General features: G+C 69.1%; 48 protein-coding genes. 27 read left to right on the forward strand and 21 right to left on the reverse strand.

The features are described from left to right. Positions 1-208 precede the first annotated feature (208 nt). Both oadA and RA210_RS13135 read right to left on the reverse strand, forming a co-directional pair. Complete coding sequence (oadA, locus tag RA210_RS13130) at positions 209-2,017, reverse strand: sodium-extruding oxaloacetate decarboxylase subunit alpha (protein WP_136491190.1); 1,809 nt, start codon at positions 2,015-2,017, stop codon at positions 209-211. A 10-nt stretch (positions 2,018-2,027) separates the two neighbouring features. Then, positions 2,028-3,443, reverse strand: a complete 1,416-nt coding sequence (locus tag RA210_RS13135) for an acetyl-CoA carboxylase biotin carboxylase subunit (RefSeq protein WP_136491191.1) — start codon at positions 3,441-3,443, stop codon at positions 2,028-2,030. Between the two features lie 265 nt (positions 3,444-3,708). Between RA210_RS13135 and RA210_RS13140 the strand changes: the two genes are divergently transcribed. Beyond that, complete coding sequence (locus RA210_RS13140; protein WP_136491192.1) at positions 3,709-4,638, forward strand: LysR family transcriptional regulator; 930 nt, start codon at positions 3,709-3,711, stop codon at positions 4,636-4,638. Positions 4,639-4,644: 6 nt separating this feature from the next. Here RA210_RS13140 and RA210_RS13145 read toward each other — a convergent pair whose 3' ends face one another. Continuing rightward, the gene (locus RA210_RS13145) at positions 4,645-4,869 is read right to left on the reverse strand and encodes a PA3496 family putative envelope integrity protein (protein ID WP_201486746.1); all 225 of its coding nucleotides are present in this window, start codon (positions 4,867-4,869) and stop codon (positions 4,645-4,647) included. A gap of 193 nt (positions 4,870-5,062) precedes the next feature. Here RA210_RS13145 and RA210_RS13150 point away from each other — a divergent pair, with 193 nt between their 5' ends. Continuing rightward, positions 5,063-6,055: a cytochrome-c peroxidase gene (locus RA210_RS13150; protein ID WP_136491194.1), complete on the forward strand. Its 993-nt coding sequence runs from the start codon at positions 5,063-5,065 to the stop codon at positions 6,053-6,055. A gap of 21 nt (positions 6,056-6,076) precedes the next feature. Here RA210_RS13150 and hexR read toward each other — a convergent pair whose 3' ends face one another. Continuing rightward, complete coding sequence (gene hexR, locus RA210_RS13155; protein WP_136491195.1) at positions 6,077-6,958, reverse strand: transcriptional regulator HexR; 882 nt, start codon at positions 6,956-6,958, stop codon at positions 6,077-6,079. Positions 6,959-7,096: 138 nt separating this feature from the next. Here hexR and zwf point away from each other — a divergent pair, with 138 nt between their 5' ends. The 6 genes from zwf (at position 7,097) to RA210_RS13185 (ending at position 13,489) form a co-directional block, all read left to right on the forward strand. After that, entirely contained in the window at positions 7,097-8,527 is a 1,431-nt protein-coding gene (gene zwf, locus RA210_RS13160) for a glucose-6-phosphate dehydrogenase (protein WP_136491199.1), read from the forward strand. A gap of 126 nt (positions 8,528-8,653) precedes the next feature. Next, a complete protein-coding gene (locus tag RA210_RS13165) occupies positions 8,654-10,084 on the forward strand; it encodes an aspartate kinase (RefSeq protein WP_201486747.1) in 1,431 nt (476 codons plus the stop codon). A gap of 146 nt (positions 10,085-10,230) precedes the next feature. Further along, positions 10,231-11,112 (forward strand): universal stress protein, encoded by an 882-nt coding sequence (locus RA210_RS13170; RefSeq protein ID WP_201486748.1) that lies wholly within the window; start codon positions 10,231-10,233, stop codon positions 11,110-11,112. A gap of 95 nt (positions 11,113-11,207) precedes the next feature. After that, positions 11,208-11,831 carry a CDP-alcohol phosphatidyltransferase family protein gene (locus RA210_RS13175; RefSeq protein WP_201486749.1) on the forward strand — a complete coding sequence of 208 codons (624 nt, stop codon included), beginning with the start codon at positions 11,208-11,210 and terminating at the stop codon, positions 11,829-11,831. Between the two features lie 31 nt (positions 11,832-11,862). Beyond that, complete coding sequence (locus RA210_RS13180; RefSeq protein WP_136491321.1) at positions 11,863-12,555, forward strand: lysophospholipid acyltransferase family protein; 693 nt, start codon at positions 11,863-11,865, stop codon at positions 12,553-12,555. A 1-nt stretch (position 12,556) separates the two neighbouring features. Next, on the forward strand, positions 12,557-13,489 hold the full coding sequence (locus RA210_RS13185) for a phosphatidate cytidylyltransferase (RefSeq protein ID WP_201486750.1): 933 nt from the start codon (positions 12,557-12,559) through the stop codon (positions 13,487-13,489). 33 nt (positions 13,490-13,522) lie between these two features. Here RA210_RS13185 and RA210_RS13190 read toward each other — a convergent pair whose 3' ends face one another. Continuing rightward, on the reverse strand, positions 13,523-14,533 hold the full coding sequence (locus RA210_RS13190) for a zinc-dependent alcohol dehydrogenase family protein (RefSeq protein WP_201486751.1): 1,011 nt from the start codon (positions 14,531-14,533) through the stop codon (positions 13,523-13,525). A gap of 242 nt (positions 14,534-14,775) precedes the next feature. Between RA210_RS13190 and RA210_RS13195 the strand changes: the two genes are divergently transcribed. Continuing rightward, positions 14,776-14,994, forward strand: a complete 219-nt coding sequence (locus tag RA210_RS13195; protein ID WP_136491324.1) for a YdcH family protein — start codon at positions 14,776-14,778, stop codon at positions 14,992-14,994. 82 nt (positions 14,995-15,076) lie between these two features. Here the strand turns inward: RA210_RS13195 and RA210_RS13200 are convergent, their stop codons facing one another. Next, complete coding sequence (locus RA210_RS13200; protein ID WP_136491325.1) at positions 15,077-15,970, reverse strand: PA4780 family RIO1-like protein kinase; 894 nt, start codon at positions 15,968-15,970, stop codon at positions 15,077-15,079. An 89-nt stretch (positions 15,971-16,059) separates the two neighbouring features. Continuing rightward, positions 16,060-16,881 (reverse strand): endonuclease, encoded by an 822-nt coding sequence (locus RA210_RS13205; protein ID WP_136491326.1) that lies wholly within the window; start codon positions 16,879-16,881, stop codon positions 16,060-16,062. A gap of 160 nt (positions 16,882-17,041) precedes the next feature. On the opposite strand from RA210_RS13205, the gene trhP reads away from it, so the two are divergent. After that, positions 17,042-18,442, forward strand: a complete 1,401-nt coding sequence (gene trhP, locus RA210_RS13210; protein WP_136491327.1) for a prephenate-dependent tRNA uridine(34) hydroxylase TrhP — start codon at positions 17,042-17,044, stop codon at positions 18,440-18,442. Positions 18,443-18,482: 40 nt separating this feature from the next. Here trhP and RA210_RS13215 read toward each other — a convergent pair whose 3' ends face one another. Further along, a complete protein-coding gene (locus tag RA210_RS13215; RefSeq protein WP_201486752.1) occupies positions 18,483-20,639 on the reverse strand; it encodes a putative bifunctional diguanylate cyclase/phosphodiesterase in 2,157 nt (718 codons plus the stop codon). Between the two features lie 133 nt (positions 20,640-20,772). Between RA210_RS13215 and uvrD the strand changes: the two genes are divergently transcribed. From uvrD to RA210_RS13235, 4 genes are all read left to right on the forward strand, one after another. Then, complete coding sequence (gene uvrD, locus RA210_RS13220; protein ID WP_201486753.1) at positions 20,773-22,962, forward strand: DNA helicase II; 2,190 nt, start codon at positions 20,773-20,775, stop codon at positions 22,960-22,962. A gap of 68 nt (positions 22,963-23,030) precedes the next feature. Beyond that, positions 23,031-24,134, forward strand: a complete 1,104-nt coding sequence (locus RA210_RS13225; protein WP_201486754.1) for a TRAP transporter substrate-binding protein — start codon at positions 23,031-23,033, stop codon at positions 24,132-24,134. A gap of 145 nt (positions 24,135-24,279) precedes the next feature. Next, entirely contained in the window at positions 24,280-25,152 is an 873-nt protein-coding gene (locus tag RA210_RS13230; protein ID WP_201486755.1) for a Tim44 domain-containing protein, read from the forward strand. Between the two features lie 103 nt (positions 25,153-25,255). Continuing rightward, on the forward strand, positions 25,256-25,660 hold the full coding sequence (locus tag RA210_RS13235; RefSeq protein WP_136491201.1) for an SMI1/KNR4 family protein: 405 nt from the start codon (positions 25,256-25,258) through the stop codon (positions 25,658-25,660). Between the two features lie 5 nt (positions 25,661-25,665). Here the strand turns inward: RA210_RS13235 and RA210_RS13240 are convergent, their stop codons facing one another. After that, entirely contained in the window at positions 25,666-26,604 is a 939-nt protein-coding gene (locus RA210_RS13240) for an SdiA-regulated domain-containing protein (RefSeq protein WP_201486756.1), read from the reverse strand. A 492-nt stretch (positions 26,605-27,096) separates the two neighbouring features. Between RA210_RS13240 and RA210_RS13245 the strand changes: the two genes are divergently transcribed. Both RA210_RS13245 and RA210_RS13250 read left to right on the forward strand, forming a co-directional pair. Then, positions 27,097-28,524, forward strand: a complete 1,428-nt coding sequence (locus RA210_RS13245; RefSeq protein ID WP_201486757.1) for an ArnT family glycosyltransferase — start codon at positions 27,097-27,099, stop codon at positions 28,522-28,524. Between the two features lie 1,075 nt (positions 28,525-29,599). Next, positions 29,600-30,001 (forward strand): hypothetical protein, encoded by a 402-nt coding sequence (locus RA210_RS13250; RefSeq protein ID WP_136491204.1) that lies wholly within the window; start codon positions 29,600-29,602, stop codon positions 29,999-30,001. Here RA210_RS13250 and RA210_RS13255 read toward each other — a convergent pair. Beyond that, complete coding sequence (locus RA210_RS13255; RefSeq protein ID WP_201486758.1) at positions 29,998-31,092, reverse strand: FUSC family protein; 1,095 nt, start codon at positions 31,090-31,092, stop codon at positions 29,998-30,000. The genes RA210_RS13250 and RA210_RS13255 overlap by 4 nt on opposite strands. Before the next feature lie 287 nt (positions 31,093-31,379). On the opposite strand from RA210_RS13255, the gene RA210_RS13260 reads away from it, so the two are divergent. Next, the gene (locus RA210_RS13260; protein ID WP_201486759.1) at positions 31,380-31,895 is read left to right on the forward strand and encodes a CAP domain-containing protein; all 516 of its coding nucleotides are present in this window, start codon (positions 31,380-31,382) and stop codon (positions 31,893-31,895) included. 161 nt (positions 31,896-32,056) lie between these two features. Continuing rightward, a complete protein-coding gene (locus RA210_RS13265; RefSeq protein ID WP_201486760.1) occupies positions 32,057-32,764 on the forward strand; it encodes a hypothetical protein in 708 nt (235 codons plus the stop codon). A gap of 40 nt (positions 32,765-32,804) precedes the next feature. On the opposite strand, the gene RA210_RS13270 is transcribed toward RA210_RS13265, so the two are convergent. The 4 genes from RA210_RS13270 to RA210_RS13285 all read right to left on the reverse strand — a co-directional run bounded on the left by RA210_RS13270 (position 32,805) and on the right by RA210_RS13285 (position 34,173). Next, positions 32,805-33,224: a secondary thiamine-phosphate synthase enzyme YjbQ gene (locus RA210_RS13270; RefSeq protein ID WP_201486761.1), complete on the reverse strand. Its 420-nt coding sequence runs from the start codon at positions 33,222-33,224 to the stop codon at positions 32,805-32,807. Between the two features lie 79 nt (positions 33,225-33,303). Beyond that, positions 33,304-33,600, reverse strand: a complete 297-nt coding sequence (locus RA210_RS13275) for an addiction module antidote protein (RefSeq protein ID WP_201486762.1) — start codon at positions 33,598-33,600, stop codon at positions 33,304-33,306. Then, positions 33,597-33,902 (reverse strand): type II toxin-antitoxin system RelE/ParE family toxin, encoded by a 306-nt coding sequence (locus RA210_RS13280; protein ID WP_201486763.1) that lies wholly within the window; start codon positions 33,900-33,902, stop codon positions 33,597-33,599. The genes RA210_RS13275 and RA210_RS13280 overlap by 4 nt, the downstream gene beginning before the upstream one ends. A gap of 127 nt (positions 33,903-34,029) precedes the next feature. Further along, positions 34,030-34,173: a hypothetical protein gene (locus RA210_RS13285; RefSeq protein ID WP_201486764.1), complete on the reverse strand. Its 144-nt coding sequence runs from the start codon at positions 34,171-34,173 to the stop codon at positions 34,030-34,032. An 89-nt stretch (positions 34,174-34,262) separates the two neighbouring features. On the opposite strand from RA210_RS13285, the gene RA210_RS13290 reads away from it, so the two are divergent. The 3 genes from RA210_RS13290 (at position 34,263) to RA210_RS13300 (ending at position 36,106) form a co-directional block, all read left to right on the forward strand. Continuing rightward, positions 34,263-34,847 carry a hypothetical protein gene (locus tag RA210_RS13290; protein ID WP_201486765.1) on the forward strand — a complete coding sequence of 195 codons (585 nt, stop codon included), beginning with the start codon at positions 34,263-34,265 and terminating at the stop codon, positions 34,845-34,847. 192 nt (positions 34,848-35,039) lie between these two features. Next, entirely contained in the window at positions 35,040-35,519 is a 480-nt protein-coding gene (locus tag RA210_RS13295) for a hypothetical protein (RefSeq protein ID WP_201486766.1), read from the forward strand. Between the two features lie 17 nt (positions 35,520-35,536). Further along, positions 35,537-36,106, forward strand: a complete 570-nt coding sequence (locus RA210_RS13300; protein WP_201486767.1) for a hypothetical protein — start codon at positions 35,537-35,539, stop codon at positions 36,104-36,106. 116 nt (positions 36,107-36,222) lie between these two features. Here RA210_RS13300 and trpA read toward each other — a convergent pair whose 3' ends face one another. Together trpA and trpB are read right to left on the reverse strand one after the other, a co-directional pair. After that, positions 36,223-37,032 (reverse strand): tryptophan synthase subunit alpha, encoded by an 810-nt coding sequence (trpA, locus tag RA210_RS13305; protein WP_201486768.1) that lies wholly within the window; start codon positions 37,030-37,032, stop codon positions 36,223-36,225. Beyond that, on the reverse strand, positions 37,029-38,258 hold the full coding sequence (gene trpB, locus RA210_RS13310) for a tryptophan synthase subunit beta (RefSeq protein ID WP_201486769.1): 1,230 nt from the start codon (positions 38,256-38,258) through the stop codon (positions 37,029-37,031). The genes trpA and trpB overlap by 4 nt, the downstream gene beginning before the upstream one ends. 134 nt (positions 38,259-38,392) lie before the next feature. Here trpB and RA210_RS13315 point away from each other — a divergent pair, with 134 nt between their 5' ends. Beyond that, positions 38,393-39,292: a LysR family transcriptional regulator gene (locus RA210_RS13315; RefSeq protein ID WP_236574738.1), complete on the forward strand. Its 900-nt coding sequence runs from the start codon at positions 38,393-38,395 to the stop codon at positions 39,290-39,292. A 49-nt stretch (positions 39,293-39,341) separates the two neighbouring features. Here the strand turns inward: RA210_RS13315 and RA210_RS13320 are convergent, their stop codons facing one another. Further along, positions 39,342-39,755, reverse strand: coding sequence for a PA0061/PA0062 family lipoprotein (locus tag RA210_RS13320; RefSeq protein ID WP_201486771.1), 414 nt, complete (start codon positions 39,753-39,755; stop codon positions 39,342-39,344). Between the two features lie 88 nt (positions 39,756-39,843). On the opposite strand from RA210_RS13320, the gene RA210_RS13325 reads away from it, so the two are divergent. Beyond that, a complete protein-coding gene (locus RA210_RS13325) occupies positions 39,844-40,908 on the forward strand; it encodes an aminopeptidase (protein WP_201486772.1) in 1,065 nt (354 codons plus the stop codon). 36 nt (positions 40,909-40,944) lie between these two features. Next, positions 40,945-41,160 (forward strand): dodecin, encoded by a 216-nt coding sequence (locus tag RA210_RS13330; RefSeq protein WP_136491784.1) that lies wholly within the window; start codon positions 40,945-40,947, stop codon positions 41,158-41,160. Positions 41,161-41,166: 6 nt separating this feature from the next. On the opposite strand, the gene RA210_RS13335 is transcribed toward RA210_RS13330, so the two are convergent. Beyond that, complete coding sequence (locus RA210_RS13335; protein ID WP_201486773.1) at positions 41,167-41,589, reverse strand: PA0061/PA0062 family lipoprotein; 423 nt, start codon at positions 41,587-41,589, stop codon at positions 41,167-41,169. Positions 41,590-41,741: 152 nt separating this feature from the next. On the opposite strand from RA210_RS13335, the gene glsB reads away from it, so the two are divergent. Both glsB and RA210_RS13345 read left to right on the forward strand, forming a co-directional pair. Next, the gene (gene glsB, locus RA210_RS13340) at positions 41,742-42,650 is read left to right on the forward strand and encodes a glutaminase B (protein ID WP_136491786.1); all 909 of its coding nucleotides are present in this window, start codon (positions 41,742-41,744) and stop codon (positions 42,648-42,650) included. 236 nt (positions 42,651-42,886) lie between these two features. Continuing rightward, complete coding sequence (locus RA210_RS13345; RefSeq protein WP_201486774.1) at positions 42,887-44,056, forward strand: p-hydroxyphenylacetate 3-hydroxylase oxygenase component; 1,170 nt, start codon at positions 42,887-42,889, stop codon at positions 44,054-44,056. Between the two features lie 64 nt (positions 44,057-44,120). Here RA210_RS13345 and RA210_RS13350 read toward each other — a convergent pair whose 3' ends face one another. The 3 genes from RA210_RS13350 to RA210_RS13360 all read right to left on the reverse strand — a co-directional run bounded on the left by RA210_RS13350 (position 44,121) and on the right by RA210_RS13360 (position 47,543). Further along, positions 44,121-45,113 (reverse strand): asparaginase, encoded by a 993-nt coding sequence (locus RA210_RS13350; protein ID WP_201486775.1) that lies wholly within the window; start codon positions 45,111-45,113, stop codon positions 44,121-44,123. Positions 45,114-45,216: 103 nt separating this feature from the next. Further along, a complete protein-coding gene (locus tag RA210_RS13355) occupies positions 45,217-45,978 on the reverse strand; it encodes a substrate-binding periplasmic protein (RefSeq protein WP_201486776.1) in 762 nt (253 codons plus the stop codon). A gap of 116 nt (positions 45,979-46,094) precedes the next feature. Then, positions 46,095-47,543 (reverse strand): alanine/glycine:cation symporter family protein, encoded by a 1,449-nt coding sequence (locus RA210_RS13360; protein WP_201486777.1) that lies wholly within the window; start codon positions 47,541-47,543, stop codon positions 46,095-46,097. A gap of 170 nt (positions 47,544-47,713) precedes the next feature. Between RA210_RS13360 and RA210_RS13365 the strand changes: the two genes are divergently transcribed. Further along, positions 47,714-48,523: a helix-turn-helix domain-containing protein gene (locus RA210_RS13365; protein WP_201486778.1), complete on the forward strand. Its 810-nt coding sequence runs from the start codon at positions 47,714-47,716 to the stop codon at positions 48,521-48,523. Positions 48,524-48,765 lie beyond the last annotated feature (242 nt).

Below are 48,765 nucleotides of genomic sequence, written 5' to 3' on the forward strand. Positions count from 1 at the left end.
TTTTTTCGACGGAATGGCTGCAGGCTACAACGTCGTAGCCTGGCCAGAAAGCAGCAAGATCAATAGGATGCACGGTGACAGCAGGGGGCAGGCGTTGGTGTGTTTGGCGACTGCCAATTTACCTGCTCCCTGTCTGTCAATCCGCTCCTCCCCACGATCCCGCGAAGAACCAAAAAAAAGGGGAGCCATTCGGCTCCCCTCAAGGGACTTATTCTCCAATCTCGATGAGTACTTCACCGGGATTGACCCTGTCGCCCTTGACCACATGGATGGCCTTCACGGTACCGGCGATCGGCGCCTGCACCTCGGTCTCCATCTTCATCGCTTCGGTGATCAGCACCGGCTGGCCGGCCCTGACCACGTCACCTTCCTTCACCAGCACGTCGACGATGTTGCCCGGCATGGTGGTGCTGACGTCGCCCGGGGCGGCGCTCTGCTTGCGCTTGCCGCCGGCGGCGCCGCCGACGAAGGCGTTGAGCGGCTCGAACACCACCTCTTCCGGCATGCCGTCGATGGCCAGGTAGAAGTGGCGCTTGCCGTCGGTCTTCACGCTGACGCCGGTGATGTCGACGCGGTAACTCTCGCCGTGCACGTCGACCACGAACTCGGTGGGCACGCCTTCCTGGGCGGCCGGGCGGCCGGCGGCGTCCGGCTGCGGCAGCAGGGCTTCCGGCTTGAGGGTGCCGGCGGCGCGCTCCTCGAGGAACTTGCGGCCGATGTCCGGGAACATGGCGAAGGTCAGCACGTCTTCCTCGGACTTGGCCAGGGCGCCGATTTCCTCGCGCAGGCGGGCCATTTCCGGCTTGAGCAGGTCGGCCGGGCGCACGTCGATGACGTCCTCGTGGCCGATGGCCTGGAAGCGCAGCTGCTCGTTGACCTCGCCCGGGGCCTTGCCGTAGCGGCCCTGCAGGTACAGCTTCACCTCGTTGGTGATGGTCTTGTAGCGCTCGCCGGCCAGCACGTTGAACACCGCCTGGGTGCCGACGATCTGCGAGGTCGGGGTGACCAGCGGCGGGAAGCCGAGGTCGGCGCGCACGCGCGGGATCTCCTCGAACACCTCGTTGATGCGGTGCAGGGCGCCCTGCTCCTTCAGCTGGTTGGCCAGGTTGGACATCATGCCGCCCGGCACCTGGTTGACCTGCACGCGGGTGTCGACGCCGGTGAACTCGCTCTCGAACTGGTGGTACTTCTTGCGCACGTTGTAGAAGTACAGGCCGATCTCCTGCAGCAGCTCCAGGTCCAGGCCGGTGTCGAACGGGGTGCCGCGCAGGGCGGCGACCATCGACTCGGTGCCCGGGTGGCTGGTGCCCCAGGCGAAGCTGGAGATGGCGGTGTCGATGTGCTCGGCGCCGGCCTCGATGGCCTTGAGCTGGCACATGGCGCCCAAGCCCGCGGTGTCGTGGGCGTGGACGAAGATCGGCAGGTCGATCTCGGCCTTCAGCGCCTGCACCAGCTCGGCGGTGGCGTAGGGGGTGAGCAGGCCGGCCATGTCCTTGATGGCGATCGAGTCGACGCCCTTCTCCTGCATGCGCTTGGCCAGCTCGACGAACGACGCGGTGGTGTGCACCGGGCTGGTGGTGTAGGCGATGGTGCCCTGGGCGTGCTTGCCGGCGGCCTTGACCGCCTCGATGGCGGTGCGCAGGTTGCGCACGTCGTTCATCGCATCGAAGATGCGGAACACGTCGATGCCGTTGACCGCGGCCTTGGCGACGAAGGCCTTGACCACGTCGTCGCTGTAGTGGCGGTAGCCGAGCAGGTTCTGGCCGCGCAGCAGCATCTGCAGGCGGGTGTTGGGCAGCGCGGCCTTGAGCTGGCGCAGGCGCTCCCACGGGTCTTCCTTGAGGAAGCGCACGCAGGAATCGAAGGTGGCACCGCCCCAGACTTCCAGCGACCAGTAGCCGACCTGGTCGAGCTTGGCGCAGATCGGCAGCATGTCCTCGAGGCGCATGCGGGTGGCGATCAGCGACTGGTGGGCGTCGCGCAGGATGGTGTCGGTGACGTGGATCTTCTTGTTCATGCTCAATTCCTCACAGGCCGGCGTGGGCGGCGATGGCGGCGGCGATGGCCAGGGCCAGCTCTTCGGGCTTGCGCTTGACCGAGTAGTTGATCAGTTCCGGGTGGGCTTCGACGAAGCTGGTGTTGAACACGCCGCTGCGGAACTCCGGATTGCGGAGGATTTCCTGGTAGTAGGGCGCGGTGGTCTTCACCCCCTGCACGCGCATGTCGTCCAGCGCGCGCAGGCCGCGGTCCAGCGCCTCTTCCCAGGTCAGTGCCCAGACGATCAGCTTCAGGCACATCGAGTCGTAGTACGGCGGAATGGTGTAGCCGGTGTAGATCGCCGTGTCGGTGCGCACGCCGGGGCCGCCGGGCGCGTAGTAGCGGGTGATCTTGCCGAACGAGGGCAGGAAGTTGTTCTTCGGGTCCTCGGCGTTGATGCGGAACTGGATCGCGTAGCCGCGGTGGACGATGTCCTCCTGCTTGACCGACAGCGGCAGGCCGCTGGCGATGCGGATCTGCTCGCGGACGATGTCGATCCCGGTGATTTCCTCGGTGATGGTGTGCTCCACCTGCACCCGGGTGTTCATCTCCATGAAGTACACCTCGCCCTCGGCGAGCAGGAACTCCACGGTGCCGGCGTTCTCGTAGCCGACCGCGCGCGCCGCCTTGACCGCCAGCTCGCCGATGTAGGCGCGCTGCTCGGGGGTCAGCTGCGGGCTGGGGGCGATCTCGATCAGCTTCTGGTTGCGGCGCTGGATCGAGCAGTCGCGCTCGAACAGGTGCACGGTGTTGCCGAAGCTGTCGGCGAGGATCTGCGCCTCGATGTGCTTGGGGTTGACGATGCACTTCTCGAGGAACACCTCGGCGCTGCCGAAGGCCTTGGTGGCCTCGGAGATCACCCGCGGGTAGGCCTGCTCCAGCTCGTCGCGGCTGTTGCAGCGGCGGATGCCGCGGCCGCCGCCGCCGGAGGTGGCCTTGAGCATCACCGGGTAGCCGATGCGCTCGGCCTCGGAGAGGGCTTCCTCGAGGTCGGCGACGTTGCCTTCGGTGCCGGGGGTGCAGGGCACGCCGGCGGCGATCATCGAGCGGCGCGCCTCGGTCTTGTCGCCCATGCGGCGGATCACCTCGGCCGACGGGCCGATGAACTTGATCCCGCGCTCGGCGCAGATCTCCGCCAGTTCGGCGTTCTCGGAGAGGAAGCCGTAGCCCGGGTGCAGGGCGTCGCAGCCGGTCTCGACGGCCAGGTTGACCAGCTTGCGCGGGTTCAGGTAGCCGGCCAGCGGCTCGTCGCCGAGGTTGTGCGCCTCGTCGGCGCGCTTGACGTGCAGCGCATGACGGTCGGCTTCGGAATACACGGCCACCGAGCGGATGCCCATCTCGGCACAGGCCCGCACGATACGCACGGCGATCTCGCCACGGTTGGCGATGAGGATTTTTCTTATCACGGAGGTCTCCCTCGGCTTGGGCTGGCTGACCGGCCGGTCAGGCCGCAGGTGCATTCACCCTAGCGCCGCGGGGTCGATTAAGAAAAATGAATATTTGTTAGGTTGAGCATAAACTACAACTTATGCATCGGCGGAGCGCCCGGATTTTCTGGGCTGCAGCCGGCCGCCCGGTCGCGGCCAGCCGCTCGTCGCTACATGTTGCAACCCGGTTGCCGAATGGTTGCAGCGCGCTGCCGAGTGCCTTTCTCCCGTTGCCGAGGCCCCCATGCGCAAGTCCCTGATGCGTCTCACCCTGCGCCAGCTGCAGGTGTTCCGCGCGGTGTGCGAGACCCGCTCGTACAGCCGCGCCGCCGAGGAGATGGCCCTCACCCAGCCGGCGGTCAGCCTGCAGATCCGCCAGCTCGAGGAGCTGGTCGGCCAGCCGCTGTTCGAGTACGTCGGCAAGAAGCTCTACCTGACCGACGCCGCCGAGGCGCTGCGCCGCGCCGGCGCCGACATCTTCGGCCGCCTGGAGAGCCTCGACATGCAGCTCTCCGACCTGCAGGGCTCGCTGCAGGGGCTGCTCAGCCTGACCGTGGAGTCCAGCGCCGAGTACTTCGTTCCCCACCTGTTCGGCGAATTTCGCCGTGAGCACCCCGAGGTCGGCCTGCAGCTCACCGTCGCCAGCCACGCCCAGGTGCTGCGCCGCATGGGCGTCAGCCGCGACGAGCTGATGATCCTCTCCCAGGTGCCGACCGGCATGAACCTGGAGTTCAACCCGTTCCTCACCAACCACATCGTCGCCGTGGCGCCGCCCGGCCATCCGCTGTGCCAGCGCGAGTCGCTGACCCTGCAGGAGCTGACCGCCTGGCCGCTGCTGGTGCGCGAGCCGGGCTCGGGCACCCGCCAGGCCTGCGAGCGCTTCTGCCACGACAAGCGCGCCCACTTCGCCCAGACCCTGCAGCTCGGCTCGCAGGAGGCGCAGCGCGCCGGGGTGCTGGCCGGCCTGGGCCTGGCCCTGCTGCCGCGCCATGCGGTGAGCCTGGAGCTGGCCAGCGGCCGCCTGCGCGAGCTGCCGGTGGCCGAGCTGCCGCTGCAGCACAGCTGGTGCGTGGTGTACCCGCGCGACCGCTACCTGAGCCCGGTGGCCAGCGCCTTCCTCGAGTACATCCGCGCCAACCGCGCGGCGATCAACGCCCTCGGCCAGCGCCTCTGAGCGGCGTCAGGCGCCGGGCTGGCGGCGTGCCTCGGCGCGCAGCGCGCGCACGTAGTTGACGGCGATCAGCTCGGGATAGTCGTGGATCTCCTGATCCAGGCGGCGCTCCTCGTTGTACAGCTCGATGGCCCGGCGGAAGGCCATGCGGCGCTGGTCCTCCAGCTTGCGGCGGGCCTTGGCGTCCAGGCGCGGGGCTTCGGGGTTGGCGGCGACAGCATGGTGGCGGGGCATGGCGTCTCTCCCATCGCGAATGATCCAGGGAGTTCGAGCATGCCGCAGGAGGAGTGACGGCTTGACGGCAGCGCGGTGACGCCGGCGTGACAGCTGCGCCTCCCGGCAATGACCTTGTTCAGCGCGAGGGCATTCGGCTACCCTGCGCGCCGCGAATCAATCCGCGACAACCTCATCGGAAGAGGAATGCACCATGCACAAACCCCTCCTGCTGGCTGCCGGCCTGCTGCTCGGCAGCAGCGCCTGGGCTGCGGCCCCCGCCAACGAACCCATCCAGCCGGTCGAGCCGGCGCGCATCACCGAACCGGCCAAGGTCGAGCTGGGCAAGCAGCTGTTCTTCGACCCGCGCCTGTCGAAGTCGGGCTTCATCTCCTGCAACTCCTGCCACAACCTGAGCCTGGGCGGCAGCGACAACCTGCCGACCTCCATCGGCCACAACTGGCAGAAGGGGCCGATCAACTCGCCCACCGTGCTCAACTCGGGCATGAACATCGCCCAGTTCTGGGACGGCCGCGCCGCCGACCTCAAGGCGCAGGCCGGCGGGCCGATCGCCAACCCGATGGAGATGGGCTTCAGCCACGACCTGGCCGTCGACGTGGTCGGCTCGATCCCGCAATACCGCGCCGCCTTCCGGCAGATCTACAAGACCGACCAGGTCACCATCGACGCGATCACCGATGCCATCGCCGCCTTCGAGAAGACCCTGGTCACCCCGAATTCGCGCTTCGACCGCTGGCTGGGCGGCGACCAGAGCGCCCTGACCACGACCGAACTGGACGGCTACCGCCTGTTCAAGGACGTCGGCTGTACCGGCTGCCACAATGGCCCGGCGGTCGGTGGCAACTCGTTCCAGAAGATGGGCCTGGTCAATCCGTACCTGACCAACAACCCGGCCCAGGGCGTCGCCGGGCTGACCGGCAAGGATGCCGACCGCTTCAAGTTCAAGGTGCCGACGCTGCGCAACGTCGAGCTGACCTATCCCTACTTCCACGACGGCGCCTACTGGAAGCTGGAGGAGGCGGTGGACGTGATGGCGCGCCTGCAGCTCGGCCGCCAGCTGCGCGAGGACGAGATCGGCAAGATCACCGCCTTCCTCAAGACCCTGACCGGCGAGCAGCCGAAATTCCCGCTGCCGATCCTGCCGCCGTCGGCGGCCGACACGCCGCGACCGCAGCCGTTCGAGTAACGGCTGGCGGCCCGGGCCGGCTCAGGCGCCGCCCGGGCCGTCCTCGGCCGGCTTGGCGGTCTTGGGCGACAGGCGCAGGCTGCGCAGGCTGCGCTTGACGCTCTTCAGGTGGTTGACCAGGTCCGGGCCGCGGGCCATGGCCACGCCCATCGCCAGCACGTCGATCACCACCAGGTGGGCGATGCGCGAGGTCAGCGGGGTGTAGATCTCGGTGTCCTCCTGCACGTCGATGGCCAGATTGACGGTGGCCAGGTCGGCCAGCGGGGTCTGGCTGGGGCACAGGGTGATCAGCGTGGCGCCGCTCTCGCGCACCAGGTTGGCGGTGGTCAGCAGGTCCTTGGAGCGCCCCGACTGCGAGATGCAGATGGCCACGTCGCCGGGTTTGAGGGTCACCGCGCTCATCGCCTGCATGTGCGGGTCGGAGTAGGCGGCGGCGGTCAGCAGCAGGCGGAAGAACTTGTGCTGGGCGTCGGCGGCCACCGCGCCGGAGGCGCCGAAGCCGTAGAACTCGACGCGCGAGGCGTTGGCGATGGCGTTGACCGCGCGCTCCAGCGCCTGCATGTCGAGGTGCTCGCGCACCTCCATCAGGGTGTGCAGGGTGGTGTCGAAGATCTTCAGGCTGAAGTCGGCCAGCGAGTCTTCCTCGTGGATGGCGAACTGGCCGAAGCTGGCGCCGGCGGCCAGGCTCTGCGCCAGCTTGAGCTTGAGATCCTGGAAGCCCGTGCAGCCGATGGCGCGGCAGAAGCGCACGATGGTCGGCTCGCTGATGCCGACCTCGTGGGCGAGGTCGGCCATCGAGCTGTGCATGACGGAAGCCGGGTCCTGCAGCACGTAGTCGGCGACCTTGAGCTCCGACTTGCGCAGCAGGGAGCGGGATTGGGCAATGTGTTGCAACAGATTCACGGGGCGGACTCGGGTTATGATCGGCCAAAGCCGGAGGTAGTGACCTTGTAGTTATACTACAAGAACTGCGCCAGCGCCCAGGCAAACCGCATCGGAGAATTCCCCGTGCCGTCCCCCTCTCCCGTTCTTCCCTGCGACATGCTGGTGTTCGGCGGCACCGGCGATCTGGCCCTGCACAAGCTGCTGCCGGCACTCTACCACCTGCACCGCGAGCAGCGCCTGCCCGCCGATCTGCGCATCCTCGCCCTGGCCCGCACCGGGCTGGACCGCGACGCCTACCGCGCGCTGGCCGAGCGCCGCTGCCGCGCGCAGATCGCCCGCAGCGACTTCGACGCCGACACCTGGCAGGGCTTCGCCGCGCGCCTCGACTACTTCGCCATGGACGTGTCGCAGAGCGCCGAGTTCGGCCGCCTGGCGCGCCGCCTGGGCGAGACCTGCGCGCGGGCGCGCATCTACTACCTAGCCACCGCGCCGCAGCTGTTCGCCCCCATCGCCGCCCACCTGGCCGTCGCCGGGCTGGCCGGCGCCGACACCCGCATCGTCCTCGAGAAGCCCATCGGCCATTCGCTGGAGTCGGCGCTGGCGATCACCGGGGCGATCGGCAAGGTGTTCGACGAGTCGCAGGTGTTCCGCATCGACCACTACCTGGGCAAGGAGACGGTGCAGAACCTGATGGCGCTGCGCTTCGCCAACGCCCTGTTCGAGCCGGTGTGGCGCGCCGGGCACATCGACCACGTGCAGATCAGCGTGCTCGAGACCCTCGGCGTGGAGAACCGCGGCGCCTACTACGACCAGGCCGGCGCCATGCGCGACATGCTGCAGAACCACCTGCTGCAGCTGCTCTGCCTGGTGGCCATGGAGGCGCCGGTGCGCTTCGACGCCGAGGCGGTGCGCAACGAGAAGGTCAAGATTCTCCAGGCGCTCAAGCCGCTGAGCGGCCTCGACGTGCGCGACAAGACCGTGCGCGGCCAGTACGCCAGCGGCCGCATCGGCGGCCAGGAGGTGCCGGCCTACTACTTCGAGAAGCACGTCGACAACGACAGCGACACCGAGACCTTCGTCGCCGTGCAGGCGGAGATCGACAACTGGCGCTGGGCCGGCGTGCCCTTCTACCTGCGCACCGGCAAGCGCCTCAAGCGCAAGTGCTCGGAGATCGTCATCCAGTTCAAGCCGGTGCCGCACCGCCTGTTCCCCGGCGCCGCCGAGCAGGCCAACCGCCTGCTGATCCGCCTGCAGCCGGAGGAGCGCATCAGCCTGCAGCTGCTGGCCAAGACCCCGGGCAAGGGCATGACCCTGGAGCCGGTCGAGCTCGACCTCAACCTGGCCACCGCCTTCTCCCGCCAGCGCCGCTGGGACGCCTACGAGCGCCTGCTGCTCGACGTCATCGAGGGCGACCCGACCCTGTTCATGCGCCGCGACGAGGTCGAGGCCGCCTGGCGCTGGGTCAGCCCGATCCTCGACGGCTGGCACCAGCACTACCAGAAGCCGCGCCCCTACCCGGCCGGCTCGACCGGCCCGGAGCAGGCGCACAGCCTGCTCGAGCTGGCCGGCCGGCAGTGGCACGACTGACGGCCGCGCGGCGGCTGACCGGCGCTGCAGCCGGGCGCCGCAGTGCCGTGCTACCCTTGCCCCGCCATCATTCCCGCGGCTTCCCCCGGCGGAGCCGCTCGTCCACGACGCCAACGCCTTAAGAACATGCATACCGTAGAAAAGATCGGCGGCACCTCGATGAGCCGCTTCGAGGAACTCCTCGACAACATCTTCATCGGCCAGCGCCAGGGCGACGCCCTGTACCAGCGCATCTTCGTCGTCTCGGCCTACAGCGGCATGACCAACCTGCTGCTCGAACACAAGAAGACCGGCGAGCCGGGCGTCTACCAGCGCTTCGCCGATGCCCACAACGAGGGCGCCTGGCGCGAGGCCCTGGAAGACGTGCGTGCGCGCATGCTGGCCAAGAACGCCGAGCTGTTCGCCGGCACACCGGAGCAGGCCGCCGCCGACGCCTTCATCGGCTCGCGCATCGACGACGCCCGCGACTGCATGGACAGCCTGCAGAAGCTGTGCAGCTACGGCCACTTCCAGCTCACCGAGAACCTGATGAAGGTGCGCGAGATGCTCGCCTCCCTCGGCGAGGCGCACAGCGCCTTCAACAGCGTGCTGGCGCTCCAGCAGCGCGACGTCAACGCGCGCCTGGTCGACCTCAGCGGCTGGCAGATGGAAACCCCGCTGCCGTTCGAGGAGATGATCCGCGCCAGTTTCGCTGGCATCGACCTGTCCCGCGAGCTGGTCATCGCCACCGGCTACGCGCACTGCGCCGAAGGCCTGATGAACACCTTCGACCGCGGCTACAGCGAGATCACCTTCGCCCAGATCGCCGCCGCCACCGGCGCCCGCGAGGCGATCATCCACAAGGAGTTCCACCTCAGCAGCGCCGACCCCAACCTGGTCGGCGTCGACAAGGTGGTGACCATCGGCCGCACCAACTACGACGTCGCCGACCAGCTGTCCAACCTCGGCATGGAGGCGATCCACCCGCGCGCCGCGCGCACCCTGCGCCGCGCCGGCATCCAGCTGCGCATCAAGAACGCCTTCGAGCCCGAGCACGCCGGCACCCTGATCAGCCAGGACTACTGCAGCGCACGGCCCTGCGTGGAGATCATCGCCGGGCGCAAGGACGTGTTCGGCCTCGAGGTATTCGACCAAGAGATGCTCGGCGACCCCGACCACGACATCGAGGTCAGCAAGCTGCTCAAGCAGCTCAAGCTGTACGTGGTCAACAAGGACTCCGACGCCAACAGCATCACCTACTACGTCACCGGCTCGCGCAAGCTGATCAACCGCGCCGCCAAGCTGGTCGAGGAGCGCTACCCGGCCGCCGAGGTGACCGTGCACAACGTCGCCATCGTCTCGGCGATCGGCTCCAACCTCAAGGTCAAGGGCATCCTCGCGCGTACTGCCAGCGCGCTGGCCGAGGCCGGCATCAGCATCCAGGCGCTGCACCAGTCGATCCGCCAGGTGGAGATGCAGTGCGTGGTCAACGAGGAGGACTACGCCGCCGCCATCGCCGCGCTGCACCGTGCGCTGATCGAGCCGGAGAACCACGGCGACGTGATCGCCGCCGCCTGACGCGCTGCAGGCCGTGCCTCCCGGGCGCGAGGCACGGCCATTTCCCCTCCCCCTCCTTGCGCACCGGGCGGCGCGGCATCCGTGCTATGGTCGCGGCAGGTGGCCGTCCGCCACGGCCGAGATCGCCGGCAACAAGGAGAACGCCCATGATCCGTCTGCATACCCTGCTCGCGCCCACCGACCTTTCCGCCCCGGCGCGCCAGGCCGCCGAGCGCGCGGCCCGGCTCGCCGCCGACGGCGGCGCCCGCCTGGTGCTGCAGCACGTGGTCAGCAGCGGCGCACTGGACACCCTGCGCCAGCTGTTCGGCGCCGCTCCCGGCGACCTGCAGCAGCGCCTGCTCGACGAGGCGCGCGAGGAGCTGCGCGGGCTCGGCGCCGCGCTGCACGAGCGCTGCGGCGTGGACGCCGAGCTGCACCTGGGCAGCGGCGCGGTGGCCGCCGAGATCGCCAGCGAGGCCGATGCCCTCGACGCCGGCCTGCTGGTGCTCGGCGCGCGCGGCGCCAGCCTGGTGCACGATCTGCTGCTCGGCTCGACCACCGAGCGCGTGCTGCGCAAGACCGGCCGCCCGCTGCTGGTGGTGCGCCGCGCGGCCGCGCACGCCTACCGGCAGGTGCTGCTGCCGGTGGACTTCTCGGCGCGCTCGCGCCAGGCCATCGCCATGGCCCGCGCGCTGGCGCCGCAGGCCGAGCTGCTCCTGCTGCACGCCTTCGAGGTGCCCTTCGAGGGCCGCCTGCGCCACGCCGGGGTCGGCGAGGCGGAGCTGGCCGCGCTGACGGCCAGCGCCCGGCGCGAGGCCGAGGCGCGCATGGCCGAGCTGGTCGCCGCCAGCGGCCTGCCGGCCGACGCGGTGCAGCCCCTGGTGCTGCACGGCGACGCCAGCGTGCACATCCTCGACCAGCAGCAGCTGCACGGCAGCGAGCTGATCGTCATCGGCAAGCGTGGCCAGGGCGTTCTCGAGGAACTGCTGCTCGGCAGCGTGACCCGCCACATCCTCACCCAGGCGCGCAGCGACGTACTGGTGATCTGAGTCGACCCGCGGGCTGACGCAGTTCGTGGACGCCGCCCCGGCCGGCCGGCTATCGTGGCTCCATCCCAAGGACGCCTCCGGCAACGGACCCCGCCATGCCCTCGATCTACCAGCTCAAGCCGCGCTTCCAGGCGCTGCTGCGCCCCACGGTGCAGCGCCTGCACGCGCGTGGCGTCACCGCCAACCAGGTGACCCTCGCCGCCGCGGCGATCTCCGTGGCGCTCGGCGCGCTGCTCGCCGCCTGCGCCAGCCAGGTCTGGCTGTTCGCCCTGATCCCGCTGTGGATGCTGCTGCGCATGGCGCTCAACGCCATCGACGGCATGCTCGCCCGCGAGTTCGGCCAGCAATCGCACCTCGGCGCCTACCTCAACGAGCTGTGCGACGTGATCGCCGACAGCGCGCTGTTCCTGCCGTTCGCCCTGCTGCCCGGCGTCAGCCCGCTGTGGGTGGTGCTGGTGACCCTGCTGGCGCTGCTCGCCGAATACGCCGGGGCGATGGGCCCGCTGGCCGGCGCCAGCCGCCGCTACGACGGGCCGATGGGCAAGAGCGACCGCGCCTTCGCCTTCGGCGTGCTCGGCGCCGGAGTGGCCACCGGCCTGCTGCCGCCGGCCTGGCTCGACCCCCTGCTGCTGCTGATCGCCGCCCTGCTGCTGCTGACCCTGGTCAACCGCGTGCGCCAGGGCGTCGTCGAGGCCGCACGCCAGTCACCGCCGGCCTGAGCGCCGAGCCGTCGCAGCAAGGAGCACGCCGATGAACGACACCCCGATCCCGCCCAGCGGCGAAGACCTGCCGCCAGCCCCGCCGCCGCCGCGCCCGCCCAGCGGCCCGGCGCAGCGTCTGCTGGCCCGTCTGATCATCGGCTTCGCCCGCCTGCTCACCGGCGCGCGCAGCCTGTGGCGCGGCTGCCTGCCCGAGGCGCGCCAGCGCATCTATTTCGCCAACCACAGCAGCCATGCCGACTTCGTGCTGCTGTGGTCGTCGCTGCCGCCGGCCCTGCGCGCGCGTACCCGTCCGGTGGCCGGCGCCGACTACTGGCAGCGCGACGCCGTGCGCCGCTTCCTGATCCACCGGGTGTTCCACGGCGTGCTGGTCGACCGCGAGCGCAGCTCCGCCGCCAACCCGCTCGAGCCGCTGCTCGCCGCACTGCACGCCGGCGACTCGCTGATCCTGTTTCCCGAGGGCACCCGCAACCTGACCGACGAGCTGCTGCCGTTCAGGAGCGGCCTGTACCGCCTCGGCCGGGCCTGCCCGCAGGTCGAGCTGGTGCCGGTGTGGATCGCCAACCTCAACCGGGTGATGCCCAAGGGCCGCGTGCTGCCGCTGCCGCTGCTGTGCACGGTGAGCTTCGGCGCGCCGCTGAGCATCGGCGCCGACGAGAGCAAGGAAGCCTTCCTCGCCCGCGCCCGCGACGCCCTGCTCGAACTGGCTGCGGAGGCCGACTGACATGGACCGCGACACCCTGACCCTGTTCGCCGGCATCGGCGCCCTGCTGGCGCTGGCCTCCCTGATCGGCTTCGTCCTCAAGTGGCGCAGCCGCGGCGCCGCCAGCCCGGTGATCGACAACCTCAACGCGCGGATCAACGCCTGGTGGGTGATGGTCGCGGTGCTCGGCGGCGCCTTCTGGCTCGGCCAGGGCGCGGTGATCGGCCTGTTCGCCGCCATCTCCTTCTGCGCCCTGCGCGAGTTCATCACCCTGACGCCGACCCGCGCCAGCGACTACCCGGCGCTGGCGGCGGCCTTTTACCTGGTGCTGCCCGCCCAGTACCTGCTGATCGCCCACGACTGGTACGGACTGTTCTCGATCTTCATCCCGGTCTACGTGTTCCTGCTGCTGCCGATCCTCGCCTCGCTGGGCGGCGACACCACCGCCTTCCTCGAGCGCACCGCCAAGGTGCAGTGGGGGATGATGATCGCGGTGTTCTGCATCTCCCACGTGCCGGCGCTGCTGACCCTCGACATCCCCGGCTACGCGGGGCGCAACCTGCTGCTGATCGCCTGGCTGGTGCTGGTGGTGCAGCTCAGCGACGTGCTGCAGTACGTCTGCGGCAAGCTGTTCGGCCGGCGCAGGATCGCCCCGCACCTGTCGCCGTCGAAGACCGTGGAAGGCTTCGCCGGCGGCGTGGCGCTGGCCACCCTGGTCGGTGCCTCGCTGTTCTGGATCACCCCGTTCGGCTTCTGGGAGGCGCTGGCGGTCGCCCTGGTGGTCACCCTGCTCGGCTTCTTCGGCGGCCTGGTGATGTCGGCGATCAAGCGCGACCGCGGCGTGAAGGACTGGGGCCACATGATCGAAGGCCACGGCGGCATGCTCGACCGCCTGGACTCGGTGTGCTTCGCCGCGCCGATCTTCTTTCATCTGTTGCGCTACGGCTGGACCTGAACGGCGCTCCGCGGTTGCGGAGCGCCGCAGCAATCAGAACTCCAGGCAGATCTTGCCGAAGTGCCGGTTGCTTTCCTGGTAGCGGAACGCCTCGACGATTTCCTCGAGGGCGAAGCGGCGGTCGATCACCGGGCGCAGGCCGTTGGCGTCGATGGCGCGGACCATCGCCTGCTGCTGGGCGCGGCTGCCGACCAGCACGCCCTGCAGGCGCAGCTGCTTGAGCAGCGCCGGCACCAGCGGCAGCTCGCCGGCCACCCCGCTGAGGATGCCGATCACCGCGATGTGCCCGCCGACCCGCGCGGCGGCCATCGACTGCGCCAGGGTGGCCGGGCCGCCGACCTCGATGACGTGGTCGACGCCGCGCCCGCCGGTCAGCGCGCGGGCGGTCTCGCCCCAGGCCGGATCCGTGCGGTAATTGATCAGGTGGTCGGCGCCCATGGCTGCGAGGCGCTCGAGCTTGGCGTCGCTGGACGAGGTGGCGATCACCGTGGCGCCGGCCAGCTTGGCGAACTGCAGGGCGAAGATCGACACGCCGCCGGTGCCCTGCACCAGCACAGTGTCGCCCGGCTGCAGCGCGCCGTCGGCCATCAGTGCGCGCCAGGCGGTGAGGCCGGCGGTGGTCAGGGTGGCCGCCTCGGCGTGGCTCCAGCCGCGCGGCGCGCGGGTGAAGGCGCTGGCGCGGGCGGTCACCACTTCGCGGGCGTAGCCGTCGATGCCGTCGCCCGGCACCGTGGCGAAGCCCTCGACCTGCGGTTCGCCGTCCAGCCAGTCGGAGAAGAAGGTGCTGACCACCGAGTCGCCGACGGCGAACTCGTCGACCCCGGCGCCCACGGCGATCACCTCGCCGGCGCCGTCGGCCATCGGGATGCGCGGCTCGCTCGGCCCCCACATGCCGCTGACCACGGCGAAGTCGTGGTAGTTGAGCGAGCTGGCGTGCAGGCGCACGCTGATCTCGCCCGGACCGGGGGCGGCCGCGGTGCTGCTGCCGACGCTGACCCTGTCGTAGCCGCCGCCCGGCTGGACGTAGATGGCCTTGCCTTGCATGGGGAATCTCCTTCGATGACATGGTTGCGGAACTGACCGGCTGATCTGACCGGAGCCGGGGCCCGCTGTCCAGTCGCGCGGCGAGCCGGCGCACGGTCGGCGCCGCGATAGCGCATGATCCCGGTCAATACGCGCGGCCGCGGCGGTGCCACCATGAAGCCAAGAGCAAGTCACGGTTTCCCGATGCTGCGGCCGTCATGGCCGCCCCGACCCTTCGCTGTAGCCACGAACCAGGAGTTTGCATGTTTCCCGAATATCGCGACCTGATCACCCGCCTGAAGACCGAAGACGCGCACTTCACCCGTCTGTTCGATGAGCACAACGAGCTGGACCAGCGCATCAAGAACCTCGAGGCGCGCATCGAGCTGGCCACCGATGCCGAGATCGAGACCCTGAAGAAGGAGAAGCTCAACCTCAAGGATCAGCTCTACGTGATCCTCAAGGACGCCGCCGCGGCCTGACGCCCGGCCTTGCCGTCACGGCCCGCCATCCGGCGGGCCGTGGCTTTTCTGCGCCCCGTGCCGGCGGCGGCAGTCCCGCCGTTCAGCCGCGCAGCCACGGCGGCGTCGGTTCCTCGCGTACTGCCGGCGCGTCGGCCGCTTCCAGCGCGGCCTTGCGCCGCGCCTCGTCGGCCAGGGTGGCCTCGATCTCGCGCAGCACCGCGTCGAGGTCGGCGGCTTCCTCCGGCTCGTCGAACTCGCCGGTCAGCACGCTGCTCGGCGTCAGCTTGCCGGCTTCGTACAGCGCCCACATCTCCTTGGCATGCTTGCACTCGCGCAGTTCGGGGGCGAACTGGCCGAAGTAGGCGTTCATGTTGGCGACGTCGCGTTCGAGCATGCGCAGTGCATGGTTGTTGCCGGCGGCGTCCACTGCCTGCGGCAGGTCGATCACCACCGGGCCGTCCGGGCCGAGCAGCACGTTGAACTCGGAGAGGTCGCCGTGCACCAGGCCGGCGCAGAGCATCAGCACCACCTGGCGGATCATGAAGGCGTGGTATTTGCGGGCCTGCTCGGCGGTCAGCTCGACGTCGTTGAGGCGCGGCGCGGCATCGCCGTCGGCGCCGGCGACCATCTCCATCAGCAGCACGCCGTCGAGGAAGTCGTGGGGCTTGGGCACGCGCACGCCGGCGCCGTCCAGGCGGTACAGCGCGGCCACCTCGGCGTTCTGCCAGGACTCCTCCTGCTCGCGGCGGCCGTACTTGCTGCCCTTGGCCATGGCGCGCGCGTCGCGGCTGTTGCGCACCTTGCGGCCTTCCTGGTATTCGGCGGCCTGGCGGAAGCCGCGCTTGTTGGCTTCCTTGTAGACCTTGGCGCAGCGCAGCTGGTTGCCGCAGCGCACCACGTACACGGCCGCTTCCTTGCCGCTCATCAGCGGACGGATGACCTCGTCGATCAGGCCGTCCTCGACCAGCGGCTCAAGGCGTTTCGGGGTTTTCATCGGTTTGTGCGGTGCTCGTTGTGGCGTGGGGAATTCCAGTCTCCCTTATACGGCAAACGGCGCGCGCGGGCATCCGGCCCGCGCCGTGCTCAGCGCCGGAGAGCCGCCTCGGCCAGCGAGCCGGCGATGCCGAGCGCGCTGCCGGCCACCTCGCCGAGACGGCCGAAGCCGCAGCGCCACAGCGCCACTTCGCCGACGTACGGATTGCCCCAGCCCATCTTGCAGGCGATCGCCTGGTTGCGCCTGCGCTCGGCCTCGCTGGCCGGGTGCAGGCGGTGCCAGGCCTCGTAGCGCTGGCGGTCCTGCTTGGACAGGCGCAGCTGGTAGCGCTCGTGCATGTACAGGTAGGTGCGCGCGATGGCGCCGCGAGTCGCCTCGGGGGGCATGGCCTGGCGGCTGCGGAAGTCGATCACCATCCCGCACCGGCCGTATTGCCCGGGACTGGCGGACAGCCGGTCGGTGAACGGGAAGTTGCTGCGGTCGCCGTTGACCTCGCCGATGGCCGGCACCAGGTTGTGCAGGTCGGCCTCGGCGCGGGCGAACACCGGGTCCCTTTCGCTGCAGCGGTCGCGCCCGCCCTGCTGCCAGCACTGGCGCTGGTGGCCGATCACCCAGGCCGGCACCACGTGCTCCCACTCGATGCGCGCGGCGCGCTGGGCGTTCCTGCGCGGGCGGTAGCCGCAGCTGGCCAGGTCGACGCGGTTGCCCTGGTAGGCGCAGCCGCAGTAGAAGGTCTGCCCCCGCTCGCCGTGGATGTCGCGGGCGATCCGCTTGGCTGCCTGGAAGCTGTCCGGGGCCTGCGGCGGGATCAGGAAGGCCGCGGCCAGCGCCGCCAGCAGGGCGATCCCCAGTTGCAGCAGGCGGTTGGCGGGTTTCTTGCGGGCCGGTTTCCGTCTGGCCGGTTTGCGCATCTTGGGTCTCACTCCACGCTGTCGAGGGGCGCGACTCTAGGCAGCGCCGCGCTCCGGGGCAAGGCCGCGCCCGTCGCGCCGCTGGCGGGCGGGCGCGCATTCGCCGGCAATCCACAGTAAAATGCTGCGTTTTTCCGACGCCCTGCGAGTCTGCCGCGCCATGACCACCGCCTTCCGTCCCGAACTGCTCTCCCCCGCCGGCACGCTGAAAAGCATGCGCTACGCCTTCGCCTACGGCGCCGACGCGGTGTACGCCGGGCAGCCGCGCTACAGCCTGCGGGTGCGCAACAACGAGTTCGACCACGCCAACCTCAAGCTGGGCATCGACGAGGCCCACGCGCTGGGCAAGAAGTTCTACGTGGTGGTCAACATCGCCCCGCACAACGCCAAGCTGAAGACCTTCATCCGGGACCTCGAGCCGGTGGTGGCGATGGGGCCGGACGCGCTGATCATGTCCGACCCGGGGCTGATCATGCTGGTGCGCGACCACTTCCCCGCGCAGGCGATCCACCTGTCGGTGCAGGCCAACGCGGTGAACTGGGCCTCGGTGGAGTTCTGGCGGCGCATCGGCGTCAGCCGCATCATCCTCTCCCGCGAGCTGTCGCTGGAGGAGATCGCCGAGATCCGCGAGCAGGTGCCGGCCATCGAGCTGGAGGTGTTCGTCCACGGCGCGCTGTGCATGGCCTACTCCGGGCGCTGCCTGCTGTCCGGCTACCTCAACCACCGCGACCCCAACCAGGGTACCTGCACCAACGCCTGCCGCTGGGAGTACAAGGTGCACGAGGGCAAGGAGGACGAGCTGGGCAACGTCGTCCACGTCCACGAGCCGATCCCGGTGATGCAGATCGATCCGCGCGCCGCTGCGTCGGGCGCCGCTGCGTCGGCGGTCGAGCCGACCCTCGGCGCCGGCGCGCCCACCGACCAGGTGATGCTGCTGGAAGAAAGCAACCGTCCCGGCGAGTACATGGAAGCGTTCGAGGACGAGCACGGCACCTACATCATGAACTCCAAGGACCTGCGCGCCGTGCAGCACGTCGAGCGCCTGACCCAGATGGGCGTGCACTCGCTGAAGATCGAGGGCCGCACCAAGAGCCACTACTACGTGGCGCGCACCGCCCAGGTGTACCGCAAGGCGATCGACGACGCGGTGGCCGGGCGGCCGTTCGACATGTCGCTGATGGACACCCTGGAATCGCTGGCCCACCGCGGCTACACCGAGGGCTTCCTGCGCCGCCACGTGCACGACGAATACCAGAACTACCAGCACGGCTACTCGCTGTCCGAGCGCCAGCAGTTCGTCGGCGAGTTCACCGGGGTGCGCAAGGACGGCCTGGCCGAGGTGACGGTGAAGAACCGCTTCCAGGTCGGCGACCTGCTCGAGCTGATGAGCCCGCAGGGCAACCTCAACTTCCGCCTCGAGCATATGCTCGACAAGAAGGGCGAGAGCGCCACGGTGGCGCCGGGCGACGGCCATGTGGTCTACCTGCCGGTGCCGGAGGAGGTCGACCTGCAGTACGCGCTGCTGATGCGTCACCTGGACGGCGGCAGCACCCGCGGCTGAGCCGGCGCACCCCGGGGCGGCGCCGGCTCAGCCGCGCGCTTCAGGCGAGGGCGCTGACCCTGGGTTTCTGCGCGTCCAGCAGCCCGGCCAGCGTCAGCGCCTCCACCGGGTGGCTGATCAGGTAGCCCTGGATCTCGTCGCAGGCGTGCTCGCGCAGGAACTCCAGCTGCGCCGGCCGCTCCACCCCCTCGGCCACCACTTGCAGGCCGAGGCTGTGGGCCATGGCGATGATCGCCCGGGTGATCGCCGCGTCGCCGCCCTCGCCGGCGTCCAGCTCGCGGATGAAGGTGCGGTCGATCTTCACCACGTCCACCGGCAGGTGCTTGAGGTAGCCGAGCGAGGAATAGCCGGTGCCGAAGTCGTCGATCGCCAGGCGCACGCCGAGGGCGCGCAGCTCGCGGAACTGCCCGGCCAGGGTCTCGACGTTGTCGGCCAGCTGGCTCTCGGTCAGCTCCAGCTCCAGCAGGTGCGCCGGCAGGCCGGTTTCCGCGAGGATCGCCGCGACCCGCGCGACGAAGCCCGGCTGGCGCAGCTGGGTCATGGCGACGTTCACCGACACGCGCAGCTCGGCCAGCCCGCTCTGCCGCCACTCCTGCGCCTGGCGGCAGGCCTGGCGCAGGACGAAGTCGCCGATGGCGGTGATCTGCCCGGTCTCCTCGGCTAGGCCGATGAAACCCCCCGGTGACAGCAGGCCGAACTCCGGGTGGCGCCAGCGCACCAGTGCCTCGGCGCCGTGCAGGCGCTCGCTGCGCAGGGTCAGGCGGGGCTGGTAGAACACCTCCAGCTGGCTGCGCTCCAGCGCCTTGTCCAGCTGCGCCTCGAGCAGCAGCCGCTCGCGGCTGCCGGTACGCAGGCTGTTGCGGTAGAACTGCAGGTTGTTGCCGCCCAACTGCTTGGCGTGGCGCATGGCCATGCTCGCCTGGCTGAACAGGCTGGCCGGGTCGCCGGCGACGGACAGCAGGCCGATGCCCAGCGAGGCGCCGACCACCATCTCCTGGCCGTCGACCTCGATACCCTGGCGCAGCACGGCGAGCAGGCGCCGGCCGAGCGGCTCGAGCTCGCCGGCCGGGCCGCCGCTACCGAGCAGCACGGCGAACTCGTCCACCGCGATGCGCGCGATGGTGTCGGCCTGCGGCAGGCTGGCGCGCAGGCGCTGGGCCATCTCGCAGAGGATGCTGTCGGCGGCCTGGTGGCCGAGGCTCTCGTTGAGCAGCTTGAAGCGGTCGAGGTCGAGGTGCAGCAGGGCCAGTTCGCCGCCCGCGGCGCGCACCCGCGCCACGGCGGCGTCGAGGTTCTCCAGCAGCAGGCTGCGGTTGGCCAGCCCGGTCAGCGGATCGTGGCTGGCGAGGAAGCGCCGCTGCGCCTCCTCGGCGCGGCGCGCCTGCTCGCTCTCGCTGAGCGCGCGGGTGCGCTCGCTGACCCGCTCCTCCAGCGCCCGCTGCGCGGTGCGCAGCTCGGCCTCGACCTGCTGGCGCTGGCGCACCTCGCTGGCCAGTTCCTGGTTCATGCGCATGCTGGCCTTGCGCGCCTGCTCCTGGAACTCCAGCAGCGACTGGTTCTGGAAGCGGTGCAGCAGGTTGCGCTGCCAGGCGCGGTTGATCTGCCAGGCGCTGACCAGCAGGGCCGGCAGCAGGAGCAGGCCGAACACTCCCCAGCCGCGCAGCTGCAGGTCGTCGCTGCCGAGCAGCGACAGGCTGGAAGGCAGCAGCGCCGGCAGGGCGAAGGCGAGGAAGGCGCGCAGGCTGGCGGCGTAGGCCACGCTGGCGGAGATGGTCGCGGCGGCCAGCAGGCCGTAGACCAGCGCCTGCTGCAGCGGTTCGGCCAGCGGCATCAGCAGGATGCCGGCCAGCGCCAGGGTCAGCCCCGAGGCGGCGGCGCCGAGCAGCAGGGTCAGCCGCCACATCGGGTCGGCCTGGCGTTCGGCCGGGGCGCGCTGGAAGGTGCGGGTCTGCCACAGGCGCAGGCCGACCAAGAGGCCCAGCCAGCCGAGCAGGGCGGCGAGCATGCCGGTGCGCTGCTGGTCCCAGAGCAGGACGACGCAACTGAGGCCGCCGAGCAGCATCAGCAGGCTGGGCAGGCGCGAACCGCGATACAGCTGGCGGGTCAGGGCGGCATCGATCGCCACGGCGTACTGCTGGCGTACCGCCTGGGGGTCGATGGCCGGCGGCTGGACATCGGGGGAGAAGAGAAAGGTCATGGGCGCAACTTGTGCTGTTGTTCTTGTCGTATCGTCCCGGACATGTGCGCCAGCTCTCCCTGCGTCGGTGGGCCGGCACTTCCGGCCAGGCCAGAGTTTGCCGCGTCTTCGCCCCGACCGCTAGAATGCCGCGATGCGCGAAGACCTATCCTTTCTGCTCAGTTCCCTCAACGATGCCCAACGCCAGGCGGTCGCCGCCCCGCTCGGCCGCCAGCTGGTGCTGGCCGGCGCCGGCTCCGGCAAGACCCGCGTGCTGGTGCACCGCATCGCCTGGCTGATCGAGGTGGAGGGCGCCGGGCCGCACTCGATCCTCTCGGTCACCTTCACCAACAAGGCCGCCGCCGAGATGCGTGCGCGCATCGAGCAGCTGCTCGGCAGCAGCCCGGCCGGCATGTGGGTGGGCACCTTCCACGGCCTCGCCCACCGCCTGCTGCGCGCCCACTGGCAGGAGGCGGGGCTGGCGGAGAACTTCCAGATCCTCGACTCCGACGACCAGCAGCGTCTGGTCAAGCGGGTGATCCGCGAGCTGGGCCTCGACGAGCAGCGCTGGCCGGTGCGCCAGGCGCAGTGGTTCATCAACGGCCAGAAGGACGAGGGCATCCGCCCGCAACACATCCAGCCGGCCGGCGACCTGTACCTGGCCACCATGCTCAACATCTACAGCGCCTACGAGGCCGCCTGCGCGCGCGCCGGGGTGGTCGACTTCGCCGAACTCTTGCTGCGCTCGCTGGAGCTGTGGCGCGACAGCCCGGGCCTGCTCGAACACTACCGTCAGCGCTTCCGCCACATCCTGGTCGACGAGTTCCAGGATACCAACGCCGTGCAGTACGCCTGGCTGCGCCACCTGGCCGCACCCAGCGGCAGCGCCGGCACCAGCCTGATGGTGGTCGGCGACGACGACCAGTCGATCTACGGCTGGCGCGGCGCGCGCATCGAGAACATCCAGCAGTTCGAGCGCGATTTCGCCGACGCCGAGACCATCCGCCTGGAGCAGAACTACCGCTCCACCGCACGCATCCTCAAGGCCGCCAACGCACTGATCGCCAATAACCAGGGGCGCCTGGGCAAGGAGCTGTGGACCGAGGGTGACGAAGGCGACCCGATCAGCCTGTACGCCGCCTTCAACGAACACGACGAGGCGCGCTTCATCGTCGAGCGCATCCAGGACGCCGTGCGCAAGGACGGCCTGCAGCGCCGCGAGATCGCCATCCTCTACCGCTCCAACGCCCAGTCGCGGGTGCTGGAGGAAGCGCTGCTCAGGGAGAAGATTCCCTACCGTATCTACGGCGGCCAGCGCTTCTTCGAGCGCGCCGAGATCAAGAACGCCATGGCCTACCTGCGCCTGATCCGCCAGCGCGACGACGACGCCGCGCTGGAGCGGGTGCTCAACCTGCCGCCGCGCGGCATCGGCGAGAAGACCGTGGAGATCCTCCGCGAGGTGGCGCGCAGCCAGCAGCTGTCGCTGTGGCGCGCCCTGCACCAGGCGGTCGGCCAGAAGCTGCTGCCCGGCCGCGCCGCCGGCGCGCTGAACGCCTTCGTCGAGCTGATCGACACCCTCGCCCTGCGCGTCGAGGACATGCCGCTGCACCTCCTGACCCAGACGGTGATCGAGCAGACCGGGCTGATCCCCTTCCATCTCGCCGAGAAGGGCGAGAAGGGCCAGACCCGCGTCGACAACCTCGAGGAGCTGGTCAGCGCCGCGCGTTCGTTCGAGAGCGGCGAGGACGAGCTGTCGCCGCTCGCCGCGTTCATCGACCATGCCGCCCTGGAGGCCGGCGACGCCCAGGCCGACGAGGGCGAGGACAGCGTGCAGCTGATGACCCTGCACAGCGCCAAGGGTCTGGAGTTCCCGCTGGTGTTCCTCGCCGGCATGGAGGAAGGCCTGTTCCCGCACAAGATGAGCCTCGAGGAGCCCGGCCGCCTCGAGGAGGAGCGCCGCCTCGCCTACGTCGGCCTGACCCGCGCCATGCAGCGCCTGGTGCTGACCTACGCCGAGACCCGCCGTCTGTACGGCAGCGAGACCTACAACAAGGTGTCGCGCTTCGTCCGCGAGATTCCGCCGGGGCTGGTCCACGAGGTGCGCCTGGCCGGCAGCGTCAGCCGCCCCTACGCCGGCAAGAGCAGCGTGGCCAGCCCGTTCGCCGGGGCCGGCGTGCCGGACACCGCCTTCGCCCTCGGCCAGCGCGTGCGCCACGCCCTGTTCGGCGAGGGGGTGATCCTCAACTACGAGGGCTCCGGCGCGCAGGCGCGCGTGCAGGTCAACTTCGACGGCGAGGGCAGCAAGTGGCTGATGCTGTCCTACGCCAAGCTGGAAGCGCTCTAGCGCGGCATTCCATACAACAACACCAACAAGGCCGCCCGTCGGCCCCATCGAGCAAGGGAGAACACCCGATGAATCGTCGCCAACTGTTCGGCGCTGCCGCAGCGCTGCTGGCCGCCATGGGTCTGGCCGGCTGCAAGGACGAACCCGCCGCGCAACAGGGCGCCGCGCAGCCGGCGGCCGCGCCGGCGCAGACCTTCACCTGGAAGATGGTCACCTCCTGGCCGAAGAACTACCCCGGCCTGGGCACCGGCGCCGAGGGCTTCGCCCAGCGCGTCAACGCCATGAGCGGCGGCCGCCTGACCGTCAAGGTCTACGCCGGCGGCGAACTGGTGCCGCCGCTGGAGGCGTTCGACGCCGTGTCCCAGGGCACCGCCGAGCTGGCCCACACCACCCCCTACTACTGGAAGGGCAAGACCCCGGCCGCGCAGTTCTTCACCGCCGTGCCCTTCGGCCTGTCGACCATGGAGATGCACTCCTGGCTGAGCCATGGCGGCGGCCAGGCGCTGTGGGACGAGGCCTATGCGCCGTTCGGCGTCAAGCCGCTGGCCGCGGGCAACTCCGGCATGCAGATGGGCGGCTGGTTCAACAAGGAAATCAACAGCCTGGAAGACCTCAAGGGCCTGAAGATCCGCACTCCGGGCCTCGGCGCCGAGGTCTACAACCGCCTGGGCGCGACCACCGTCAACCTGCCCGGCGGCGAGGTGTTCACCGCCATGCAGACCGGCGCCATCGACGCCACCGACTGGGTCAGCCCGTACAACGACCTGGCCTTCGGCATCCACAAGGCCGCCAAGTACTACTACTTCCCGGGCTGGCAGGAGCCGCAGGCGGTCATCGAGCTGCTGATCAACAAGAAGGCCTGGGACAGCCTGCCGGCCGACCTCAAGGCCATCGTCGAGGAAGCCGCGCGCGGCTCCGTGCAGGTCATGCTCGAGGAGTACGCCTTCAACAACGCCAAGGCCCTCGGCGAGCTGAAGAAGCAGGGCACCGAACTCAAGCGCTTCCCCGACGAGGTGCTGGCCGCCATGCGTCACGAGTCCGAGCAGGTGCTCGACCAACTGGCCGCGCAGAACGAGCTGAACGGCCGCATCTGGGCCTCGATGAAGGCCTACCGCGAGCAGGCGGTGGAGATGAGCAAGGTCACCGACAAGGAACTGTACAACTGGCGCTGAGTCCAGCCTGCCCGGCGGCGCTGCGGCGCCGGCGGGCTCCCGCCCCCTTCCCGCGCAACAGTCCGAAACAATCTGCAACTGGTCGCCTGCCCCGCCCTGGGCAAAGATGACGCGCGTGAATCACCACACCGAGAGCACTCTCAACATGCAACGAATCCTCAGCCTGGCGATGGCCCTGTGCCTCAGCCTGACGCTCAGCGTCGACGCCTTCGCCGCCAAGCGCTTCGGCGGCGGCAAGTCCTTCGGCTCCGCGCCGGCTCACCAGACCCAGCAGCGCCAGACCCAGCAGGCGGCGCTGGCGCCCACCGCGCCGGCAGCCGGCGCCATGGCCGGTGCCGCCGCCAAGCCCAGCGGCGCCTCGCGCTGGCTCGGCCCGCTGGCCGGCATCGCCGCCGGCGGCCTGCTCGCCTCGATGTTCATGGGTGACGGCTTCGAGGGCTTCCAGTTCCTCGACTTCCTGATCCTGGCGCTGATCGCCTTCGTGCTGTTCCGCCTGTTCGCCCGCCGCAAGGCCCAGCAGGCCACCCCGGCCTACGCCGGCATGGGCCACGCCCAGGCCTACCAGGCCCCGCAGCAGCCGGCCTACAGCCCGGCGGCCAACCCGGTGTTCGGCGGCTCCGCCCAGCCGGTGCGCACCTTCAACGCCCCGGCCTGGTTCGACGAGCAGCGCTTCGTCGGCATCGCCCGCGAGCACTTCATGAGCCTGCAGCAGCACTGGGACGCGGCGGAGATGGACAAGATCGCCGAGTTCGTCACCCCGCAGATGCTCGAGTTCCTCAAGCAGGAGCGCGCCAGCCTGGGCGACGGCTTCCAGTCCACCTACGTCGACAACCTGCAGGTGCAGCTGGACGGCGTCGAGCAGCAGGGCGGCAAGACCATCGCCACCCTGACCTTCGCCGGCGTGTCGAAGAGCTCGCGCTTCGACCAGGGTGAGGCCTTCAGCGAAAGCTGGCGCATGGAGCGCGCCGACGGCGACAACCAGCCGTGGCTGATCGCCGGCATCCGCCAGAACGGCTGATCCGCAGCGCAGTGACCACAAGACCCGGGCTTGCCCGGGTCTTGTCGTTTTCGGGGGGTGCGCTATAAAGCTCCCCCATTCCCCCATCGAGAGAACCGCCATCGTGGAAGAAACCATCGACCGTCTGCGCGAACTGAACGAGCCGGTACCGGTGCCCCTGGAGCTGCCGGACGAGGACCTGCTGGTGGAGATCCAGGAGCAGATCCTCATCCACCTGCCCTTCGAGCTGCGCGAGTACCTGCTCAAGGCCAGCGACGTGGTCTACGGCCAGCTGGAGCCGGTGACCGTCTGCGATCCGCAGTCGCACACCTACCTGCCCGAGGTCGCCGCGCGCGCCTGGGATGAGGGCCTGCCGCGCTACCTGGTGCCGCTGTGCGAGGACCGCGGCCGCTACTACGCGGTCGATCCCGAGGGCCAGGTGCTGCTGTGGGACGGCGAGCTCGACGAGGAGAACACCTGGGACTCGGTGTGGGAGTGGGTCGAGCAGGTCTGGCTGGAAGGCGCCTGAGCCCTTCAGCCCTCGCGGCTGAACACGTAGAACAGGTTGGGCTCGCTGACCAGATAGAGATTGCCGCGTCCGTCGAGGGCGACCCCCTCGGCCTGCGGCACGCTCTGTTCCAGGCCGGCGGAGGCGCGCCACAGCGAGCGGTAGCCGAACAGCTGGCCGTCCATGCCCAGCTCCATCATCAGCTGGCTGGCGTCGCTGAGCAGCAGCAGATGGCCGCTGCGCGCGTCGAACTCCACCGAGGACAGGTCGCTGACGAAGTTCTTGTGGCGGATCCAGGCATCGTGGTCGATCACCGCCAGGCTGAAGTCGCCGCGCAGGCTGGCCTTGAGGCCGCGGATCTCGTACAGCTTGCGCGGCGAATGCTCCTTGACCACGAACAGGCGATCGCCGGCGCGATCGTAGCCCAGCCCCTCGAGACCGCTGTTGTGCCGCTCCGGGTTGCCGAGGTCGAGGGTCAGCGCCCGGTAGTCGGTGCGCTGCAGCGGAGCGGACCCGCTGGGCCGCGGCACGATGACGAGCTCCTGGCGGCGTTCGTCGGCCAGCAGCAACTGGTCGTCGCCGAGGTAGGCCACGGCCTCGACGTCCTGGAAGCCGTGCAGCGGATAGCGCTCCAGCACCTCGCCGGCGGTGCTCATGGCGAGCAGCTCCGGCGGGTTGTTGATCACCGCCCACAGCTGCTGACGGTCGTCGTCGTAGCTCAGCCCGGAAAGATTGCCGTCGACCCCGGCCACCGGCTGCGCCTCGACCCGTACCCGGTATTGCGGCAGGCCGGCCTCCGCCACCGGCGCTGGCGAGCCGGCGAATTTCAGCCAGAAGTACAGGTGCTCGTGCAGGTGCAGCCCCAGGACGGGGTATGCCAGCAGCACGGCCAGCAACAGCGGCAGCCAGGCCCTGCGGCGCCGGCCGGACAGCTGCCCGAGCAGGCGGTTGCCAATGGTGATCATCGCGAACTCTCTTGTTGTAGGGCCGGCCATGGAGCCTGCCCGGGATATGTTGCGGCCGTGCGTGCGCCCCGGGTCGGCGGCGCCGGACATGCCGGGCGACGGTGAGTACGAGCGGTCATCTTCCGCTCAGCAGCGGCTGGCGGGAGCGTCGCGAATGTTAGTTTCCGGAGTATTAAGCCAGCATTAGGCGTCGTTGATTTCGGGGCCGGTGCTGGCCCGGACGCGTCCGGAGGTGTCGCCACCCTGGCGGCCGCCGGGGAGCGTCAGGTGCTTGCCCGTGGCGGCGCCACCGGCATGCGCCGCGCCCATTGCGGCGGGCAGCTGGCAGTGGCGTGAGCGTGGTTTCCCTTTTGTTTGCGGCCCAGCTGTTCGTGTAGTCTTCGATCGCCGCGCCAGACCGGGCCCCCTCTGCCTGGCCCTCCGGCTTCCACGATGGCCCTGTTTCCGCCGGGCGCCGACGACCGCCGCGCCCCTGTCCGAGAGCATGAACCGATGAACGCCAGAACCGACACGTCCGCCGGGACGCCGTTTGCCATCGCTGTCCTGGGGCTGGTAGTGCTGCTGTGTTTCTGGGGGATCGGCGACATCCCCTTCCTCAGCGTCAACGAGGCGCGCCGCGCGGTATCCGCCCGCGAAATGTTCGAGAGCGGCCAGTGGCTGCTGCCATACATGAACGGCGAGCTGTATCTGACCAAGCCGCCGCTGTTCAACTGGCTCACCCTGCTGCCGACACAGCTGCTCGGCGCGGCGACGGAGTGGACGCTGCGCCTGCCCTCGGCGCTGTTCGCGCTGGCCTCCTGTGCGGTGGTCTACGGGCTGGGCCGGCACCTGGGTGGGCGGCAGGTCGGCCTGTACGCGGCGATGATCCTCGCGGCCAATACCGGCTTCAGCCTGTTCGCCCGCCGTGCCGAGATCGAGATGACCCTGACCGGCCTGAGCCTGCTGTCGTTGCTGGCAGCCTGGCCCTACCTGTTCGGCCAGGGCGGTCGGCGCTGGGTGCTGCTCAGCTTCGCCCTGACCGGCCTGTGCCTGCTGACCAAGGGGCCGGTCTGCCTGTTGTTCGTCGCCGCGCCGCTGCTGGCGTTCGCCTTCCTCCGCCAGCCGCGGGCGCGGGCCTATCTGTGCAGTGTTCCCGGCTGGCTGACCGCCCTGCTGATCGGCGGCTCCTGGTATCTGGCCGTCAGCCTGCAGCTGGGCTGGGACATCTGGTCCACGGTCCTCCAGCGGGACATCGTCAACAAGGTCGGCGGCTCGCAGGGCGGCGAGGCCTGGTATGCCTACCTGCTCTACCTGGCCGGCGATTTCGCCCCGTTCTGGCTGGTGCTGCTGGTGCGCCCGCGCCAGCTGTGGCAGCAGATCCGCGCGCGCGCCGAGCTGCTGCTGCTGGCCTGCTGCGTGCTGCTGCCGCTGCTGGTGTTCTCGCTGTTCACCGACAAGCACGCCAAATACCTGCTGCCGGCCTATCCGGCCGTGGCGCTGCTGCTGGCCTGGCACTGGACCCGCGTGCTCGACACCCTGCAGGGCTGGCGGCGCAAGCTGATGACCTGGCTGCCGCCGGCGCTGCTGCTGGCCTTCGTCGTCTTCTTCGGCCTGTTCGAGGCGCGGGTGTTCGCCCACCGCCTGCAGGCGCTGCCGGAGATCGACAGGGCGCTGGCCGACTATCCCGGCCAGCCGCTCTACAGCCTCGGCATCCCTGACATGCGCCTGGTGTACTACGCCGGCCGGCCGGTCGCGGCGCTGACGGTGGACGAGGTTGAGGCCCGGGTCGGCGAGGAGGGGCTGCTGTTCGCCCGCGAGCCGCTGCCGGAGCCGCTGGCCGGGCTGGCCAACTGCACCCAGGCGCGCTTCGCGCCCTACCTCAAGCGCAAGAAGTCCGCGCTGCTGATTCGCCTCGGGCCGACCTGCCGGGCCGCGCCTTAGGCCGCCTCCCGGCCGGAACAGGCTGACGTCCGGCGTCGTGCCGAGGCGGGGTGGGCGGCGACGGCGGGCGCCTCCTGCGGGGGAAGCTGACGACGCGAGGGTCGCAGCGGATCGGCGGGCGCCGGTCGTGAGCGCCACAACGTGGGCGCCACAAAGCACAAGGGGGAGCCATAGGCTCCCCCTTCAAGTCGGTCGTGCTTTGTTCTTCTTGTGCTTGCGGGCTTGTTGTTCTTGTCGGTCACCCGTCCGGACGTCATGGTCCGGCTGGAGTCCCAAGACGGGACTCAAGAACAAGCGGATTCCTTTGGACGCTGATGTTGCCGCCACCCTTGCGGGTCTGACCGGTGCTGGCCGCTGCCTCGGGGCAGTTTTATCGTTCTCGGGCCGGTCGGGGGAGAACCCTGTCGGGCAACTCCTCTCCAAAAGAATCAGTTTGTTGCGCCTCCACCCTGTTGTTCTTGTTGTGTTGGAGCCGTTACGTCTTGTTTTTATTCTGTTGGTTCCGCGTTCTTGTTTTTGTTGTGCCAATAACAATGCAGGTGGCGTGCCAGTTTTTGAAAATCCTTTAAAATCAAAGACTTGTGATTTAAAGAGGACGCCTGTAGCCCGCAAAGAAGCGGGCTACCGTTACCGTGCTCCCCAGCGGGACGTTACGCCGTGATGGCGAGGTAACACCGCCGCGGCCGGCCGCCGGGGCATCCCGCGCGGGCGAAGGCGCGCCGGCGCGCGGTTGGAGCACACTGATCACCACCCTGGCCGGAGGCTTCGACCGGGCGCTGATCTTCGGCTTCCCGCCGAGCAGCTGAGGCGGCCGGCCGTGGTCGGCTACCTGCTGGCAGGTTCGCGCCGCCCGTCGGCGGAGGCCATGCCGCCCACTGAGGTTCGCGGCGCCGGCATCCCGGCGGCGACCCTCGTCGCCCCGGCGCCCTGCCGCCGGGGCGACGCGCCTCTGGCGGTCCCCGGGCGGATCGGGTAGCTTCGGGGAAAGCCGACCAGCGGTAGCGCCGCTGCCGGCAGCCCCGGCGGATGCGGGACAGTCCGGCCGCCTCCCTCCACCAGCCTGCAAGGATGCGCCATGAGCACGCGAGCCCCCGATCGTCCGCCCACCGCCGCCTGCGTGGCGAAGCCGCCGTCCGCCGGCCTGGCCGGCTACCTGGATGGCAGCCAGCCGCTGTGGAAGGCCTGGCTGCTCTACTGGCTCGGTTCGGCGCTGCTGCTCGGCCTGCTGCTGCTCGGCCTGCAGTCCGTGCTGGCCGAGCTCATCCTGTTTCTCGAGCGCGTCTTCGGTGTGCGTCCGGCGACGACCATCCTGCTGCTGGGCGTGCCGCCCATCGCCGGCTTCCTGCTGTTCTCCCTGCTGGCGCTGTGGCGCTGCGCGGAGAACACCGGCTGGCCGGCCTGGACCCTGCTGACCCGCATCCTCGTCGGCCTGCACGTGCTGTGGTCGCTGGGCCAGCTGCTGGCCATCTTCTTCTAGACGTCGCGCCCGAAACGCGCCGGCACCAGGCGGCGCAGCTGCCGGCCGACCACCGCACGGAAGCGCGCGCTGTGGATGCAGGCGCCGCCGGCCAGGCCGACCAGGCAGCCGAGCAGGGTGTCGTAGAAGCGCGCCTCGATCAGCGCGGCGACCGGCCCCTGGCCGAGGGTGGCGGCCTCGGCGAGCAGGATGGTCATCGGTGTGATGAAGATCACCGCGAAGCCGTAGTGGCGCACCACCGCCGTCTCCACCACGAAGGCCAGCAGCATCATCGTCAGGGTGATGCTCCAGGGCTCGAGCGGCAGCAGGAGCAGCCCCCAGGCGACCAGCAGGCCGATGGCGGTGCCGAGCAGGCGGTGCAGCTGCTTGTTCCATACCGCCTGCAGCGAGGCGCCCTGGATCACCGCCAGGCAACTGACCGGCACCCAGTAGGCCTTCTCCAGCTGCAGGAGCTGGGCGATGGCCAGCGACAGGCCGACGAACAGGCCGATCACCACCGAGTCGAACACCACGAAGTCGAAGGTCGGCACCGGCAGCGGCGGTGCCGGATCGGGCTCGCGCGAGCGCAGGATGTAGGCGCTGTAGAAGAAGGCGATCAGGCAGGCCAGCAGCGCCCCCAGGGCCACCAGGCCGACCATCAGCGGCACCTGCTGCCATTCCAGCGGCGTGTAGGCGCCGAGCGAGGCGGCCATCACGAAGAACAGGCTGCCGGGCACGCCCAGACCGTAGAAGCGGCAGGCCATGCTCACCAGGATGGTGACGAACACCAGCGCCGGCATCTTCAGCAGCGGCACGAAGTGGCTCAGCAGCCCCAGCGCATAGCAGGCGATCAGCGCGAAGGCCGCGGCCATCACCGTCAGCATGCGGTGGTACAGCGGCGTGCGTGGCGTGTAGAGGAACACCATGCCGCCCAGCGCGGCCACCAGGCCGTAGTCCATGCGCCCGAGCAGCGTGCCGATCAGCAGCGGCAGGCCGCTGGCCAGCGCCGCGGCGAACGGCTTCTGCCAGGGCCGGTCGCTGGGGTTGATGGTCACCAGCTGGCGCCACTGCGCCAGCAACAGTCGTTTCAGCTGCGCCCGCTTGCCCTGCATCGTCCGCTCCTTTCCTCATGGGCAGCGCGGTCGGCCTCGCTCCGGCCGGCGCCCGCATCCGGTTTTTTCCTGCTTATCGCGGCAATCGCGGTGGCGGTGCAAGTGCTATTTGCTGCGGCATGCCCGCGGGGCGTCACCCAGGGCGCATGGCGCCGGGATGGAAGCCGAAGGCTCGACCGTGGCCGCCTTCCGGCAGGCGCTCGTCGGCTCGCGGCGTGGCTGGGGAACGCGGCCAGTGGCGGATGGTCTGCGCTCGGTCCGTCCACCCTGTCCCGGGAAAACTCCCCATGCTCCGCCCTGCCCGTCTGCTGTCCTCCTGCCTCGCCGCCCTGCTGCTGCTCGCCTCTACCGACGCCTCCGCCGCCACCGGTTCGCACCTCGACCGCGGCGAGGTGCGCGACCTGCTGCGCGTGCACAACCGCGCCCGCGCCGAGGTCGGCGTGCCGCCGCTGCAATGGTCGCCACGGATCGCCGCCAGCGCCCAGCGCTGGGCCGACCGCCTCGCCGACACCAGCTGCCGCCTGCAGCACAGCCGTGGCTCCGGCTACGGCGAGAACCTCTACCGCGCCACCGCCGGCTACTACGAGGTCAAGGACGCTGCCCTGGCCTGGGCAAGGGAGCGCCGCCTGTACCGCGGCGGCCCGCTGCGCCGGCACAACTGGGCGCCCAGCGGCCACTACACGCAGATGGTCTGGAGCGACACCCGCCAGCTCGGCTGCGGCGTCAGCGAGTGCGACGACAAGATGATCGTGGTCTGCCACTACGACCCGAAGGGCAACTACCTGGGGCAGGCGCCGTACTGAGGCGATCACCGGTGCGACCGGTGGCTGCCAGGCTGCGGCGTGGCTGCCTGCCCTGTGCACGCCCCGCGTCCGGCCGCGGGAGCGCGGGCACGCTCCGCGGCTGGGCCAGGCCGGAGTACTAGACTGAGCCCATCGAATGGCCACTTCGTCCAGAGGCGGGAATGTCCGGGGCTGCTCCGATTGCCGTTGTGCTCATGCTGCTCGCCGGCTGCGCCGCTCAATCCGTGCCCGTGCCGCGGCCGCAGAGCACGCAAAGCGCCGCGGTGGGCATGGCGCTGAAGGTTCGCATCTCCGCTCTGGCCACCTACCGGGCAGACGGTGCGTATTTCGTCAGGAGCTGCGCGACGGGCGCCGGCGAGGCATGCGAGGAGCGGCTGACAGGTTCGAACTACGGCAAGGATGGCCGCCTCTACCTGCTGAACGCCGAGCCCGGCGAATATCGGGCGGTTGCCGCAGTCTTTCGCTCGGGCATGCCGGGCGATCGGAGCCTGTATTTCGTCTACTTTCCCCGCGCCATGGCCGACGCCTCGAAAGTGCAGGTTCGGCCCGGGCAGTTCGTCCATGCCGGAAGCTATCTGCTGTCGGCCTTTCCCGGGCTGTGCCCCGGCAAGGCCGAGCCGGCCCAGCTGAAGTATGCGGAAATGATCGAGCCGGGCACCCCGAAGTGCGGCTTCTTCCGGACCCTGCTGCACAAGCTGGCGACCGACGACCACCTGTTCATCGGTGGCACGGCATATCCGGTCGGTATCCAGACCTTTCACTATCGCGGTGACGTGTTCGAAAGGCGGACAGAGCCGGCCGCTGCGCGCGAGTTCAGGAAAGCCGCCAGAAGCGACCTGGCAGGCGGCGGGTGGCTTGTCGGCGACTGAGCCCGGACCGGAGCGGGGCGGCAGGCCCCGGACGGGGGGCTCACTCCCCGTGCAGGGTCACCACCAGCGTCCGCACCCCGCCATGCTCGCGGTGCTCGCCCAGGTAGATGCCCTGCCAGGTGCCCAGCGCCGGCCGGCCGTTGCTGATCGGCAGGCTCAGGCTGCTGCCCAGCAGGCTGCTCTTGATATGCGCCGGCAGGTCGTCGCTGCCTTCCAGGGTGTGCCGGTAGTACGGCTCGTCCTCGCGTACCGCGCGGTCGAACCAGGCCTCGAAGTCGCTGCGCACCGTGGGGTCGGCGTTCTCGTTGAGGGTCAGCGAGGCGGAGGTGTGCTGGATGAACACGTGCATCAGCCCGACCCGCATCTCGCGCAGCGCCGGACACTGGGCGAGGATCTCGTCCGTCACCAGATGAAAGCCGCGACGGCGGGGTTTGAGCTGGAAGCGGTATTGGTGCCACATGGTCCGGTGTTCTGCAGTCTGGAAATCAGGCGCGCAGCGGATGCGCCGCCAGGTCGAACTCGGTAATCACGGGTTTCACTCAGCCATGCGCCGGTGCGGCATGCAGCCTGAGCCCCAGCGCCTTGACCACCTTGAGGATGGTGCCGAACTCCGGGTTGCCCTCGCCGGACAGTGCCCGGTACAGGCTCTCGCGAGACACCCCGGCATCCCTTGCCACCTGGGTCATGCCGTGGGCGCGGGCGATGGTGCCCAGAGCCTTGGCGATGAAGGCAGGATCGTCGCCAGCTTCTTCCATGCAGGCGTCCAGATAGTTGGCCATGTCCTCTTCGGTCTTGAGGTACTCGGCGGAGTCCCAGCGTGAGAATTGCTCGGTCATGGGTTTTGCTCCTTCCAGGCCCTGGCGATCAGTCGGGCCTGCTTGATGTCGCGGTTCTGGCTGCTTTTGTCGCCACCACAGAGCAGGATCACCAACTGGCGCCCCTGCTGCATGAAGTACACCCGGTAGCCCGGACCGTAGTCGATGCGCGCTTCGCTCAGACCATCGCCAATCGGTTTGGCGTCGCCGAAATTGCCGTCGGCCATCCGGTCGATGCGTATCTGGATGCGCACTCTCGCCCGGCCATCCGCCAGTGCGGACAGCCATGCAGAAAAGGTCGCACTACGGATGATCTCAGTCATGCGTCGAGTGTAGCCTTTGGGCTACGGTGCTGCAATGGCCCGCCTGCCGGGTGGCGGACGCAGCACCCGCTACAGGATCGCCGATGCGGAGCAGTGGACAAGGCTGTGCCGTTGTCCACCCTACTGGCTATTGTGCAAGCAGAAATGCGGCAGGCTGGCTTTCGGTACGCTGCATCTGGAGCACCGAGACCGCCGAGCCTTCGAGATTGCCACGGCGATGCTGCGCCTTTGCGAGCACTGCGGAGGCCCATTGGGTATGGCTCAGGTCCATGCTCGTTGCGTATGCTCCGTCCCGTAGGCGGGTGTTGCGCCTGGGTGTTGGGTCGGCTCGATCGAATTTTTAAATAAGGGAGTGTGGTTATGCCTGGCATTAAGGACGTAGCAGCTGAGTTCGAAGCTTTTACTCGCGCCCTGAGCGTCGAGCGACAAGAACTGATCGAATCCATCATCTCGCTGAACAACGGCTTCGAGGGCTGGCTGAAGTTGGAGTTCTACTTTTGGCTGATCAAGAACCGGAAGCTCCGTGCATCACGCATGGATGATGAGCATGACATCGGGATGGAGTACAAGGTTGCCCTGGATCAGCGCCATGCCGCGATGGATCGGAAAACCAAGCAGTGCGATCTGTGGATTCGGGATCAAGACGGCAGCGGCTATCACTTTGTCGAACTGAAGGTGCCGTTTGCCAACACCAACCAAGGTAAGGTCATGCAAAGCGCCGCCGATGACTTCTGGTACATGTCGAGGCTCAAGGCAAGTAGCGAAAAGGTCGTTTCAGGCAGTTCGATCATGCTCGGTGTCGGCTTCGATACAGAAAGCTGGAATCGGTATATCGACTACCTCAGTACTTATTCGGGAAAGCCTGTTGGCAACATCTCGGTCAAGTCAGGCGCTCTCGATAACCGCGGCCATATCCGCTGGGCTGCGTTAATCGCACGGTGCTGAAAATCTGCCAAATTGGCGGCGGTGGTTAGTGCAGCAATGGCGTTGGATGATTTATGGCGTGGTTCTCCACCTTGTTTCTTGGTATACAAGGTTGCGCTGCTGTCAAGTTTGTTTCCTGCCGATTCGGTAGTTGTATCGACAGTGGTCAGCTGTCGATAGTCTCTGATGTCAATTGCTCAAATGGGAGAGCATATGGAACTGACAGAAAAACAAGCTCTAATCAGGGTTAGCATGTTAAATGCCGAAGTTATTGATGCGAACTTCGAAGAGGTTATGGTTTCCAGAATTTGCTCTGGCTGGCCGCCGGAGTTGTTGACTAGACTGGAGGGGCTCTGGGGCGTAACCAAGAAGATAGCGGGGGAGTCCGTTGCCATTGGAAAAATCATTCTCATGAAAGTTTTTGAGTTCGTTGAGAGTAATCCAAAAGTGTTTGTTGGGGCGGCGGTTGGTGCTGCCTTCAGTGTGTTGGTTTCTGGTATCCCATTTCTCGGTGCGATTATTGCTCCATACGTTGCGGCCATTGGTGCACTGACAGGAGCAGCTGCGGGCGCAGCGATGCAGAATCCCAAGGCTGACGGAAGCATAGAGTCTGGGCTTATTACTCTTGCTGAGAATTTTTTTGGCTTGTTTTTTGCTATATTCAAAGCTATCAAAATCCACCTGAATGATTGATATTGAGGGTGTCTCTGATGGGTGATACTCAGGACGCTGCGAAAAATGAGCTAACAGAATCCGACTATCGTAATGTCATTGAAAAGCTTAAAGGGCGTGACAGGGTTGGTCTTGCTGGCGAAGTCGGTATAACTGCAGGTGCGGCTGTTGCAGGTGCGGCGTCTGCAGGTGCTATCGCTAGTTCGGTAGGTGCAACTACCTTGTTAGGCTCAAGTACGCTTGCAAGTGCGTTGGGTGGTGTTTTTGTTACCACCACTCCGGTTGGCTGGGTAGTTGGTGCTGCGGCAGTCGCAGGATTGGCGGGCTATGGGGTATCCAAACTGATCCGCTCTGGGGCGCGTCAGGATGCTGTTCGTGAGGGTTACATAAAATCAATATCAAAAAAAATTGGTGTGGCTCATGAGGGGCAGTCGTTAGCGGTTATCGCCGACGAAAGATCGGAGCTTTTTGAGTCTATGGGGGTTCTTGTGGCGACCGGGAAGATCGAGCAAGAGGTTGCAGATGGGATCATACGTCTTGTCGACTCAGGTAAATTGGACGTTGCTTTGGCAAGGCGTAGGGTTATCGAGCTGGTTGAGGAATCATGAGCGTCCCTTAGGCGGTCAATTCTGTGCGGTAAGAGTCAACCTCTTCGAAAAAGCCGCCGCTTCCTCACAGAAGCAGCGGCTTTCTTTTACCTCAAGCACAGGCGCAGTGTGAGGGCTTACTTCCTCGCCCCTCTTACCCCCTCAGCCAACTCCCGACACAACCCCAGCACCCCACTCACCGCCTCGGCCGGCGACGCCGCCTTGGCAATCCGATCGATCAACGCCGAGCCCACCACCGCACCATCGGCGCGCCTGGCCACTTCGGCGGCGTGTTCGGGTGTACGGATGCCGAAGCCGATGCACAGCGGCAGGTCGGTGTGGCGGCGCAGGCGGGCCACGGCTTCTTCTACCTGGTCCATGCTCGCCGCGCCGGCGCCGGTGACGCCGGCCACCGAGACGTAGTAGACGAAGCCGGAGCTGCCGTTGAGCACGGTCGGCAGGCGGGCGTCGTCCGTCGTGGGCGTCGTCAGGCGGATGAAGTCGATGCCGGCGGCCTGGGCCGGGTCGCACAGTTCGTCGTTGTGCTCCGGCGGCAGGTCGACCACGATCAGGCCGTCGACGCCGGCTTCCTTGGCGTCGGCGACGAAGCGCGCCACGCCGTAGCAGAAGATCGGGTTGTAGTAGCCCATCAGCACCAGCGGGGTGTCCTGGTTGCCCGCGCGGAACTCGCGGACCATCTGCAGGGTTTTCGCCATGTTCTGGCCGTTGCCGAGGGCGCGGATGTTGGCCAGCTGGATGGCCGGGCCGTCGGCCATCGGGTCGGTGAACGGCATGCCCAGCTCGATCACGTCGGCGCCGGCGTCCGGCAGGCCCTTGAGGATTTCCAGCGAGGTGGCGTAGTCCGGGTCGCCGGCGGTGACGAAGGTGACCAGGGCGGCGCGGTTCTCTTGCTTCAGGGCGGCGAAGCGGCTCTGCAGGCGGCTCATGCGCGGGTCTCCGAGTCGGCTTTTTCATCAAGTGACAGGTAGTGCATCACGGTCTGCATGTCCTTGTCGCCGCGGCCGGACAGGTTGACCACCATCAGGTGATCCTTGGGCAGCTTGGGCGCGCGCTTGAAGGCTTCGGCCAGGGCGTGGGACGACTCCAGCGCCGGGATGATGCCTTCCAGGCGGCAGCACTGCTGGAACGCCTGCATGGCTTCGTCGTCGGTGATCGGCACGTACTCGACGCGGCCGACCTTGTGCAGCCAGGCGTGCTCGGGGCCGACGCCGGGGTAGTCGAGGCCGGCGGAGATCGAGTGGGCGTCGGTGATCTGGCCGTCGGCGTCCTGCAGCAGGTAGGTGCGGTTGCCGTGCAGCACGCCCGGGGCGCCGCCGGCCATGCTGGCGGCGTGCTTGCCGGTGTCGATGCCGTGGCCGGCCGCCTCGACGCCGACGATCTGCACGCTCGGCTCGTCGAGGAATTCGTGGAACAGGCCGATGGCGTTGGAGCCGCCGCCGATGCAGGCGACCAGCGAATCCGGCAGGCGGCCTTCATGGTCGAGCATCTGCGCGCGGGTCTCGCGGCCGATCACCGACTGGAAGTCGCGGACCATCGCCGGGTAGGGGTGCGGGCCGGCGGCGGTGCCGATCAGGTAGAAGGTGTCGTGGACGTTGGTCACCCAGTCGCGCAGCGCCTCGTTCATGGCGTCCTTGAGGGTGCCGGTGCCGGCGGTGACCGGGATGACCTTGGCGCCGAGCAGCTTCATGCGAAAGACGTTGGCCTGCTGGCGGTCGATGTCGGTGGTGCCCATGTACACCACGCACTCCAGGCCGAAGCGCGCGGCCACGGTGGCGCTGGCCACGCCGTGCATGCCGGCGCCGGTCTCGGCGATGATGCGCTTCTTGCCCATGCGCCGGGCCAGCAGGATCTGGCCGATGCAGTTGTTGATCTTGTGCGCGCCGGTGTGGTTCAGCTCCTCGCGCTTGAGGTAGATCCTGGCGCCGCCGCAGTGCTCGGTGAGGCGCTCGGCGAAGTACAGCGGGCTGGGCCGGCCGATGTAGTCGCGCTGGAAGTAGGCCAGCTCCTCGAGGAAGGCCGGGTCGTGCTTGGCCTTCTCGTACTCGGCGGCCAGGTCGTTGATCAGCGGCATCAGTGTTTCGGCGACGAACTGGCCGCCGAACGGGCCGAACAGGCCGCGCTCGTCGGGGCCGTGGGAATAGCTCTGGGTCATGGCTGGCTCCAGTGGAGAATGGGGGCGACAGGGGCGGGCAGGGCGCGCGCCTGTGGCGAGTGGCTACAAGGTAGCCAATGGCGGGCGGCGGGAAAAGCGATAAGATCGCTCAGACCTGTCAGGAAAACTCACCGATGAGCCAGCCCCGCGACCTCCCTCCGCTGAACGCCCTGCGCGCCTTCGAGGCCACCGCGCGGCTCGGCAGCGTCAGCCGCGCCGCTGCGGAACTGCACGTCACCCACGGCGCGGTCAGCCGCCAGCTGCGCGCGCTGGAAGAGCACCTCGGCGTGGCGCTGCTGGCCAAGGACGGACGCGGCGTGAAACTCACCGATGCCGGCCAGCGCCTGAGTGCGGTGGCGGCGGGGGCCTTCGACGACCTGCGCAGCGTGTGTGCGGAGCTGCGCGAGGGCCGCGAGCAGGCACCGTTCGTGCTCGGCTGTCCGGGCAGCCTGCTGGCGCGCTGGTTCATCCCGCGCCTCGACCGCCTGCAGCGCGACCTGCCGCAGCTGCGCCTGCAGCTGTCGGCCAGCGAGGGCGAGCTGGACCCGCGCCGGCCGGGGCTGGACGCCACCCTGTGGTTCGCCGCGCCGCCGTGGCCGGCGGACATGCAGGTGTTCGAGCTGGCCGAGGAACGCATCGGCCCGGTGCTGTCGTCCCGTCACGCGCGCTACGCGGGATTGCGCGAAGCACCGGCTGGCGCGCTGCTCGGCGAGCCGCTGCTGCACACCGTGTCGCGCCCGCAGGCCTGGCCGCAGTGGGCGCGCGCGCAGGGGCTCGATCCGGCTGGGCTGGTCCTGGGCCAGGGCTTCGAGCATCTCTACTACCTGCTGGAGGCGGCGGTGGCCGGCCTCGGCGTGGCCATCGCCCCCGAGCTGCTGGTTGCCGACGACCTGGTTGCCGGAAGGCTGGAGGCGCCGTGGGGCTTCGTCGCCACCCCGGCGCGCCTGGCGCTGTGGGTGCCGGCGCGCGGCGGCGACCGCCGCGCGGTGGAGCTGGCGGAATGGCTGCGCGCCGAGCTGGCGACGACCCCGTAGGGGCGAATTCATTCGCCTTTACGCGGCATTGTGGCGAATGAGTTCGCCCCTACTGGGTGATGCAATGCCACTCCTGGCCGTCGGCCAGGCGTTGGCCGCTGGCGTCCTCCAGCCAGGACTCGGTCCGCAGCAGCTGGTGGCGCGCCACCCAGCGGTAGCGCGTCCCGGCGGCGAAGCCGGCGTAGTCGAGGCGCAGGTAGCAGAGCATGTACACCGGGTCGCGGGCGAACATCGAGCCGATGTACTCCTCGAAGCGGTAGCTCGCCTCCAGGCGGTGGGCGCCGGGGCTGACCTGGAAGTAGCGGCCGTCGTCGAGGCGCCGGCCGTCGAGCTTCTCGGCCATCAGCAGCTCGCCGGGCTCGGTACGCAAGTCGATCCACGCCTGCTGCGGATCGGGGGCAGGCAAGGGGCTGGCGCAGGCGCCGAGCAGGCTCAGCGCGGCCAGCAGGAGGAGGGCGCGCATGGCGGGCTCCGGGAGTGGGGGATCTGTGTTCAGCATAGCGCCGCACGCTGGCTGGCGGCAGACGGGGCGATCGGCTAGCGTGGTCGGCATGTCGCGCCTCTGCCTGCTCCTGCTGCTCGTCCTGCTCTCCGGCTGCTCCAGCCTCGGCTACTACGCCCAGCTGGCCGGCGGCCAGTGGCAGCTGCTGGCCGCGCGCCAGCCGGTGGACGAGCTGCTCGCCGATCCCGGCCAGCCGGCGGAGCTGCGCCAGCGCCTGACGCTGGCACAGGACGCCCGCGACTTCGCCAGCGCGCGGCTGGCCCTGCCGGACAACCGCAGCTACCGGCTGTACGCCGACCTCGAACGCCCCTACGTGGTGTGGAACCTGTTCGCCACGCCCGAGTTCTCCCTGCAGCCCGTCACCCACTGCTTCCCCATCGCCGGCTGCGTGGCCTACCGCGGCTGGTTCGATGAGCAGCGCGCCCGTGGCGCCGCCGCGCTGCTGCGCGTGCAGGGGCTGGACACCGCGGTGGCCGGGGTGGAGGCCTATTCCACCCTCGGCTGGTTCGACGATCCGCTGCTCGCCGGCATGCTGGCCTGGAACGATGCGCGGCTGGCGGCGCTGATCTTCCACGAGCTGGCTCACCAGCGCCTGTACCTGCCCGGCGACACCGCCTTCAACGAGTCCTACGCGCGCTTCGTCGAGGAGGAGGGCCTGCGCCAGTGGCGCCGCGCCCGCGGCCTGCCGCCGCCGCCGGCGCACCTGGAGCGCCAGCGCGAGCAGTTCGTCGCGCTGGTGATGGCCAGCCGCGCGCGCCTCGAAGCGCTGTACGCCCGGCCGCTGGCGGCGGAGGCGCTGCGCGCGCTCAAGCAGGCCGAGTTCCAGCGCCTGCGCGGCGAGTATGCGGCGCTGCGCGAAGGCCCCTGGCAGGGCGACGCCCGCTTCGACGGCTGGTTCGCCCGCCCGCTGAACAACGCGCGGCTGCTGCCGTTCGGCCTCTACGAACAGTGGGTGCCGGCCTTCGCCGCGCTGTTCGCCGAGGCCGGCGGCGACTGGCCGCGCTTCCATGCTGAGGTTGCCGAGCTGGCCGCGCTGGGCGAGGGCGCGCGCCGCGAGCGGCTGGCGGCGCTGCAGGCGCGCGGCGGATTTGCCGGGTCGGCGCGGCTTGACTAGCGTTCAGTGGACCCCAGTCAGCGGAGAAGCGCCGTCATGTCGGATCACCACACCTACAAGAAGATCGAGCTGGTCGGCTCGTCGCGCACCAGCATCGAGGACGCCATCAACAACGCCCTGGCCGAGGCGGCCAAGACCGTGCACCACATGGACTGGTTCGAGGTGCTGGAGACCCGCGGGCACATCGAGAACGGCCTGGTCGGCCACTACCAGGTGACCATCAAGATCGGCTTCCGCATCGTCGGCAGCTGAGCCGCCTCACAGCGCGCCGCAGCGCAGCACCCGGGCGCGCGCCAGGGTCTGGCCGCGTTCGTCCTGCAGCTGGGCCACGGCGCGGTGGGCGATGGCGCGGCCGCTCAGGCGATAGCGCGCGCCGGCGGCGAATCCGCCGTAGCGCACCTCGAGGATGCAGGTACGCCAGCCGCCGCCGTCGTGGTTGTCCGGGCCGCTGCCGCCGGGCACCTCGAAGCCCAGGCGCACCTGCAGGCGATGCTCGCCCGGTTCGACCTGGAAGTAGCGGCGGTCCGCCCAGCTCCGCCCGTCGAGCTGGTCGGCGCCGAGCTGGATGGCCGGGTCGCCGCGGACCTCGATCCAGGCCTTGCCCGGATCGTGCGGCGGCAGCGCGGTGGCGCAGGCGGCGAGGAGGATTGCGGCGAGCAGGGGCAGGGCTGGCGGGCGCATGGCGGGCTCCGGAGCGGGAAACTCTGCAGTGCACCTTAGCGCAAGGCCGGCCGGCGTGGTCCGGCGGTGCGGAAAAGCCCGCGGCGGCTGTGATGCGCAGGGGCGGCCGGAGCGTCTAGTCGTTCTCCAATAACAACGATTCCGCCCCCTCCATGCAGCAGTTGCTCAACGAGATTCTCGACGAAGTCCGCCCCCTGATCGGTCAGGGCAAGGTGGCCGACTACATCCCCGCGCTGGCCAGCGTGCCGGCCAACCAGCTGGGCATCGCCGTGTACGGCGTGGACGGCCAGCTGTACAGCGCCGGCGACGCCGGCACGGCGTTCTCCATCCAGAGCATTTCCAAGGTGTTCGCCCTGGTCCAGGCGATCCAGCATTCCGGCGAGGCGATCTGGCAGCGCCTCGGCCACGAGCCGTCCGGCCAGCCGTTCAACTCGCTGGTGCAGCTGGAGCTGGAGCGCGGCAAGCCGCGCAACCCGTTCATCAACGCCGGCGCGCTGGTGATCAGCGACATCAACCAGTCGCGCTTCGCCGCCCCGGCGCTGTCGATGCGCGACTTCGTCCGCCGCCTGTCCGGCAATCCGCACGTCGTCTCCGACGCCAGGGTGGCCGAGTCCGAGTACCAGCACCGCGCGCGCAACGCGGCGATGGCCTACCTGATGCAGTCGTTCGGCAACTTCGCCAACGAGGTGGAGGCGGTGCTGCGCAGCTACTTCCACAACTGCGCGCTGGCGATGAACTGCGTCGACCTGGCGCGCGCCTTCGCCTTCCTCGCCAACCAGGGGCGCTGCCCGCACAGCGGCGAGGCGGTGCTGACGGTGCAGCAGACCCGCCAGGTCAACGCGGTGATGGCCACCAGCGGCCTGTACGACGAGGCCGGCAGCTTCGCCTACCGGGTCGGCCTGCCGGGCAAGAGCGGCGTCGGCGGCGGCCTGGTGGCGGTGGTGCCGGGGCGCTTCGCGGTGTGCGTGTGGTCGCCGGAGCTGAACGCCTCGGGCAACTCGCTGGCCGGCATGGCGGCGCTGGAGAAGCTCAGCGAGCGGATCGGCTGGTCGGTGTTCTGAGGGCGCGGTTGCCGGACGCTGCAGGCTGTCCGGTATTGCACTTTTTCGCGGTGGTTTTCCGGTTTTCAGCATCTGCCTGCCATGGAAAGTACAGCGGTAAGACCGTTGCGTGCATTTATCGCCACTTTTCGTGCGGTCAATAATCCTCGTGCGTCAACGATCCCGGGCAGGGACCAGGCCCCGCTGCGGGGCGCACGGGACTTCCGAAAAGCCACCAAGAACAAGTCGAGGCTGCAATGCACAAGCACAATCCGCTTCTCGAAGACCTCAAGGCGATCCTGCCGCAGATCGCCGCCAATGCCGCCCAGGCCGAGATCGAGCGCAAGGTTCCGGACGAGAACATCGCCCTGCTCAAGAGCATCGGTCTGCACCGTGCCTTCCAGCCCAAGGCCTACGACGGCATGGAAATCTCCCTGCCCGAGTTCACCGAATGCATCGTCGCCCTGGCCGGCGCCTGCGGCGGCACCGCCTGGGCCTTCAGCCTGCTGTGCACCCACAGCCACCAGCTGGCGATGTTCTCCAAACAGCTGCAGGACGAGATCTGGGGCGACAATCCGGATGCCACGGCGAGCAGCAGCATCGCGCCGTTCAGCACCATCGAGGAGGTCGAGGGCGGCGTGCGCTTGAGCGGCGAGATGGGCTGGAGCAGCGGCTGCGACCACGCCGAATGGGCCATCGTCGGCATGCGCCGCATGAACGCCGCGGGCGAGCCGGTGTACAGCTTCGGCGTGCTGCCGCGCAGCGACTACGAGATCCGCGACGACTGGTTCGCCATCGGCATGCGCAGCAGCGGCTCGAAGACCCTGGTGATCAGGGACGCCTTCATCCCCGAGCACCGCATCCAGGCCGCGAAGGACATGATGGAGGGCAGCTCCGCCGGCTTCGGCCTGTACCCGGACAGCAAGATCTTCTACGCGCCGTACCGTCCGTACTTCGCCTGCGGCTTCGCCGCCATCAGCCTGGGCGTCGCCGAGCGCATGCTGGTCGCCTTCCGGGAGAAGCAGCAGAACCGCGTGCGCGCCTACACCGGCGCCAGCGTCGGCACCGCCACCCCGGCGCTGATGCGCCTGGCCGAATCGACCCACCAGGTCGCCGCGGCGCGCGCGTTCCTCGAGAAGACCTGGCAGGAGCACGCCGAATTCGCCGCGCGCCACCAGTACCCGACCCGCGCCGAGCTGGCCTGCTGGCGGACCAACCAGGCCTATGCGGTGAAGATGTGCATCGAGGCGGTCGACCGCCTGTTCGCCGCCGCCGGTGCGATGAGCTGGTTCGAGGGCAACGAGATCCAGCGGCTGTTCCGCGACTCGCACATGACCGGCGCGCACGCCTACACCGACTACGACGTCTGCGCGCAGATCCTCGGCCGCGAACTGATGGGCCTGGAGCCGGACCCGAGCATGGTCTGAGCCTCGATTCGCGCATGCGACACGCCTCCTTCGGGAGGCGTGTTCGTTTGCGGGCGGGGCGCCCTCAGTCGCGCAGTTCGCCGCACAGGTCGACGGCGAACCAGTGCTCCACCTCGGCCTGATCCAGGCCGGCGCCGAGCAGGGCGAACAGCTTGGCCAGCGCCGCCTCGCGGCTCATGCCGCCGCCGCCGACCAGGCCGGTGGCGGCCAGGCGGCTGCCGGCGGCGTAGACGCCGAACTCGACGTGGCCCTCGGCGCACTGGCTGATCGCCGCCAGCACCACGCCACGCGCGTGGGCCTCGCGCAGCGCGGTGAGCAGCGCCTCGTCGTCGGACGGGCCGGTGCCGCTGCCGTAGCACTCCAGCAGCAGGGCCTCGACGCCCGTGGCGAGCAGGGCGCGCACCTGGGCGGCCTGCAGGCCGGGGAACAGCGGCAGCACGGCGACGTTCGCCGGGCGGCGCGGCTGGCGCCAGCGCAGGGCGGCCGGCAGCTCGAGCGCCGCCTCGCCGTGGCGCGGGCGGGCGACTTCGGCGAAGGCGTCGAATGCCTCGCTGCGCACCTTGCTGGCGCGCGCGCCGTGCAGCAGGCGGCCGTGGAAGTACAGGTGCACGCCGGGGGCGACGCCCTCGGCCAGCACGGCGAGGGCGCCGAACAGGTTGTCCCAGGCGTCGCTGCCGGGCACTCCGGCCGGCTGCATCGAGCCGGTGAGCACCACCGGAACCCCGAGTCCGAGCAGCAGGAACGACAGCGCCGCGGCGCTGTAGGCCAGGGTGTCGGTGCCGTGCAGCAGCAGCACGGCGTCGCAGCCGTCCTCCGTCACCGCGCCGACGATGGCGTCGCGCATCGCCAGCCAGTGGTCCTGGCTCATGTTGGCGCTGTCGATCGGCGGCGAGAGCTCGCGGAACACCCAGGCCGGCGCCGGGCGCTCGGGGTGGGCGGCCTGCTCGGCGCGCAGGCGCGCCTCGAAGCCGTCGGCCGGCACCAGGCCGTCCGCGCTCGTCTGCATGCCGATGGTGCCGCCGGTGTACAGCACCAGCAGCTTGTGGGGGGCGTTCATGGCTCGGGCTCCTGGACGCACGTCAACGAAAAAGGCCGGCATTGTCGCAGCCGGAGCGGGTGGGTGGCAGCTAGCCATTGGCCGCGGCCGTTCCGGCCCGGGTCTACTGGCACAGCTGCGGCTGCCGGGTGCAGGCGCTCCAGCCTTCGCTGCGCATCTGGTCGAGGGCGCGCTGCAGGCGCTGCACCACCTCGTCGGGGGTGTCCCTGTGCAGGGCCAGGTACAGCGGATCGGTCTTGAAGCGCAGCACCTCGTGCAGGCCGCTGGCGCCGGCCAGGCGGGCGTGGTGCTGCCACACCGGCGCCGAGGTGGCCCACAGGTCGATCTGCCCGCGCTGCAGCTTGCCGATGTTGTCCGCATCGCTCAGCGCGGCGCTGGCGGCGATGCCGCGGCGCTCCAGCAGCTGGCTGACCGCGGCGCTCTTGTAGGCGCCGATGCGGTAGGCGCGCGCCTGCTCGAGGTCGCTGAGGGCGAACTCGCGGCCGGGCGCGGCGACCAGCACGCTGTGGTACTCGGCGATCGGCCCGACCCACTTGAACTGCGCCTCGCGCTCGGGCAGGCGGGCGGTGGAGAACAGCCCGCTGCCGGGATTTTCCAGGGTGTGGCGGTAGACGCGGTCCCAGGGGAAGCGCAGGGTCAGGCTGTAGGCGATGCCGGCGCGGGCGAACAGTTCGCGTACCAGCGCGGCGCTGAGGCCCTGCACCTGGTCGTCGCGGGCGAAGTTGCGGCCGTCGGCGGCCATGTTGAACGGCGGGAAGTTCTCGGTCAGCAGGTGCACGCGGTAGTCGGCGGGCAGCGCGGCGCGGGTGACGCCGGGCACCAGCAGGAGGGCGAGCAGCAGCAGCCGGCCCAGGGTGTCGGACATGGTGGATTCTCCGGGCTGCGGGGGAGGGGTGCAGGCGCCGCCGGTCGAGGCCGACAAAGGCACCGACGGCGCCTGCAGGGGGTACGGCCGGCGGAGGACTCCGCCGGCCGCAGCACTCAGGCGCGGCTGGCGGCGCCGCCCTTGGCCGGGCTGGCCGCGGCGGCCTTGGCGGCTTCGCCCGCCTGCGACCAGGCGGCCGGGTCGAGGTCGAGGTCGGCGAACTGGCTGCGGTCGAGCTGCGGCTGCTCGATGCCGTCGTCGATCTGCTGGTCGTAGTCGCGCATCAGGCGCAGCACGGTCTTGTACAGCAGGGCCAGGGCCACCAGGTTGACCAGCGCCAGCAGGCCCATGGTCACGTCGGCGAAGGCGAACACGGTGGACAGGTCCTGCACCGAGCCCCACAGCACCAGGGCGATCACCAGGGCGCGGTAGACCTTGACCAGCGCCGGCTTCTGGCTGAAGAAGCCGAGGGCGTTCTCGCCGAGGTAGTAGTTGTAGACCAGGGTGGTGAACACGAACAGCAGCAGCGCCAGGCTGACGAAGATGCGGCCCCACTCGCCGACCAGGGCGGCCAGGGCGGTCTGGGTCAGCACCACGCCGGCCATCTCGGTGCCCGGCTGGTAGACGCCGGAGAGCAGGATGATCAGCGCGGTGCTGGTGCATACCAGGATGGTGTCGATGAACACGCTGAGCGACTGCACGATGCCCTGGGCGGCCGGGTGCGGCACCTCGGCCACCGCGGCGACGTTGGGCGCACTGCCCAGGCCCGCCTCGTTGGAGAACAGGCCCCGCTTGACGCCCATCAGGATCGCCGCGCCGACGCTGCCGGCGAAGGCTTCCTCGAGGCCGAAGGCGCTCTTGACGATCAGCGCCAGGGTGGCCGGCACTTCGCTGATGTTGCTGCCGACCACGAACAGCGCCATGCCGATGTAGGACACCGCCATGATCGGCACCAGCACGTCGGCCATGCTGGCGATGCGCTTGATGCCGCCGAAGATGATCAGCGCCATGATCGCGGCGAGCACCACGCCGCTGGCGATGGTCGGCACGCCGAAGGCGTCCTGCAGCGAGCTGGCCACGGTGAAGGACTGCAGGGCGTTGAAGCCGAAGCCGAAGGTCACCAGCAGCAGCACCGAGAACAGCACCGCCATCCAGCGCTGGCCGAGGCCGTGCTGGATGTAGTAGGCCGGGCCGCCGCGGTAGGTGCCGTCGGCGTTGCGGCGCTTGTACAGCTGGGCCAGCGAGCACTCGAAGTAGCTGGTGGCCATGCCGAGCAGCGCCACCACCCACATCCAGAACACCGCGCCCGGGCCGCCGAGCATGATGGCCACCGCCACGCCGGCGATGTTGCCGGCGCCGACGCGGCCGGCGACCGACAGCATCAGCGCCTGGAACGAGCTGAGCTGGCCTTCCTTGCGCTTGGTGGCGCTGGCGAAGATCTTGAACATGTCGCCGAAGTAGCGCAGCTGCACCACCGACGAACGCAGGGTGAAGAACAGGCCGAGGCCGACCAGGGTGACGATGAGGACCTTGCTCCAGAGCAGGTCGTTGAGGAGATCGAGCATGGGGGGTGCCTCTCTTGTTGTTCTAGTCAGTGTGTTGCCGGGTGTTGCCGTTGCCCGCCGCGAAGGGGCTATGGTTGGCCAACTCCGCTGGTCAGACAATTTCGCGGGTAGCGGCGAGTTGGCGCGACCTGATGCTATATTTGCGTCAGTCGCACCATGGGAGCAGCGCCATGTCCGAACACCTCGGCCACAACCTCAAGCTGCTCTGCAGCCACTACCGTTCCATCGCCGAGGTCTGCCGCAAGCTGGGCCTCAACCGCGCCCAGTTCAACAAGTACCTCGGCGGGCAGAGCCGCCCGACCCCCTACAACCTCAAGCGCATCTGCGACTTCTTCGGTGTCGAGGAATACGAGCTGGGCCTGCCGGCCGACCAGTTCGCCCGCCTGATCGGCGCGCGTACCGACGGCCCTGCGCAGTCCGTGCAGGACCCCCTGCTCGAGCTGCTGCAGCCGTTGCGCGAGCACGCCACCAGCCTGGCGCGCTACTGCGGTTACTACTTCGAATACGCCAACTGCATGTCGGTGCCCGGGCAGATCCTGCTGTCGCTGGTGCACCTGCGCGAGGAGCGCGGCAACTTCCTGTTCGAACGCCAGGAACGCCAGGAGCGCGCCGCCGGCGGCAGCGCCGAGGACTGGGTGCGCTGTCGCTACCTGGGCGCCGCCTTCTACCTGCAGGACCGCCTGTTCCTCATCGACTACGAGTCGCTGACCGGCAACGAGATGAGCCAGACCATCCTCATCCCCAGCTTCAAGAGCCGCATCAGCCGCCTCAACGGCCTGAAGACCGGCGTCTCCAGCGGCGACCGCCGCACCCCGGCCTGCACCCGGGTGGTGTGGGACTACCTCGGCAGCGAGATCAACCGCGTTGCCGCCTATCGCCAGGTGATGCTGTACAGCCCGGACGACCCGCGCATCGACGCCGACATCCGCGAGCGCCTGGCCGGCGCGCATATCCGCGACGGCCTGTTCGAGATCGAGTGAGCCGCGGCCGGCGCGCGCGTGCTGTGAAAAAAAGCCCCCGGAAAGGCTCCGGGGGTGGAGGGAATAAAAAGGTTCTTCGCGGGATCGTGGGGAAGAGCGGATTGACAGACAGGGAAGCAGGTAAATTGGCAGTCGCCAAACACACCAACGCCTGCCCCCTGCTGTCACCGTGCATCCTATTGATCTTGCTGCTTTCTGGCCAGGCTACGACGTTGTAGCCTGCAGCCATTCCGTCGAAAAAA

The sequence above is a fragment of the Pseudomonas sp. OF001 genome (assembly GCF_904426495.1).
Lineage (GTDB): Bacteria > Pseudomonadota > Gammaproteobacteria > Pseudomonadales > Pseudomonadaceae > Geopseudomonas.

What these genes read in the sequence shown, in the direction of transcription:
- RA210_RS13150 (WP_136491194.1), top strand. Translation starts at nt 5,063, where the DNA reads ATGCACAAACCCCTCCTGCTGGCTGCCGGCCTGCTGCTCGGCAGCAGC.
- RA210_RS13290 (WP_201486765.1), top strand. Translation starts at nt 34,263, where the DNA reads ATGCCTGGCATTAAGGACGTAGCAGCTGAGTTCGAAGCTTTTACTCGC.
- RA210_RS13240 (WP_201486756.1), bottom strand. Translation starts at nt 26,604, where the DNA reads ATGATCACCATTGGCAACCGCCTGCTCGGGCAGCTGTCCGGCCGGCGC.
- RA210_RS13175 (WP_201486749.1), top strand. Translation starts at nt 11,208, where the DNA reads ATGCCCTCGATCTACCAGCTCAAGCCGCGCTTCCAGGCGCTGCTGCGC.
- zwf (WP_136491199.1), top strand. Translation starts at nt 7,097, where the DNA reads ATGCTGGTGTTCGGCGGCACCGGCGATCTGGCCCTGCACAAGCTGCTG.
- RA210_RS13200 (WP_136491325.1), bottom strand. Translation starts at nt 15,970, where the DNA reads ATGAAAACCCCGAAACGCCTTGAGCCGCTGGTCGAGGACGGCCTGATC.
- RA210_RS13300 (WP_201486767.1), top strand. Translation starts at nt 35,537, where the DNA reads ATGGGTGATACTCAGGACGCTGCGAAAAATGAGCTAACAGAATCCGAC.
- RA210_RS13230 (WP_201486755.1), top strand. Translation starts at nt 24,280, where the DNA reads ATGCAACGAATCCTCAGCCTGGCGATGGCCCTGTGCCTCAGCCTGACG.
- RA210_RS13215 (WP_201486752.1), bottom strand. Translation starts at nt 20,639, where the DNA reads ATGACCTTTCTCTTCTCCCCCGATGTCCAGCCGCCGGCCATCGACCCC.
- RA210_RS13260 (WP_201486759.1), top strand. Translation starts at nt 31,380, where the DNA reads ATGCTCCGCCCTGCCCGTCTGCTGTCCTCCTGCCTCGCCGCCCTGCTG.
- RA210_RS13325 (WP_201486772.1), top strand. Translation starts at nt 39,844, where the DNA reads ATGTCGCGCCTCTGCCTGCTCCTGCTGCTCGTCCTGCTCTCCGGCTGC.
- RA210_RS13180 (WP_136491321.1), top strand. Translation starts at nt 11,863, where the DNA reads ATGAACGACACCCCGATCCCGCCCAGCGGCGAAGACCTGCCGCCAGCC.
- RA210_RS13355 (WP_201486776.1), bottom strand. Translation starts at nt 45,978, where the DNA reads ATGTCCGACACCCTGGGCCGGCTGCTGCTGCTCGCCCTCCTGCTGGTG.
- RA210_RS13205 (WP_136491326.1), bottom strand. Translation starts at nt 16,881, where the DNA reads ATGCGCAAACCGGCCAGACGGAAACCGGCCCGCAAGAAACCCGCCAAC.
- RA210_RS13190 (WP_201486751.1), bottom strand. Translation starts at nt 14,533, where the DNA reads ATGCAAGGCAAGGCCATCTACGTCCAGCCGGGCGGCGGCTACGACAGG.
- RA210_RS13345 (WP_201486774.1), top strand. Translation starts at nt 42,887, where the DNA reads ATGCACAAGCACAATCCGCTTCTCGAAGACCTCAAGGCGATCCTGCCG.
- oadA (WP_136491190.1), bottom strand. Translation starts at nt 2,017, where the DNA reads ATGAACAAGAAGATCCACGTCACCGACACCATCCTGCGCGACGCCCAC.
- RA210_RS13315 (WP_236574738.1), top strand. Translation starts at nt 38,393, where the DNA reads ATGAGCCAGCCCCGCGACCTCCCTCCGCTGAACGCCCTGCGCGCCTTC.
- RA210_RS13265 (WP_201486760.1), top strand. Translation starts at nt 32,057, where the DNA reads ATGTCCGGGGCTGCTCCGATTGCCGTTGTGCTCATGCTGCTCGCCGGC.
- RA210_RS13140 (WP_136491192.1), top strand. Translation starts at nt 3,709, where the DNA reads ATGCGCAAGTCCCTGATGCGTCTCACCCTGCGCCAGCTGCAGGTGTTC.
- RA210_RS13335 (WP_201486773.1), bottom strand. Translation starts at nt 41,589, where the DNA reads ATGCGCCCGCCAGCCCTGCCCCTGCTCGCCGCAATCCTCCTCGCCGCC.
- trpA (WP_201486768.1), bottom strand. Translation starts at nt 37,032, where the DNA reads ATGAGCCGCCTGCAGAGCCGCTTCGCCGCCCTGAAGCAAGAGAACCGC.
- RA210_RS13275 (WP_201486762.1), bottom strand. Translation starts at nt 33,600, where the DNA reads ATGACCGAGCAATTCTCACGCTGGGACTCCGCCGAGTACCTCAAGACC.
- RA210_RS13250 (WP_136491204.1), top strand. Translation starts at nt 29,600, where the DNA reads ATGAGCACGCGAGCCCCCGATCGTCCGCCCACCGCCGCCTGCGTGGCG.
- RA210_RS13295 (WP_201486766.1), top strand. Translation starts at nt 35,040, where the DNA reads ATGGAACTGACAGAAAAACAAGCTCTAATCAGGGTTAGCATGTTAAAT.
- RA210_RS13245 (WP_201486757.1), top strand. Translation starts at nt 27,097, where the DNA reads ATGAACGCCAGAACCGACACGTCCGCCGGGACGCCGTTTGCCATCGCT.
- RA210_RS13225 (WP_201486754.1), top strand. Translation starts at nt 23,031, where the DNA reads ATGAATCGTCGCCAACTGTTCGGCGCTGCCGCAGCGCTGCTGGCCGCC.
- RA210_RS13285 (WP_201486764.1), bottom strand. Translation starts at nt 34,173, where the DNA reads ATGGACCTGAGCCATACCCAATGGGCCTCCGCAGTGCTCGCAAAGGCG.
- RA210_RS13170 (WP_201486748.1), top strand. Translation starts at nt 10,231, where the DNA reads ATGATCCGTCTGCATACCCTGCTCGCGCCCACCGACCTTTCCGCCCCG.
- RA210_RS13330 (WP_136491784.1), top strand. Translation starts at nt 40,945, where the DNA reads ATGTCGGATCACCACACCTACAAGAAGATCGAGCTGGTCGGCTCGTCG.
- RA210_RS13185 (WP_201486750.1), top strand. Translation starts at nt 12,557, where the DNA reads ATGGACCGCGACACCCTGACCCTGTTCGCCGGCATCGGCGCCCTGCTG.
- uvrD (WP_201486753.1), top strand. Translation starts at nt 20,773, where the DNA reads ATGCGCGAAGACCTATCCTTTCTGCTCAGTTCCCTCAACGATGCCCAA.
- RA210_RS13165 (WP_201486747.1), top strand. Translation starts at nt 8,654, where the DNA reads ATGCATACCGTAGAAAAGATCGGCGGCACCTCGATGAGCCGCTTCGAG.
- RA210_RS13195 (WP_136491324.1), top strand. Translation starts at nt 14,776, where the DNA reads ATGTTTCCCGAATATCGCGACCTGATCACCCGCCTGAAGACCGAAGAC.
- RA210_RS13360 (WP_201486777.1), bottom strand. Translation starts at nt 47,543, where the DNA reads ATGCTCGATCTCCTCAACGACCTGCTCTGGAGCAAGGTCCTCATCGTC.
- glsB (WP_136491786.1), top strand. Translation starts at nt 41,742, where the DNA reads ATGCAGCAGTTGCTCAACGAGATTCTCGACGAAGTCCGCCCCCTGATC.
- RA210_RS13270 (WP_201486761.1), bottom strand. Translation starts at nt 33,224, where the DNA reads ATGTGGCACCAATACCGCTTCCAGCTCAAACCCCGCCGTCGCGGCTTT.
- trpB (WP_201486769.1), bottom strand. Translation starts at nt 38,258, where the DNA reads ATGACCCAGAGCTATTCCCACGGCCCCGACGAGCGCGGCCTGTTCGGC.
- trhP (WP_136491327.1), top strand. Translation starts at nt 17,042, where the DNA reads ATGACCACCGCCTTCCGTCCCGAACTGCTCTCCCCCGCCGGCACGCTG.
- RA210_RS13145 (WP_201486746.1), bottom strand. Translation starts at nt 4,869, where the DNA reads ATGCCCCGCCACCATGCTGTCGCCGCCAACCCCGAAGCCCCGCGCCTG.
- RA210_RS13320 (WP_201486771.1), bottom strand. Translation starts at nt 39,755, where the DNA reads ATGCGCGCCCTCCTCCTGCTGGCCGCGCTGAGCCTGCTCGGCGCCTGC.
- RA210_RS13350 (WP_201486775.1), bottom strand. Translation starts at nt 45,113, where the DNA reads ATGAACGCCCCCCACAAGCTGCTGGTGCTGTACACCGGCGGCACCATC.
- RA210_RS13255 (WP_201486758.1), bottom strand. Translation starts at nt 31,092, where the DNA reads ATGCAGGGCAAGCGGGCGCAGCTGAAACGACTGTTGCTGGCGCAGTGG.
- RA210_RS13280 (WP_201486763.1), bottom strand. Translation starts at nt 33,902, where the DNA reads ATGACTGAGATCATCCGTAGTGCGACCTTTTCTGCATGGCTGTCCGCA.
- RA210_RS13365 (WP_201486778.1), top strand. Translation starts at nt 47,714, where the DNA reads ATGTCCGAACACCTCGGCCACAACCTCAAGCTGCTCTGCAGCCACTAC.